General features: G+C 56.5%; 49 protein-coding genes, 2 tRNA genes and 1 other RNA gene (1 of these 52 running past the window's edge). 28 read left to right on the forward strand and 24 right to left on the reverse strand.

Annotated elements, in window-relative coordinates:
- Positions 1-171: 171 nt before the first annotated feature.
- The 4 genes from pilM (at position 172) to NW812_RS00280 (ending at position 5,166) form a co-directional block, all read left to right on the forward strand.
- The gene (gene pilM, locus NW812_RS00265) at positions 172-1,332 is read left to right on the forward strand and encodes a type IV pilus biogenesis protein PilM (protein ID WP_414393027.1); all 1,161 of its coding nucleotides are present in this window, start codon (positions 172-174) and stop codon (positions 1,330-1,332) included.
- 26 nt (positions 1,333-1,358) lie between these two features.
- Positions 1,359-2,066 (forward strand): PilN domain-containing protein, encoded by a 708-nt coding sequence (locus tag NW812_RS00270; protein WP_414393029.1) that lies wholly within the window; start codon positions 1,359-1,361, stop codon positions 2,064-2,066.
- On the forward strand, positions 2,066-2,818 hold the full coding sequence (locus NW812_RS00275) for a type 4a pilus biogenesis protein PilO (protein WP_414393031.1): 753 nt from the start codon (positions 2,066-2,068) through the stop codon (positions 2,816-2,818). Before NW812_RS00270 ends, NW812_RS00275 begins: the two co-directional genes overlap by 1 nt.
- A 233-nt stretch (positions 2,819-3,051) precedes the next feature.
- The gene (locus tag NW812_RS00280; RefSeq protein ID WP_414393033.1) at positions 3,052-5,166 is read left to right on the forward strand and encodes an AMIN domain-containing protein; all 2,115 of its coding nucleotides are present in this window, start codon (positions 3,052-3,054) and stop codon (positions 5,164-5,166) included.
- A gap of 193 nt (positions 5,167-5,359) precedes the next feature.
- On the opposite strand, the gene NW812_RS00285 is transcribed toward NW812_RS00280, so the two are convergent.
- Positions 5,360-5,926 (reverse strand): DUF2854 domain-containing protein, encoded by a 567-nt coding sequence (locus tag NW812_RS00285; protein ID WP_414393034.1) that lies wholly within the window; start codon positions 5,924-5,926, stop codon positions 5,360-5,362.
- A gap of 122 nt (positions 5,927-6,048) precedes the next feature.
- Here NW812_RS00285 and NW812_RS00290 point away from each other — a divergent pair, with 122 nt between their 5' ends.
- Entirely contained in the window at positions 6,049-7,584 is a 1,536-nt protein-coding gene (locus tag NW812_RS00290) for an aminotransferase class I/II-fold pyridoxal phosphate-dependent enzyme (RefSeq protein ID WP_414393036.1), read from the forward strand.
- A gap of 4 nt (positions 7,585-7,588) precedes the next feature.
- On the opposite strand, the gene NW812_RS00295 is transcribed toward NW812_RS00290, so the two are convergent.
- Entirely contained in the window at positions 7,589-9,052 is a 1,464-nt protein-coding gene (locus tag NW812_RS00295) for a hemolysin family protein (RefSeq protein WP_414393038.1), read from the reverse strand.
- Between the two features lie 132 nt (positions 9,053-9,184).
- Between NW812_RS00295 and NW812_RS00300 the strand changes: the two genes are divergently transcribed.
- Positions 9,185-10,099 carry a branched-chain amino acid transaminase gene (locus tag NW812_RS00300; RefSeq protein ID WP_414393039.1) on the forward strand — a complete coding sequence of 305 codons (915 nt, stop codon included), beginning with the start codon at positions 9,185-9,187 and terminating at the stop codon, positions 10,097-10,099.
- A gap of 67 nt (positions 10,100-10,166) precedes the next feature.
- The gene (locus NW812_RS00305) at positions 10,167-10,685 is read left to right on the forward strand and encodes a phosphoribosyltransferase (protein WP_414393041.1); all 519 of its coding nucleotides are present in this window, start codon (positions 10,167-10,169) and stop codon (positions 10,683-10,685) included.
- A gap of 81 nt (positions 10,686-10,766) precedes the next feature.
- Here the strand turns inward: NW812_RS00305 and NW812_RS00310 are convergent, their stop codons facing one another.
- Entirely contained in the window at positions 10,767-13,703 is a 2,937-nt protein-coding gene (locus tag NW812_RS00310) for a methyltransferase domain-containing protein (RefSeq protein WP_414393042.1), read from the reverse strand.
- A 203-nt stretch (positions 13,704-13,906) separates the two neighbouring features.
- On the opposite strand from NW812_RS00310, the gene NW812_RS00315 reads away from it, so the two are divergent.
- Entirely contained in the window at positions 13,907-14,440 is a 534-nt protein-coding gene (locus tag NW812_RS00315) for a type IV pilin protein (protein WP_414393044.1), read from the forward strand.
- Positions 14,441-14,549: 109 nt separating this feature from the next.
- Here NW812_RS00315 and NW812_RS00320 read toward each other — a convergent pair whose 3' ends face one another.
- The 3 genes from NW812_RS00320 to NW812_RS00330 form a co-directional block, all read right to left on the reverse strand.
- Complete coding sequence (locus NW812_RS00320) at positions 14,550-15,500, reverse strand: glycosyltransferase family 2 protein (protein WP_414393046.1); 951 nt, start codon at positions 15,498-15,500, stop codon at positions 14,550-14,552.
- 17 nt (positions 15,501-15,517) lie between these two features.
- Positions 15,518-16,684: a 2OG-Fe(II) oxygenase gene (locus NW812_RS00325; RefSeq protein ID WP_414393048.1), complete on the reverse strand. Its 1,167-nt coding sequence runs from the start codon at positions 16,682-16,684 to the stop codon at positions 15,518-15,520.
- Positions 16,685-16,870: 186 nt separating this feature from the next.
- The gene (locus tag NW812_RS00330) at positions 16,871-17,596 is read right to left on the reverse strand and encodes a Uma2 family endonuclease (protein WP_414393050.1); all 726 of its coding nucleotides are present in this window, start codon (positions 17,594-17,596) and stop codon (positions 16,871-16,873) included.
- A 221-nt stretch (positions 17,597-17,817) separates the two neighbouring features.
- Between NW812_RS00330 and NW812_RS00335 the strand changes: the two genes are divergently transcribed.
- The 3 genes from NW812_RS00335 (at position 17,818) to NW812_RS00345 (ending at position 25,257) form a co-directional block, all read left to right on the forward strand.
- A complete protein-coding gene (locus tag NW812_RS00335; protein ID WP_414393052.1) occupies positions 17,818-19,917 on the forward strand; it encodes a glycosyltransferase in 2,100 nt (699 codons plus the stop codon).
- Positions 19,880-22,615: a class I SAM-dependent methyltransferase gene (locus NW812_RS00340; protein WP_414393053.1), complete on the forward strand. Its 2,736-nt coding sequence runs from the start codon at positions 19,880-19,882 to the stop codon at positions 22,613-22,615. The genes NW812_RS00335 and NW812_RS00340 overlap by 38 nt, the downstream gene beginning before the upstream one ends.
- A 470-nt stretch (positions 22,616-23,085) precedes the next feature.
- Complete coding sequence (locus NW812_RS00345; RefSeq protein ID WP_414393055.1) at positions 23,086-25,257, forward strand: FkbM family methyltransferase; 2,172 nt, start codon at positions 23,086-23,088, stop codon at positions 25,255-25,257.
- A 29-nt stretch (positions 25,258-25,286) separates the two neighbouring features.
- Here NW812_RS00345 and lpxD read toward each other — a convergent pair whose 3' ends face one another.
- The 3 genes from lpxD to ssrA form a co-directional block, all read right to left on the reverse strand.
- Positions 25,287-26,378 carry a UDP-3-O-(3-hydroxymyristoyl)glucosamine N-acyltransferase gene (gene lpxD / locus NW812_RS00350; RefSeq protein WP_414393057.1) on the reverse strand — a complete coding sequence of 364 codons (1,092 nt, stop codon included), beginning with the start codon at positions 26,376-26,378 and terminating at the stop codon, positions 25,287-25,289.
- 15 nt (positions 26,379-26,393) lie between these two features.
- The gene (locus NW812_RS00355; protein ID WP_414393058.1) at positions 26,394-26,912 is read right to left on the reverse strand and encodes a DUF4330 domain-containing protein; all 519 of its coding nucleotides are present in this window, start codon (positions 26,910-26,912) and stop codon (positions 26,394-26,396) included.
- A gap of 126 nt (positions 26,913-27,038) precedes the next feature.
- Positions 27,039-27,434, reverse strand: a transfer-messenger RNA (tmRNA) gene (gene ssrA, locus NW812_RS00360).
- Between the two features lie 100 nt (positions 27,435-27,534).
- Here ssrA and NW812_RS00365 point away from each other — a divergent pair.
- From NW812_RS00365 to NW812_RS00400, 8 genes are all read left to right on the forward strand, one after another.
- Positions 27,535-27,606 (forward strand) — tRNA-Lys (locus NW812_RS00365).
- 68 nt (positions 27,607-27,674) lie between these two features.
- Positions 27,675-28,694, forward strand: a complete 1,020-nt coding sequence (locus NW812_RS00370; protein ID WP_414393059.1) for an endonuclease domain-containing protein — start codon at positions 27,675-27,677, stop codon at positions 28,692-28,694.
- Positions 28,695-28,896: 202 nt separating this feature from the next.
- Entirely contained in the window at positions 28,897-29,412 is a 516-nt protein-coding gene (locus NW812_RS00375; protein WP_414393061.1) for a hypothetical protein, read from the forward strand.
- Positions 29,413-31,049: 1,637 nt separating this feature from the next.
- The gene (locus tag NW812_RS00380; protein ID WP_414393062.1) at positions 31,050-32,666 is read left to right on the forward strand and encodes a helicase HerA domain-containing protein; all 1,617 of its coding nucleotides are present in this window, start codon (positions 31,050-31,052) and stop codon (positions 32,664-32,666) included.
- A 178-nt stretch (positions 32,667-32,844) separates the two neighbouring features.
- A complete protein-coding gene (locus NW812_RS00385) occupies positions 32,845-33,735 on the forward strand; it encodes a hypothetical protein (protein WP_414393064.1) in 891 nt (296 codons plus the stop codon).
- A 92-nt stretch (positions 33,736-33,827) separates the two neighbouring features.
- Positions 33,828-34,094 carry a hypothetical protein gene (locus NW812_RS00390; protein WP_414393065.1) on the forward strand — a complete coding sequence of 89 codons (267 nt, stop codon included), beginning with the start codon at positions 33,828-33,830 and terminating at the stop codon, positions 34,092-34,094.
- Between the two features lie 20 nt (positions 34,095-34,114).
- Positions 34,115-34,822, forward strand: coding sequence for an energy-coupling factor ABC transporter ATP-binding protein (locus tag NW812_RS00395; protein WP_414393067.1), 708 nt, complete (start codon positions 34,115-34,117; stop codon positions 34,820-34,822).
- A 177-nt stretch (positions 34,823-34,999) separates the two neighbouring features.
- Complete coding sequence (locus tag NW812_RS00400) at positions 35,000-35,212, forward strand: CP12 domain-containing protein (protein ID WP_414393069.1); 213 nt, start codon at positions 35,000-35,002, stop codon at positions 35,210-35,212.
- Positions 35,213-35,270: 58 nt separating this feature from the next.
- Here the strand turns inward: NW812_RS00400 and NW812_RS00405 are convergent, their stop codons facing one another.
- Positions 35,271-36,074: an FTR1 family protein gene (locus tag NW812_RS00405; RefSeq protein ID WP_414393070.1), complete on the reverse strand. Its 804-nt coding sequence runs from the start codon at positions 36,072-36,074 to the stop codon at positions 35,271-35,273.
- A 27-nt stretch (positions 36,075-36,101) separates the two neighbouring features.
- Positions 36,102-36,512, reverse strand: a complete 411-nt coding sequence (gene msrB, locus NW812_RS00410; RefSeq protein WP_414393072.1) for a peptide-methionine (R)-S-oxide reductase MsrB — start codon at positions 36,510-36,512, stop codon at positions 36,102-36,104.
- A gap of 171 nt (positions 36,513-36,683) precedes the next feature.
- Between msrB and ndhN the strand changes: the two genes are divergently transcribed.
- The 3 genes from ndhN to NW812_RS00425 are packed head-to-tail and all read left to right on the forward strand — an operon-like array spanning position 36,684 to position 40,015.
- Positions 36,684-37,139 carry an NAD(P)H-quinone oxidoreductase subunit N gene (gene ndhN / locus NW812_RS00415; RefSeq protein ID WP_414393074.1) on the forward strand — a complete coding sequence of 152 codons (456 nt, stop codon included), beginning with the start codon at positions 36,684-36,686 and terminating at the stop codon, positions 37,137-37,139.
- A gap of 53 nt (positions 37,140-37,192) precedes the next feature.
- Positions 37,193-38,197 (forward strand): LdpA C-terminal domain-containing domain, encoded by a 1,005-nt coding sequence (locus NW812_RS00420; RefSeq protein WP_414393076.1) that lies wholly within the window; start codon positions 37,193-37,195, stop codon positions 38,195-38,197.
- Positions 38,198-38,212: 15 nt separating this feature from the next.
- Entirely contained in the window at positions 38,213-40,015 is a 1,803-nt protein-coding gene (locus NW812_RS00425; protein ID WP_414393078.1) for a R3H domain-containing nucleic acid-binding protein, read from the forward strand.
- Here NW812_RS00425 and NW812_RS00430 read toward each other — a convergent pair.
- Complete coding sequence (locus NW812_RS00430) at positions 40,012-40,914, reverse strand: 4-hydroxybenzoate solanesyltransferase (RefSeq protein WP_414393080.1); 903 nt, start codon at positions 40,912-40,914, stop codon at positions 40,012-40,014. The genes NW812_RS00425 and NW812_RS00430 overlap by 4 nt on opposite strands.
- A 174-nt stretch (positions 40,915-41,088) precedes the next feature.
- Here NW812_RS00430 and NW812_RS00435 point away from each other — a divergent pair, with 174 nt between their 5' ends.
- On the forward strand, positions 41,089-41,850 hold the full coding sequence (locus NW812_RS00435; protein ID WP_414393777.1) for a response regulator: 762 nt from the start codon (positions 41,089-41,091) through the stop codon (positions 41,848-41,850).
- Here the strand turns inward: NW812_RS00435 and NW812_RS00440 are convergent.
- From NW812_RS00440 to NW812_RS00450, 3 genes are all read right to left on the reverse strand, one after another.
- The gene (locus NW812_RS00440) at positions 41,847-43,184 is read right to left on the reverse strand and encodes a CCA tRNA nucleotidyltransferase (RefSeq protein WP_414393082.1); all 1,338 of its coding nucleotides are present in this window, start codon (positions 43,182-43,184) and stop codon (positions 41,847-41,849) included. The genes NW812_RS00435 and NW812_RS00440 overlap by 4 nt on opposite strands.
- Before the next feature lie 140 nt (positions 43,185-43,324).
- On the reverse strand, positions 43,325-44,350 hold the full coding sequence (hemH, locus tag NW812_RS00445; protein WP_414393084.1) for a ferrochelatase: 1,026 nt from the start codon (positions 44,348-44,350) through the stop codon (positions 43,325-43,327).
- Between the two features lie 124 nt (positions 44,351-44,474).
- On the reverse strand, positions 44,475-44,957 hold the full coding sequence (locus tag NW812_RS00450; RefSeq protein ID WP_414393085.1) for a hypothetical protein: 483 nt from the start codon (positions 44,955-44,957) through the stop codon (positions 44,475-44,477).
- Positions 44,958-45,230: 273 nt separating this feature from the next.
- Here NW812_RS00450 and NW812_RS00455 point away from each other — a divergent pair, with 273 nt between their 5' ends.
- The 3 genes from NW812_RS00455 to NW812_RS00465 all read left to right on the forward strand — a co-directional run bounded on the left by NW812_RS00455 (position 45,231) and on the right by NW812_RS00465 (position 48,568).
- The gene (locus NW812_RS00455; protein WP_414393086.1) at positions 45,231-45,746 is read left to right on the forward strand and encodes a Tic20 family protein; all 516 of its coding nucleotides are present in this window, start codon (positions 45,231-45,233) and stop codon (positions 45,744-45,746) included.
- Positions 45,747-45,873: 127 nt separating this feature from the next.
- Positions 45,874-47,688, forward strand: coding sequence for a hypothetical protein (locus NW812_RS00460; RefSeq protein ID WP_414393088.1), 1,815 nt, complete (start codon positions 45,874-45,876; stop codon positions 47,686-47,688).
- Between the two features lie 253 nt (positions 47,689-47,941).
- A complete protein-coding gene (locus NW812_RS00465) occupies positions 47,942-48,568 on the forward strand; it encodes a GerMN domain-containing protein (protein WP_414393089.1) in 627 nt (208 codons plus the stop codon).
- A gap of 121 nt (positions 48,569-48,689) precedes the next feature.
- Here NW812_RS00465 and NW812_RS00470 read toward each other — a convergent pair whose 3' ends face one another.
- Positions 48,690-49,571: an arginase family protein gene (locus NW812_RS00470; protein ID WP_414393091.1), complete on the reverse strand. Its 882-nt coding sequence runs from the start codon at positions 49,569-49,571 to the stop codon at positions 48,690-48,692.
- Between the two features lie 33 nt (positions 49,572-49,604).
- Positions 49,605-51,338, reverse strand: coding sequence for a phospholipase D-like domain-containing protein (locus tag NW812_RS00475; RefSeq protein WP_414393093.1), 1,734 nt, complete (start codon positions 51,336-51,338; stop codon positions 49,605-49,607).
- Positions 51,339-51,501: 163 nt separating this feature from the next.
- On the opposite strand from NW812_RS00475, the gene NW812_RS00480 reads away from it, so the two are divergent.
- Together NW812_RS00480 and NW812_RS00485 are read left to right on the forward strand one after the other, a co-directional pair.
- Positions 51,502-51,675, forward strand: a complete 174-nt coding sequence (locus tag NW812_RS00480; RefSeq protein WP_414393095.1) for a hypothetical protein — start codon at positions 51,502-51,504, stop codon at positions 51,673-51,675.
- Between the two features lie 96 nt (positions 51,676-51,771).
- A complete protein-coding gene (locus NW812_RS00485; RefSeq protein ID WP_414393097.1) occupies positions 51,772-53,277 on the forward strand; it encodes a YcjF family protein in 1,506 nt (501 codons plus the stop codon).
- 44 nt (positions 53,278-53,321) lie between these two features.
- On the opposite strand, the gene NW812_RS00490 is transcribed toward NW812_RS00485, so the two are convergent.
- The 7 genes from NW812_RS00490 to NW812_RS00520 form a co-directional block, all read right to left on the reverse strand.
- Positions 53,322-53,396, reverse strand: a tRNA-Arg gene (locus tag NW812_RS00490).
- A gap of 33 nt (positions 53,397-53,429) precedes the next feature.
- On the reverse strand, positions 53,430-53,915 hold the full coding sequence (locus NW812_RS00495; RefSeq protein WP_414393099.1) for a molybdopterin synthase catalytic subunit: 486 nt from the start codon (positions 53,913-53,915) through the stop codon (positions 53,430-53,432).
- Complete coding sequence (locus tag NW812_RS00500; protein WP_346426097.1) at positions 53,916-54,215, reverse strand: MoaD/ThiS family protein; 300 nt, start codon at positions 54,213-54,215, stop codon at positions 53,916-53,918.
- Positions 54,154-55,248 (reverse strand): cyclic pyranopterin monophosphate synthase MoaC, encoded by a 1,095-nt coding sequence (gene moaC / locus NW812_RS00505; protein WP_414393101.1) that lies wholly within the window; start codon positions 55,246-55,248, stop codon positions 54,154-54,156. Before moaC ends, NW812_RS00500 begins: the two co-directional genes overlap by 62 nt.
- Before the next feature lie 4 nt (positions 55,249-55,252).
- On the reverse strand, positions 55,253-56,191 hold the full coding sequence (moaA, locus tag NW812_RS00510; RefSeq protein WP_011429091.1) for a GTP 3',8-cyclase MoaA: 939 nt from the start codon (positions 56,189-56,191) through the stop codon (positions 55,253-55,255).
- A 1-nt stretch (position 56,192) separates the two neighbouring features.
- Entirely contained in the window at positions 56,193-57,356 is a 1,164-nt protein-coding gene (locus NW812_RS00515) for a molybdopterin molybdotransferase MoeA (protein ID WP_414393103.1), read from the reverse strand.
- Positions 57,334-57,671: the 3' portion of a nitrate reductase associated protein gene (locus tag NW812_RS00520; protein ID WP_011429093.1), read on the reverse strand. 136 nt of this gene lie beyond the right edge of the window; the window shows 338 of its 474 coding nt (coding positions 137-474); its start codon lies off the right edge, out of view; its stop codon occupies positions 57,334-57,336. The genes NW812_RS00515 and NW812_RS00520 overlap by 23 nt, the downstream gene beginning before the upstream one ends.

Consider the following 57,671-nt stretch of genomic DNA (forward strand, 5'->3'; position numbering starts at 1 on the left):
GGGGCAATTACAGACTACGATTCTAGCCGCCAGTTCTGCCTTTCCCACCTCAGGTGTAGTCACGGGCAGGCCTTGCTTGCTTAGAAGGGGTTGATAAGGAGAACCTGCTAGCACAAATCTTCGCTGGCAGTCAACGGCAAATGGTGGTAACCCCCCAACAGATTGGGTAGTATGCGTCTAGCAGTGGCGCAGAGGGTGGGGTTTCCCAGCGTGTTCGGCTTCTTCGGCGGTTTCAAAGCCCAAACCATGCTTGGGGTGGAGATTAACCCCGAGCGCATCGCCGTTGCCCAACTCAAAAAGCAGGGTAGTGGCCGCTATCGGCTGGCTCACTACCACACCGTGGAAATGCCCGAGGGGGCGATGGCCGAGGGGCGCATCCTCGATCCCAACACCGTTGGCCTGAGCTTGGCTAACTTGCTCAGCGAGTACAAGGTGCCCACCAACTTGCCGGTGGCAACCGCGGTGCCGGCGCGGGAGGCCATTGTTCGCCTCCTTCGCCTACCGGCTGATCTGCCTGCCGATGAACTGCGGCGGGTGGTTTTGGAGCAGGAGGCGGAACTCTACATCCCCTACCCGCGGGATCAGGCGGATGTGGACTACCAACCCCTGGGCCTTGACCTTTCCCAGGATGGCATTGAGCGCATCGAGGTGCTGCTGGTGGCAATCCCCAAGGAGGTGGTGGACAACTACCTGGCGGTGCTGCAAGCAGCCAACTTGAAAGCGCGCTGTGTGGAGCTGGCCAGCTTCTCCCTCATTCGCACCATCCGCGACCAGCTCCTCCAGTACAGCCCTCAAGAGGCAGTGTTGCTCAGCTCCATCGGCTACGACAGCAGCGAGATCAGCATCTTGGTCAACGGCATCCCCCAATTTACCCGCACGGTTAACATCGGCACTGTCCACATGCGGCAGGTGCTGACCCAGTCTCTCAGTTTGCCCTTCAGTCGCACTGGCGAGCTGTTGCGAACTCTGAGGTTACCCCTGCTCAACCCCAACGAGGTTTTGCTTGGCGGTGGGCAGGCGGTTTCCAGCAACCCAGGCGTGGCCGCAGTGGCGCGTGTTGTTACCGACTTGGCCGATGAGCTGAAGCGCTCCATTGACTTCTTCACGAGCACGGAAAGCAACTTCCCCGTGGTGAAGGTCTTTCTGGCCGGCTCCGGGGCCACTATCGGCCAGGTGGATGCTTTCCTATCTCAGTCGTTGGGCATGGCTGTAGAGCTGGCGGATCCTTTTGGCAACATCCTTGTGCCGGATTCCATCGAGGTGCCTCTAGAGGAGCGCCCGGCGATGGGAGTAGCTTTGGGTCTGGCCATGCGGGAAGCCGGCAAGGGATGACCTGCAATACCTAAGCGAGGCGACAGATGTACACCCCAGAGATCAACTTTCTTAAAGAAAGACCGGAAGTTCCCGCCTCCGTCCAGACAGGGGCAGAGGCAATAGCTGCCCCACCCACTGCCGCAGGAGCGGGGAGCTGGGCCCTGGCCCTTGGCCTGGGGTTTGCTGCGGCTGCCGTGGCCATGGGGGGTTTTTTGTACTTCCAGGCCCACTTCTTGCGCCAAAGAGATGCCCTAAGGGCAGAGCGAACCCGCCTCGAAGGGGAACTCAGCACAGCCAATGCCGAGTTAACCCGACTCCAGGGCCTCAGCCAAGAATTACAAACCATTCGCACCCAGACGGAGGGCTTCCGCTCTTTCCTGGGATCCATCCAGCCCTGGTCAGCCATTTTGGAGGAAGTGCGGCGCCGGATCCCTGGCCAAGGGGTGTGGATAACCAACATCAGCGCTTCTGGGGACACCGTAAACATACAAGGAGAGGCGCTGGATTTTCCCTTGGTGAACGACTTTTTGCTCACCTTGCTGGATTCCAACTTCGTAACCAGCGCCGTTCTCAACAGCGCCTCTCGAGCGGAGGGCACACCTGAAACTGAAGCCAGCGTTGCTTACAGCATAACAGTTACTGTTCGGACTATCGGGGATCCCGACCCAGAGTTTACCCGTGAGCTGGAACAGCGGGGAGCAATAGGCCTAGTTGAAAAGATCCGTACCTTGCGTCAAGCGGAGGCGAACTGATGACTGGCTCGCTGGAAAGTTTTCACGATGAACAACTGATGGCACCTCCAGCAGGGCCGCCGGTACTGCTGGGTGTCGAGCTAACTCCCATTCGCATTGGACTTCTGATTGGAATCTTGGGTGTGGGCATGGCGGGCTTTCTGGCCTTCACCCAACTCCGTCCTCTGATCGAAGAAGTGCAAGCCTTGGAAAGGGAGGTGGCCCAAAAAACCAGCCAGTTGCAGGAGGTGCAGGGCCAGATTGCCAGCCTGCAGGATCTGCCCAACCAGATCGAGAGGGCTCGCGGGCAGCAGCAACAGCTCAGCGCTTTGTTTGCTACTCCTGAAAATGCCGACACTCACCTGATCGATCTCAACCGCCTGGTGCAGGGGCAACCTAACAGTCAGTTGCTCAGTTTCAGACCTTCTCCTTTAACGCCGGCTTCTTCGGACAACCCCGAAGTGCCCGCAATCATTGCTCCAGCCATCCAGGTGCAGACCACGCGCGTCACAGTGCAGGGTCCCTACGCCGACATTATCAACCTCATGAGAGACATCGAGCGTTTTCGGGCTCTGTTCCGCGTGGGCAACCTCTCCCTCAATCCCGTTCAAGGGAGGGGGGAGCTGAACGTCGCCTTCGACTTGACCGCCTATTACTACAACAAAGACATTCCCTTGGGTACTGCCCCTGCGCCCGAAGGACAACCCTCCCCTGCACCAGAACAGCCCGCCCCTACTCAATCTGAACCAGAGCAGCCAGCACCCGGTCAATAGGTCAGCCTGAACCCTGCTTAGGCTCTGGTGGCTGACAGCGGGCTCTGTCGCAAGGGGCAACCCAGAGGTGAGGGACATCTATCTAGTGTGACTGTAGGGAAGATTGGAGAAAAAAGCCTCTACAGGTAGTGGCAAAAGCTAAAATTTCGGCTTTGATTAGGGAAGCACGGCCTAGACCTGTGCTGAAGGTCAAGCAGGAACACGCTTGGACAAGGGCGTGAGGTGTGAGGATAATGAGCCGTCGAGTTGCTTGGGGATGGGCATTGAGCTTGATCCTTTCTCTGCCCCTGTTGGCCGTAGAAAGCCGGCCTGATGAGGCTGCTGCCCAACAATTGACCTCCACCCATCCGCAAAGCCTCAGCCGTATCACCGATATTCGGCTAGTGCCCCACGGCAACCGCATGAGACTGGAGATCCAAACCACGGGGGGCGCCCGTCCTCAGGTGTTCTTTACCCAACAGGGCCGGTCTTGGATTGGGGATATCGCCAATGCCCAACTGGATAGAGGTCAAGGCCGCTATCGTCAGGATTCTCCCCTGCCGGGAGTGCGCTTCATCGAAGCCAAGCAAATAGGTAGTGACAGCGTGCGGGTAGAAATTGCCGGCGTTGCGGCAGCTCCCCAAGGCTTGCTGGCCCAGCGTAGCCCAACGCAGTTGGTCTTCGAGTTTGAGGGCTTGCCCTCTGCCCTGCCAGCTCCTGTAGCTGCAGCGCCCAGCCAAGAAGTAGTGCCCAATCAACCAGCCTCGCCAACTCGAGCTCAGCCTGGTGCCCCACCGGCAACCCCTGCCTCTTCTCCGGCTGCTCAAAACTCTCCTTCTCCCCGCGTGGCAGCTGCTACTCCTCAGCCTCTTGCCCAAAACTCCCCCTCTTCCCCGCCAGCTCAGACAGCTCCTACTCCTCAGCCAGCTTCTCCTAGGCCGGTCATTTCTCAGGTGCCCTCCGTGGGCCAGCTTAACCAACCGCGATTGCCGCCAGGAAGCTTGCCCACTGGATCCCCCTTCCAGGGGAGAGCTGTGGCCCCTCCTGCTGGAGATATTGCCATCGGCACCATCTTGCCTGATCCTCCTCCGATTGACCTTGGATCCACAGCCAAGATTAGCTTGACCCTAAAGGATGCTCCCGTAGGCGATGTGTTGAGCCTGCTGGCGCGGCGAGCAGGACTGAATGTAGTGCTCAACGATGTCCCGCCCGATTTAACCATCTCTCTGGACGTGCAAGACTCGCCCTTGCAGGAGACATTCAACTATATCTTGCGGCTGAAACAGTTGCAGGCTCAGCGCCGGGGTCAGACTGTATTCATTGGAAAAACGTTGCCAGGAGTGGCAGGGGTTCTGGTGCGGAACTACCGCTTGAATCAGGCAGTCGCTACCAAGGAGTTGGTGGATCAACTTAAAGGAGTTCTAGACGCCGTTGCTCCAGGTGCTCAATTTTTTGAGGACCAACGCACCAACTCTATTACTGTGGTTGGCACGCCACAGCAGCAGGATATCATAGCTGCTCAGATTGCCCAGTTGGATGTGCGTCGGCGACAGGTTTTGATTTCTTTGAGAGCCGTTGATATTCGGCTAGATAACAACGAAAGCCTGTCAATCAGCCTAGGGGGGGCTTCCGGAAACTTTGCTGTTGGAACTCTGGGGGAGGCCAACTTTGGCGGTCAACCACTCAACCAACCTGAAGGATCCTCGGTAAGCTCTATTGGGCCTGTAGGCCCATCGGGATCGATTACCGGGATATTTAACACCCTTAACCGGCTGCAGCGGTCTCTAGCCCTGAGGGTAGAGTCTGCATTACGAAACGGAACTGGAAAAATTCTAACTGACCCCAAAATTGTGGTGGCAGAAGGCGGATCCGGCAGAATTAGCATTGCAACCAGCGTGCCTGTTAACGTTGAAACCATCACCATACCCCAGGGAGAAAACCAGCCTCCAGTTGTTACTCAGCGTTTACAGCGGGAGGATGCCGGGGTTATCCTTAACGTCTCAGAAGTTAGGATAGATGATAATGGGTTTGTCACCCTGACCATTCAGCCGGAAATTTCTATTCCTGTACCCATTCAAGTATTGGAAGGTGGAGACTTCGCAGGCATTCAACTTTTTAACATCGACAGAAGGCGGCTGGAAGCATCTCAACTCAGGTTAAGAGATGGGCAAACCTTTATTATTGCTGGCCTCATTCAAGACAGGGACACCGTTGAGGTTCAAAAAGTGCCTTTCCTAGGCGACTTGCCTCTTTTGGGTGCTTTGTTCCGCTCTCAGAGTGTGAATAACGAGCGCAATGAGGTGGTCTTCATGCTAACGCCCTACATTATGGATGATAATGTTGCTTTTGGTCTTCCTCCCAATCCGTAAAATTCCCAATCCGCAAAATAGGGTTATGCCGAACTGCCAAGTTTCGTGACATCCTCCCAACACTGATACTACAGGCACAGCGCAGGACCAATAGCTCCCCACACCCCTCATGAGTTAACTCTCGACAGTCCTGAGTTACTGGCTGCATTAGCTTCGGGATCCGTTGAGTTGCATTCAGCAGCTAATGGCTTCTTCAAGTGGCCTGGGATCCACCTCGGGCAACAAGCGCCAATTCCACCTGATTTTCTTGGGGCTGCCCCAGTTGCACCTCCACATCTCGGCCAAAGAAGCCTTGCATTTTTTTCTGGTAGCTTTCCTGCCATTGTTGGAAGGGAACCTTGGGAGAATCGAACAGAAGCACCAAGGTATACCGGCCATCTCGCAGCTCTTCTCTGTACCCTCTCACCTTGGGCAGATCTGCTTCTAGGGGGCCGCGCAGACCCAGAAGCTCCAGGGCATCTTCTAGGTGGGCATTAGCCCCGTAGCTATATTTGGTGATATCGGCGCGGACTTGCTTTTGAACTTCCGTGGCCTGCTGGGCGCGGGCTTGGATCACCTCGAGAGAAGGGGCGGCCAGGGCAGGTACCGGCTTGAGTTCCACTACCTTCATGGTTATCCCTCCCAACAGCAAGGGGATCCCGGCAAACAGGCCGATGAGATTGAGGGTGGGATCGTTGTAGTGGGCAAAGCCCCAAGCCGTGGCGGCAGCCCCGGCCAGCAACACGAGAGTGCTCAGGGGGAAGGGCAGTTTTTCAAACATACAGGAGAGGAAGAAAGGCCACCTGAAAACCCAGGCTAGCAGGAAAAGCGCCAGCGGTGGACTTAGCCTCCATTGGGATGGATAATCACAAAATGCCCACCTGGTGTGTTGAGGAGTGGTCTGTGGTTCTGTCCAATCTGTCCAAAACCTCTCGTTGCTTGCGCTCGCTGGATCGCAAAGCCCAGGAGCGAGCACCTCTATTTGAGGCCATCCGCCACTATTGCAGCTTGGATAAGGCTCCTTTTCACACGCCAGGCCACAAACAGGGACGTGGGATCGCTGCCGATCTGCGAGCCTTTCTGGGAGAGAACGTCTTCCGGGCGGATCTGACGGAGCTGCCGGAGGTGGACAACCTCCACGATCCCGATGGCGTGATCCGAGAGGCCCAGGAGCTGGCTGCAGCGGCCTACGGCGCCGATCGCAGTTGGTTTTTGGTCAACGGTTCCACCTGTGGCGTAGAAACCCTGGTGATGGCGGTGTGCGACCCAGGGGACAAGATCCTACTACCGCGCAACTGTCACAAGTCGGCCATCGCCGGCGTGATCCTCTCTGGGGCCGTGCCCGTCTACATTGAGCCAGATTTTGACTTGGAGCTGAGCATTGCCCACGGCATCACCCCTGCCAGCCTGGAGCAAGCGCTGGCCCAGCACCCCGACGCCAAGGGCGTGTTGGTGGTCAGCCCCACCTACTACGGGGTTTGCTGCGACTTAGAAGCGCTGGCAGCCATTGCCCATGCCCACAACCTGCCTCTGCTAGTGGACGAAGCCCACGGGCCCCACTTTGGCTTTCACCCAGAACTGCCCCTCTCCGCCTTGGAAGCCGGGGCTGACCTGGTGGTGCAGTCCACCCATAAAGTCATCTCCGGCATGACCCAGGCGTCGATGCTGCACCTCAAGGGATCCCGAGTCGATCCCAACCGAGTCCGCAACATCCTGCAACTGCTGCAGTCCACCAGCCCTAACTACGTGCTCATGATGTCGCTGGACGTGGCGCGGCGGCAGATGGCCCTGGAAGGGGAAGTTCTCCTGGGCCAAGCCCTGGCTTTGGCGGATCAGGCCCGCGCCCGCCTCAACCGTATTTCCGGGATCTTCTGTTTTGGCCCGGAACGCATTGGCTCCACTCCCGGCTTTTTCGATTTGGATCGCACCCGCTTGACCGTGACGGTGTCGGGGCTGGGCCTCTTTGGCTTCGACGCCCACGACTGGGTCAACGAGCACTTCCACGTGCAGCCGGAGATGTCCACCCTGCACAACGTGGTCTTTATTGTTAGCCTCGGCAACACCCAGCGGGATATCGACCGGCTGGTGGAGAGCTTTGCGGCTTTGTCGAAGTATGCCCAGGGATCCCCGCCTTCCCTGGCAATGGCCGAGAAACTGCGGCGCCTGGCCGAATTGAAACGCCCCCCCCTCCCGCCCCAACGGCTCTCGCCGCGGCAGGCCTTTTTTGCCCCCATCGAGCGGATCCCTTTTCAAGAAGCTGTGGGCCGCATCTGTGCCGAAATCATTTCCCCCTACCCGCCTGGAATCCCCATTTTGGTGCCTGGCGAAGAGGTAACCCAAGAGGCAGTGGACTATCTGCTGCTGGTGCACGAGGCGGGCGGCTTCATCAACGGCCCCGAAGACGTGCGGCTGCAGACCCTCAAAGTCGTCAAAACCTAGCTCCTCAACTGCCAGGCTTCGCCGTCTGGGCAGGGGGGAGTGCTGGCAGGGGGCTGGGAGAGTTGCGGCGATGGCGGACAACCTTCACCCGATCCACCCGCGGCCCCTCCATGCGCACCACCTGGAACTCGAGGCCTTGGTAGGTAAACCTTTCCCCTACGCGCGGGATCTTCTGCATCTGGTAAATCAAAAAGCCTCCCAGCGTTTGGTAATCCTCATGCAAGGGGAGGTTAAGGTGGCAGCGCTCGTTGACCTCTTCGATGTCCAACTGGGCCTGGATAAGGAGAGTGTTTTCGTCCAGCTCCTCGATGTCCGGCTCCTTCCTTTTGGGATCCGGCCCATCGGAGAGCTTGCCGACGATCTCCTCCACCAAGTCCTGAATGGTAATCAGGCCCGCTGTGCCGCCAAACTCATCCACTAGCACCACCATCGGCCAGTGGTGCCGTTGCATCTCCGGCAAGAGCTCTGCGATCAGCTTGTTTTCCGGCTCAAAGTGAACCTCCCGAATGAAGGGAGCAATGGGGCTGTGCAAATCCAAGGATCCCTTGGCCAGCTCGCCAATGAGCTCCTTGACGTGAATCAGCCCCCGGATGTCGTCCAAAGACTCGCCGTAGACCGGGTAGCGGGAATGCCCTGATTCGGCCACCTCCGCCAGCACCTCCTGGACTGTGGCGGTTTCGGGCACGGCGTCGATGCTGGTGCGCGGGATCATCGCCTCGCTGGCCACTTTCTCGCCAAACTCAAAGATGTTGCTCAACAGCTCCCGCTCCTCCGCCTCGATGTTGCCCGACTCCACCGACGAGGCAATCAGCAGTTGTAGCTCCTCCACCGTCATCGTGCTGTAAAAAGAAGTAGCCTCCGGAACGCGGACGCCCAAAAGGCGCAGCACGCAGCGGGAGGAAAACCGCAGGAGCTCCACAAAAGGATGTAAAAAGCGGCTTACCAGTCGGTTGAGCCAGGCCAGCTTTAGGGCAATTGGCTCCGAGTAGAGAATGGCCAGAGTCTTGGGGATCAGCTCCCCCAACACGATCTGCAAATAGGTGAGAAGCGAAAATACCGCTACCCCCGACCCACCTTGCACAAGAGCGGGATCCATACCCTGCAACCAGGGCAGTTGCCTCAGAGCCAAGAACAGCGTCGGCGCCACTTGGGTAGCCCCGATCCAGCCCAACAGGACGCTGGCTAGGGTGATGCCCAATTGGGCGGTGGAGAGGGCATACTCCAACTGCTCCTGGGCTTTTTGGACCATTGCCGCCTGGCGGTTCCCCTCACCGGCCAACTGCACCATGCGGGAGCGCCGCGCCGACACCAAGGAAAACTCCACCGCCACAAAGAAAGCGTTGATGAGGAGAAGGGCAATAATCCAGAGGAGACTGAGAGACGCCTCTCCCCACGCAAGCTTAGAGCTAGGTGCCGAGCCTAAAGGAGGGTCGTCCATTAGGGGAGCAGCAAGACGGATAGACAGCATTCTAGCTTAGAGCGCCTCCGGCCCTTGATTCTCTGGCGCCCGTCAGGTGGGCTAGAGAACGGCGGACTCCCGCTGCTGCGTCAATCGGCGATAATATTCCTACCCCTTTTCCTGCTGCAGTAGGTGCCGACCATGCCCGATTTTCTGCCCTACGCCTACTTTCAGGGCCAGATCGTTCCCTTTGCCGAGGCGAAGATCTCCATTGCCACCCATGCTCTGCACTACGGGACGGCAGCGTTTGGCGGCCTGCGCGGGATCCCCGATCCGCAAAATCCGGATCAAGTGCTGGTGTTTCGCCTGGATCGCCACTGCCGACGGCTAAGCCAGAGTGCTCGCCTACTCTGCTTCGATTTGCCTGCGGAGAAGATCGAGCAGGTCATTGTGGAGCTGATCCGGAAAAACCGCCCTTCCACCTCTTTCTACATCCGCCCCTTGGTGTATACCTCCGACCTGGGCATCTCACCGCGGCTGCACAACATCGAGAAAGACTTCTTCGTGTACGGGTTGGAATTGGGAGACTACCTCTCGCCGGAAGGGGTAAGTTGCCGCATCAGCTCATGGGCCCGCCAGGAGGATCGCAGCCTACCGCTGCGGGGCAAGATCACTGGCGCCTACATTACCTCCTCCCTGGCCAAGACCGAGGCAGTACAGTCTGGCTTCGACGAAGCTATCTTAATCAGCTCCCAGGGCAAAGTGAGCGAAGCCTCGGGCATGAACATCTTCATCGTGCGCAACGGCGTGCTGATTACCCCCAGCTTCGACCAGGACATCCTAGAAGGGATCACCCGCGACAGCGTCCTCACCTTGGCCCGCGACCTAGGGATCCCCACCCAAGAACGCCCTGTCGATAAGTCAGAGCTGTTCATCGCTGACGAGGCCTTCCTCACTGGCACCGCCGCCAAGATCACACCCATCCGCCAGATCGAGCAGTACGTCCTGCCGTCGTCCCGCCCCATTACCGAGCAACTGCGGCAGAAGCTCACAGCCATCATGGAAAACCGGGATCCCGCCTATTCCCACTGGGTAAAGGTGATCCCTCTGAACTAAAGTCTTAGATTGCCATCTCCAGGCTGGCTAGATGCGATATAGATAGTTAGAGCTGGAGAGGGATCCCTTGCACGAGATTTCCATCACCTGGGCCGACTACCACCGCAAAATCGAAGAGCTGGCCGTCAAGATTTACGAAAGCGGCTGGGAGTTTAACCAAATTGTCTGCATCGCCAAGGGCGGGCTGCGCATTGGCGACACTCTGGCCCGCCTATTCGATCTCCCTCTAGCAATTCTTGCTGCTTCCTCCTACTCCGGCCCTGGCAATCGCCAGCGAGGGCAGCTAATTTTCTCGCGGGATTTGGCCATGACCACCGCCAACCTGGGCAGCCACGTGTTGTTGGTGGACGACTTAGTCGATTCCGGCATGACCCTGAAGCGCTCTGTCCACTGGCTCAAGCACCACTACGGCTTTTACATCGAGGAAATCCGCACCGGTGTACTCTGGTACAAAGCAGCCTCCATCTATCAACCGGATTACTATGTGGACTATTTGCCCGATAACCCTTGGATTCACCAGCCCTTCGAACCCTACGAGCAGATGACACCCAAGCAGCTAATGGAGTCCCTGCGCTCTTTGGGTTAAACTGCAAATCTAACTCCTGAGTAAGCTTTTAGATCGACAAGCAGCTCAATACACCGTATTCCGGTTGCTGAAGTTGCACCCCTACTTAGTTGCAACTACATTTAGGCTAACTGGTTCCCCGAGAAAGACCATATCGCTGCAATCATTGAACAGCCCAAATCTGTCCACCTTTCGAATAACCCTGAAACCTACCTGAGCAAGTAAAGCAAATAAGTATTCCCACGAGAAGCCAACTTTATGGTAGTTTTGCTCATCTACTTGGTCACCAAACATCATACGCATAATGCGAAACCTCTGCTCTAAAGAAACTTCATCCTTCAGATAAAGAAGGCAGAGAGTAGGCATATCTGGGACACTGATCATCAACTGGCCCCCAAAGCGCAAAACCCGGTGCCACTCTTTGAGAGCAGTAGGTAGTTCACGTGTGTAGTTAAAGCGCTGCAGAATATAGGGAGCGTAGATGGCTTCTATAGAGTTATCTTCAAATTGACTAAGATCAATGGCGCTTCCAACATAATCCACATGGTCTCCTACCTGACTATCTAGAATCTTCCAGTCTGGATGAGGCTGCTTACCTCCAATATGAAGACGAATAGACTCAGCGGGCTTGGGCTCAGCTTGGCAATCTTCTAGAGGAGGAATAGATTGAATAAGTTGATGCTCATAAGCTAGCTCGAAGAAAACTCTCTCCATGGCTTTAGCCAACCGCTTTGGATCCCATACTATTGACCTGTGATATGAATCTCGAATAGTTTGCTTAGCTTTAGCCAAGCGTTCTGGATTATTGCCTAGCTGGATCCCACGCTCAATAAACTCCTCCACCGACCAGGTGATGCAATCCTCGAGGCCAACATTTTTCAGCAGGCTGTAACTCATTCGGCCATAGTAATGCCTGCCCACTAGGGTAAGGACTGGCACGCCCATATAGAGAGCTTCCATGGTGTGGGTTGCACCTGTGTAGGGGAAGGTATCCAGAACGAGATCCACTAAGGCTAGTTGGCCACGATGCTCTTCCACACTGCTGGCTTGAGCAAGAAATCGGACGCGATCGAGAACGCCCAGCTCTTTGGCTCTTTCCTGGTAGCGTCTAATAACCGTAGCAATTTCTCCTGATCCTTTGACAATCAAAACTCCGTTGGGAACGGCCTTTAAGATTTGCAGGTGAGCGTCGATACATTTGGGAGTACGTTTGTAAGCACTAGCTGCGGTTAGGAAAACAACATTTTTCGACTCTATTCTCAGACTAGCCTTAAAGTCTACCTCGTTGGCAGCAAAGACGTCCAGATGATCAACAGCACAGTAGCTGGGCAAGCGAATAATTCTTTCATGGTAGTCAGCTTGGGCCTCCTCAGGAAGGATATAGGGATCGGCAAAGAAGTAGTCAAATTCCGGCAAACCGACAGCATCTCCGCCAAGCCAGCCAATTTGGATAGGAGCTGCCCGCAAGGCCGCTACGATATTGGCGTCGTAGCTGGTAATGGAATCCATAAAAACCATGATGTCAATGCGATCCTCACGAGCTTGGGCAGCTACTTGAGGCGGCTTGGTTTCTCCTGGAAAAAAGCGAAAATAGAGATTTTCGTGAGAGCGAAATTTTTGGTACATGTTGTCATGACTGGCCATATCTTCATTTTTCCACCCCTGGTAGTAGTAGTAGACAACGTCCAGAAGATTGCGAGATAGGTTCCTGAGAGTAGCCTCACTGAGAAAGCCAACCGAATGTCGCTGAAAGCAGTTACCCAGAAAGCCTACCCTCAGCTTTCGCTTAGTTCTGCCAGATCCGCAGTAGTCTCGCTGATTCTTCTGCCAATATTCCGACCAAAGAAAGTCTCGCTGAGAAGCCATTAAGCTTAGGCAGTCGTTAAAGATTCTACCACCAATTTGTTGGTAATGACGAATCAGAGAGCGATCGTCATTTAGATAACTCCAACAAAAGCAAACTCGAAACAGAATGACTTTAGCAATCGTTAGACTCTCGAGTAGATTTTCATCGTTAATTCTTAGTGATCCTAAGTCGGCTTCCCTCGATAAAATTAAGTCTATAATTTTCTGGATAACAAAGTTTACCCGTTCCAGCTGTGCAGCATGGATCAATTTCTCCATGGATTCTGACAGAAGAGATAGGCGAAGAGTAAAGTTCTCTTGCACCTGTGAGCTCTCGGCCGCCGTGATGAGAGCTTCTCCCAGAATCGAATAGCCATCGCTGGTGGAGTGCTGGAAGAGGGCACGAGCTGCTTTTTGAAAGAAGTCGCCGATCAGATCCTCTATTGTCCACAAACCTTGATAGCGTTCGGCTTGCTTGGGATCTGCTGCCTGAGCTAGCTGAGCTAGGAGAGCAGCAAAGCCGGATTTCTGGTCCTCCAAAAGACGAGCTTGTAAAGCTGCGGCCACCTCAAAAAACAAATCCAGGTAGCCGTCATCCCATAGCCGAGTGAGAAGTTGAGTCAGGAGGGGCTCCTGGGTAATGTCTAGGGTCTGCTCCTCTCCCAAACTGGCCAATTGCTCCGCCAAAGCCTGCCCGTAAAAGCCCACGGCCAGCTCGTCTTGAGCTTGCAGAGCCCGCATCAGCAAAACCTGGGTGTTATCCCGCCGGAATGGATCCAGCTCAAAAGCCAGCTCGCGCAGCTTCAGGCAAACCTGGAAACGTTGTTGCTGCGAATCTTCAGTGGAGCTTTTTTCCAGGCTTTCTGCCAAGGATAGCAACACCTCTACCACCTTCTCCGCCGGCAGGATTCCTGCTTCTACCAAAGGTGTGTAGAGCTGGTAGGCAAGGTTCAGCCGGTTGGCAACCAAGGCCTGCTCCAGCGCCGATAGGGTGATTGCCTCTGGCTCAGAGGGAGAAGCCGACTCATCAGCCAATGAAGATGAGGGGAGGTCACAGAAGCCCCGCAAAAACTCCCGCCAACCCTTTGCGTCTTGCTCTCGGTAGAAAGCCACCAGCCACTCTGCAAAGGCATTGGGAGCCTGCTGAAGCAGTTGCCTAGCTTCCAGGATCTGGGCTTGCAGTGTAGGGTTCATGGGTGGGAAGGAGATCACTAGTCCTAGTTTGCCCCTCTGCAGCCAGCTCAGCTAGACCACCGGTTTTTGGGCTGCCCCTAGCAGAGATCCGCAATTGCACTCCGTGGGAGGGGACTGTTATGAACTGCCCGCCAGCGGGGTAAGTTAATAGCGGCAGGTAACCTGCACGGTTAACTCTCTAGGTTGTCAAAGGATCGAGTACCATGAGTGCGAAGTCTCGTCAGTCTCTGTTCCGGGCCAAGCTGGCTCAGCAAATTCTCTCCAAAGCCGAGGGCTTCACCCTGATCGAACTGCTGGTGGTAATTGTGATCGTCGGCATTTTGTCGGCGGTGGCGATCCCGCAGTTCTTAAACCAAGTGCGCCGCTCCCGCACGGCTGAAGCCCAGGCAGCTCTTACTGCGGTAGGTCGTGCTTCTGAAGTCTATCGGCTGGACTTCTCCCAGTATCCTAGTGACTACACTACGATTAAGTACGGCTGCCCCACAACCTACTGCGGTGCCAAGGGGGATAAATACATGAATGACCCGTGGAGCGCTCCCAACTACACGCTACCAGTGGCCACCAATATTTCTTCTGTTTCGCCTCAGGGAATACGCTGGGACACAACATCCAAGGGTGCTCCATACATCACCGCTTCTGGCAGCAAAATTCAATGCACCATTGGGCTGGGGGCGCAGGAGACAGCTGTGGCTACTGTGTCTACCTTTGTTGGTAAGAGCTGCAACGTCTTTGACTAGTTTTTATCTCTACTTTATGTACCCCGTGGCTCCCTGTGGGGAGCTTTTTTATTTCAGTTGCTCCAGTCTCCCTCAAGAGTAGGCAAGGGCTCTAGGCTAAACCAGTGAACTAGAGCGAGGACAGTAACTGTGATGGGTAGGAGATGCGAGTAAGAATACCCTTTTCGATGAGGTTCTGGTTGATTGCAGGATTGTCATAAAGTACGAACTCTTGATAGAGGGCTGCCATGGAAGCCATATCTCCTGAGCAGTAGGCATCCCGTGAGGCCAAGTGAAAAGGGAAGCAGATAGGTGTAGATTTTGAGCCCCACCAGTAATCAGGAAAGTTTCCTAGTTGGGCGTATTTCTTGTAGTAGTTCTGAAATCCGCAGTTCAAGTAGTGCAAAACGCAGGGTAAAGATGTTACCAAGGTATAATTTTCAGGAACATCAAAGCCGTGTACGCCATTGGGCAAAAGATCAGGATGGAGCCGAGCTGCCGATTTTCCATTTTGGTAAGCTAGAAAGTATTGGCTCTTACCAGAGATACTTCGAAACTGAGTGTAGAATTCAGGATTCAAGGTAGCAGGATTCTTCTTAAATAACGTGACCTCGTGAAAGTAATCGCCGATGTCAAATACTTCGGGAGCTGCCTCGTAGTTTAGAAACCTAACTTGGGATATGTTACTGCTTAATTGATCAAAATAATCTGAAGCTGACATCTGGCCAGGATAAAAAAGCTCATCTCCATCAATATGAAGAATCCAGTCCATTTCCTGCTCTAGAGCAAGCTGTATAGCAGTTTCTACGTTAAGGATCTGGCGAGCCATAACTTCATAGCCGATGTGGGGCTCACATGTGGGATAGAGAACATTCCATAACGCTTGTTGAACTTGTAGAGCTTCGTCGTTGGGAATAGCTGTTACATTGGAAAACTTAAGCGCTATCTGTACAGCGGGATCCTCTGGATCGTCAAAGAAGACGTAAATATGGTCGATCCCAATAGCAAGGTGATAGCGAATAAATGACTCTAGGCATAGGCCTGGATCTCGAACAGTGGTTACAATACAAACTCTGGCCATAGTGGAGCTGCAAGCCTTTAGGTGTATTGCTCGGATCCTAGCCATGTGTTGATAGTGAAGCGGCTATCGGCAAAGGCTTGGCTAGGGCTGAACACTGGCAGGATCTCATGCAGACAGCTGCTGGAGAAAAAGACGATGCTGTTGTTGGTCGGGATCACCTCGTCATAGGTTCCGTACAGGATTGGTGGGTGTGGCTTCTGCCTCTGCGTGTCATAGATACGCAGCTCACCTCCTCGGTAGGGCTTTGGTTCTCTGTGAAAGTAATATACACAACTCACTTGTCGAAAAGCGGTTTGCGGGTAGGAGTTATCAGCATGCATGGTAAAGTAGCAACCATCATGGCTAGCAACCATCTCCATTTCAAAGATTTGAGTATCACAATCTTCAATACCAAGCTTAACAAAGATATCGGGAGCCACTGCCGCAATTTTTTCTCTCAGCAGGGATCCATACTCTTGAAAATAAGCATAATCCAGACGTAAGGATCGCCGAAACTTCAGTGACTCAGCTTCGGTGTTGTTTTGGCTATAGCTTCTGGAGGGGATAAACTTATCTTGGTGAGCGATGGCATGCTCTAGAATTGCTTGGTTGACTTCAGCAGGTAGGAAGTTATCTAGCTTAACGTACCTGCAGGGATAAAACCGCGCTGGCTCCGGTGGATCCGGCTGAGCAAAGGTGAGGAACAGTGGACTGGTAGATAGCAATAATCCAGGGGCAGTTGCTTGGATGTAAGCCAGGTCTCGTTCGCTTAAGCCTTTGCGCTGGGGATCCCAGCTTAGGAGATAGATACCTTGACCCAGATTGTGAAAAATCTTTTGCAGGTGAAAGCTGGGATCCACCCCCATCAAATCTAGGCTGGCTTGGGCTATGGCTCCGTAGTGGCAATGGTTGACCAAGTACAGGGCTGAGTCGGCCAAGTAATCCCGCAGTAGCAAAGACTGAAGCAGACAGGTACGGTAGTCCGTGAGTTCAGTCCAGAAACAAACGCCAATCTGGGTCTCTGGGAAACATTGACCGAGATCTGCCAAAAGGGCAGGGATGGGGCCTTCTAGGAGTAGAACCCGTTCTTCTAATCCCAACTGAGAAATTTGGGTTTGGATATCTTCTGTGCTGGTCAGCTTTTGGAATGAGTTCTGCAGAGGATCCCACAGGATTACTGCTAGTTTTTCAGTATAGCGAAGCATTACCTGCAAAATAGCTGCGGACTCTTCCCAGCCAATCTGACAGAAGATTTGTTGAGCAGGAAGACGAGCTAAGGCCCAATCCAATAGCTGGGTGAGGCTTCGGGCTTGCTCCAGTTCTGAGACAAGATCCTGCGCGAGGTCTTGGCAGAACATGGTGAGGGAATCCTTAGTCCTTAGACCCTTCCTCTAGTCTAGTGTACCCGGATCCACGCCCAGTTCCCGCAGCTGCTGGGCCAGGAGATCCGCTCGCCGTTCAGCCAGCTCAGCCCCTTGGTGTTCTTGCTCAGCCTCAGTGGGCACCAACTCTCCTGCTTCTGTAGCCCATCGAATCCACTTGGTCTGAATGTCTCGGAAGCTGCCCTGCCATTTCACCAAGTACAGCCCCAAAACCTCGCTCTTCAAGCGCCCCTCCGTATCCGGCTCAATTGGCACATAGTGGCTGCCTATCAGCCGAAAGCCAGCCCAATCCTCTGGCTCGAAGGGATCAAACCAAAAGTACTCCGGCACTCGGATAATCTGTTCGTAAAGCTGCTTTTTGCTGGTTTTGTCATCGTGGGCAGTGCTGGGGGAAAGAAGCTCAATCACCACGTCTGGGCCCTTCCCTTGCTCCCAAATCACCCAGCTTTTGCGCTCGCCCTTGGGTACTCCCAGCACCACGAAATAATCGGGCCCTCTGAAACTGCGGCTGCGGGCTTGCTCCAAGCTGTAGTAAAGAAACATGTTGCCGCCAACAAAACCATCAGAACGCGGCTGCAGCCAGGTTTGGGTAACGGAGATGAGCAAATCCGTCTGGCACTTGTGCCGCCAGCTTTCCATGGGCTCGCCGTCGTCGTAGGGAAGCTCGTCTTGGGTGGGGGGCAACTCGGGTAGATAAACTGGATGATTGGGCAGGTCAACTGCAGGGTTGCTCATGACTAACCTATGCTTGGCTTGTTGCCTTCTAGAGTAAAGGGATCCCTCACCAGTTGACCTAGCTTCTAGAACCAAGCTGAGGCGATTGGGGGCTAAGCTCTGCCTAGAGTCCAGCAAAGGAAAGCTGGACGAGGGTTTTGCCAGAGCCCCAGGGCGTGAAGTTGGCTTTATAGCCTAGAGCTGATAAGCTTCCATAGAAGCTGGCAGGGCTGAATGCCCAAGTGGGAGGTTGGGAGATTGAGGATATCAAAGCTGCAGCCCCACGTATTCTTCTCAGCTGGCCAGCTCCACCAGACTACATCCGCCCCCCCTTGCTCTCCCAGCGACAAGTTACTCTTTGCCCTAGAGCAAAAGGCTTTGGGCTGGGCTTCGTCGATCCCCTCGAAAGCCTAGTGGAGTGTCCAGGGGAAGATTATGACCTGTTTGACTTTGTGCAGCAATCTAAGCAGATTCCAGACAAGGGGTTTGACCTAGTTGTTGTTTGGACTTCGAGCTTCGACTCCAGCAATCCTCTTAATACCAAAAAGTTTGGCTGTCCAACTGTTTTACTGGCTGGAGACACCCACCACTGGAAATTCCCCATCAACCATCTGTTGACCTACTGGATCACCGAAGGCTTCGACTATGTAGCTACTGCCTACAACCGCCAGCATTTGCACTGGTTTGCTGCAGCGGGTGTGGAAAACCTGGCCTGGTTGCCTCTCATCTCCTTGCACACTGTCAGCCACGAGTGGGTGGAAACTCGAGAAAATCAAGTTGTCTTCATTGGACAGAAAGGATCCCGCCATCCTAGGCGCTCCCAGCTGGTTCAAGCCATAAAGAATGCAGATTTGCCCATCCTCATCAAAACAGCCAATCGCCAAGAGGCAGCCAAATGGTTTGCCCATTCTCTGATTTCCTTTAACTGCAGCCAAAATGGGGATCTGAACTTAAGGAACCTGGAAGTGATTTCTGCAGGGGGCTTTCTGCTTACTGACCAGCTCTCCTTCGCCTCAGGATTGGACGAACTTTTGGCGCCCGGCACCTACTGCGACACCTACAACTCCGAAGCTGAACTCCTGGAAAAAGTTCGCTACTACCTAGACCATCCCCAAGAAGCCATTCAAATTGCCCGCCGCGCTTACCACACCTTTGATGAAAAGTGGCATCCCCGCCACCGCATTCAGAACCTGCTGGACTGGGTGTTTGGGGGAGAGCTGCCGGAGCCCTTTCGTTACTCGCCCCGCTCTGATGTGCGCTACTTTGTCAGCACGGCCAGCTCTGCCTGGATAGACACACGACTAGGAATCTACGAGCCCATTCAAGAGCTGCATCGCGTGCAGGAGCGACTGAGGGTATTTGTTGGCCGAGGTTGTCCTGGGGTGATAGCCGCGGACTTGCTGGACCTGCCGCGGCTGGAGCTGTATGTGGAAGAGGGGTTTGGGGATCCCTGTGGTCTGCTGCAGCAGAAGGGAGTGCCCGAGCGAATTCACGAGGTGAGGGGGGAGCCAGCCAGTTGGCCTAGTTTTGATGCGGTGGTGTGCACAGCTGAGGACTTGCAGCGGCTGGGGCGGCCTTTGAGAACCAGCTTTGCTTTCATCCTGGGAGAAGACACCCAGCTCCTCTTTGCCAATGCGGGAAACATAACAGAAACTTTTCTCATTGACTTAGTCCAAGGCCGCAGCTCCGTTCCGTCAGCTTGGCTGTGGGGGTACGAAGGCGTCGAGTACGAAGGAACGGTGGCCAGACTTAGTCGAGTCTATCAGTCTGCTGTTTCTGTTCTTTCTGATGTCAGGGTTGTCGTGGATGTGAGAGCGGGGGTGGGCGTGGCCAGCGCTTGTTTCAGAACTCTTCACCCTGAGGCGGCTATTCACTGTTTCGAGGTGGATCCCCTAGCTCTACACCTGCTGCGGCAGAATATTCTCAGCTTGGGCAACTGCTTTGTGCATCCGGTGGGGCTAGCGGGGCAGAATAGCTGCAGAACTTGTCAGCTCTGGCCGGAGGATCCTCAGGCCGAGTGGGGAGTGGAGCAGCTGCTCCCTTTCCGGGAAGCCAGGGCAGCCCTCAAGGAGTTGGGTTTGGAGTCCATCGATGTGCTCAGGGTAGCTACGGGTGGGGATGAGGTGGAGGTGTTGACCAGCTTGCAAGAGCAGCTTGAAGATATCAAGGTCATCTATGTGGAGTTTTGCTCAGAACAAGACCGCAAACAGATTGATCAGATGTTGGACCCTACCCATCTCCTCTGGCAGGGAGAAGTTGTAGCAGGCCAAAGAGGAGTCCTTTGCTATCTAAGCAGGGCTTGCTTTGTCGACAACAATTCAAGCCTTGGAGAGGAGACTTAAGGTTATGAACTCAACCATTATCGTTACGGCTGCTGACAGCAAGTTTTTTGAATTGGTTCAGGGGACTATTCTCTCTATTCGAGAAAAGCCACAGGGCGACTCTGTAGATATTGGATTTTTTGATGTAGGGTGTACGCCAGAGCAGTTGCAATGGATAGGTCAGTACGTTGACTATATCGTAGAGCCAGATTGGAATTACAACGTTCCTGATGTCGATAAACAACCTAGGTACCTCAAAGCGCTGGTCTCTAGACCTTTTTTGCCTGAATATTTCCCAGGTTATGAAGTTTACATTTGGATTGATGCAGATGCTTGGGTGCAAGACTGGTCTGCGATTGATCTTCTTGTCTTAGGAGCAAAAAGAAAGAGCTTCTCAATAGTTCCAGAGTTAGTAGCTAAACATAAGAATAGACCCTGGATGCAAACTTGGATATCTTGGCACTACCACCTTTACTTCTACCACACGGAATTTGATCGTTTAGATATAGAGCCTCTGCTAAATGCTGGTGTGTTTTCTGGTGCCAGACAGTCTATTCATTGGTCAATATGGGGCAAAAGATTAGGTCAAGCTATTTCTAGGTGCCTTGATTTGTGGACAGACCAGTTTGCTCTAAACGTGGCTATTTATAGAGATATAGGTCTGGATAGAGTTGAACTTTTGCCATTAAATTGCAACTGGCTAGCCCATTATGAGATGCCCCAATGGGATTTGCAAAGGAAGATTTGGGTGCATCCTTTTCCACCTCACAATCCAGTAGGAATTATACATCTTACAGCCGACGTTAAGGTGAGACCAACTCATATTGCGCTTACAACTGAAGGTTTTAAGATTGAAGCTAGCTTGCGGTATTCAGGCATCATCTCCACTCCGGTCAAGAGATACGACTACGTATCGCCTAACCAGATTAGAATACATCTTGACCATAGCTTTCCTTCAATGATTGCGGCCGAGCCAAGCTCTCACCCCTGGCCTTATCTACGGAAAGAAGTTCCTCACCTTTGGCATACGGATCTACGTCAACCTACCATCGGCTTTGTTAGTCGGGACGAGGCTCATATTCTGTACAATACTGCCCTTAAGCTACAAGGAAAAAACGCCCTAGAGATCGGCTGTTGGCTAGGTTGGTCAACTGCGCACCTGGCGGCAGGAGGAGTTATTCTCGATGTGGTAGATCCTGCTCTGGCCGATCCCCAGATTTATGGAAGTGTGGATCAATCTCTTCGCTCGGCTGGAGTTCGCTCTAATGTCAATCTCTACCCTGGCTATAGCCCAGCAAAGGTAGAGGAGATCGCCAAGACAGAGAATCGCCGCTGGTCTCTGATTTTTATCGATGGAGACCACACCTCACCAGCCCCCTTGCAGGATGCTCAAGTGGCAGAGCGCTATGCTGCTGAGGATGTCTTGATTCTGTTTCATGATCTAGCCTCGCCGGATGTGGCTGAAGGTTTGAATTACTTGAGAGACAGGGGCTGGAACACGATGATTTACCAGACCATGCAAATTATGGGAGTGGCCTGGCGAGGCAATGTCAAGCCCGTTGAGCATATTCCAGACCCTGCTGTGAATTGGACATTGCCAGAGCACCTCAAGGACTATCCGGTCTGTAACCTTGAGTTGTCTAGGGTGCTAGAGAAAGTTAAATCTTTTACCTTGCTGGGCTTTGAGCGTCTTTGGAGCCTTTATTCACTGGCTAAGCAGGTTTGTGAAGAAGACATTCCTGGGAACTTTGTAGAATGTGGTGTTTGCAGGGGTGGAAGCTCAGCTTTGCTGGCCTGGGTGATTAAGAACTACAGCCGTCGACCTCGCAAGCTATATGCTTTCGATACCTTCTCAGGTATGCCTGATCCAACAGAGGTGGATCGAGATTATCGAGGAGTTGCTTCCAACGATACGGGTTTTGGATCCGGTGCTTTAGCGGCACCCATTTCGGAGAACTTAGAGGTGATCGCCAAGGAACTGGGAGTTTGGGATCTCATTGTCCCCGTGCCAGGGCTCTTTTCCGACACCTTGCCTGCCTATCGAGAGCAAGTGGGTGAGATTGCTCTGCTGCATGCAGATGCTGACTGGTATCAATCAACGATGGATATTTTTCATCATTTCTATGATCAGGTTCATTCCCAAGGATTCATCCAAATCGATGATTACGGACACTGGCAAGGATGTTGCAAAGCTGTTCATGACTTCGAGCAGGAAATCAGAGCCTTTTTTCAGCTCCATAGTGTCGATTACACAGGAGTTTGGCTGAGTCCTTCTGAGAACTGGCTAGTGGTTAGAGATGGCCTAACAGAAATCTCTAAATCAGAAAGGATCCGCCTGAGCAAGATCAACGTGGGCCTTTTCCCCTACTGGGAAATGGAGACAGAGCAGCTTATCCAAGAACTGGAGGGCTTGCTGGAGCCAATTCTGCGCAGTCCTCAGCCAGAAGACTATGCTCTGATCTTCCTAGGGGATCCGGATCCGCAACTGGCCAATCAAACTCTGGAGCTAGCTGCAGGCAACATAGCTCTCAGGCTCATGGAAGAGGGGTTAGAGCTCAGTAGAGAGCCGTTCTGTTCAGTGGTAGCTGGCTTGAACCCCTATCAATGGGAGAGACTTATTCCCCAACTCAACTATCGCTATCCCTTGAAGCGGGAGCGCTTTCCCAAGGGATTACGGCCTGCTATTCAAAAGCTACCTGTGTTGCTGTTGGCCTCCTAGGGATCCATCTGTTGTCTTGAGTTACTTGGCTGTCTACAGGGCGTCTGGATCTACCCCTAGCTCTTGTAGCTTCCGGGCCAGGCGCCCTGCCCGTTGTTCGGCCTGCTCAGCCCTTTGCCGCTCCAGTTCGGCCTCGGTGGGCACCAATTCCCCAGAAGCAGTGGCCCAGCAAACCCACGCGGCCTCAATGTCTGGAAACCTTCCTCCATCTCATTGTTGCCAGCAAAGCAGCTGGGGCGCTGCTGCGACCAGGCTTGGGTAACGCAGATGAGTGAGTCCATTTGGCACTTGCGCTGCCAGCTTTCCGCGAATGCACCGTCTAACTTGGTAGGTGTGTAGGTATAATCAGCACTTGGCTCCTGACTTTGTCATTATGGATGCACGTAGGGCAGGATAGTGCAAAACTAGCCCTCTTTGTAGCCTGGGCAGAAGCTACACTTTGTCAGCAGCACTGATTAGAAGGACGAGCCATGGAAAATTCCAACAAAGAGACTCTGCAACCGCGAGTTCTCCTGAGCTGGCCAATTCCGCCAGACTACGTCCCACCGCCGCAGTTTTCAGATCGGCAAGTAACTGTCTGTCCCAAAGAAAAAGTGGGGGGCTATGGACTAGGCTATGTCAACCGTCGTGAAGGCTTGGTGGAGTGTCCGGAAGGAGATTATGACCTCTATGACTTTGTCCAGCAGTCTGATCAGATTGTGGATAAAGAGTTTGACTTGGTGATTGTACGAGCTTCCAGCTGCGAATACAGCTACCCCCTCAACACGAAAAAATTTGGCTGTCCAACCGTCTTACTAGCCGGAACCACGCATCATTGCCACTTCCCCATCCAACATCTTTTGGCCTACTGGGCCGTTGAAGCCTTTGATTATGTTGTTACTGCTCACAACCGCCAGCACCTGCACTGGTTTGCCGCGGCGGGCGCGGAAAACCTGGCCTGGCTACCTCTCATCTCCATGCATACGGTTGTCCACAAGTGGGTAGAAGCAAGAGAAAGCCAAGTTGTCTTTATTGGCCATCAGGGATCCGGGCATCCCAGACGTTCCCGTCTGGTCGAAGCCATAAAGAGGGCACACTTGCCCATTCTTGCCAAAACTGCCAACCGTCAAGAGGCAGCCCGCCTATTTGCCGAATCGCTGATTTCGTTTAACTGCAGCATGAATGGGGATCTGAACCTTAGGAACCTGGAAGTGATTTCTGCGGGTGGCTTTTTGCTGACAGACAAGCTCTCCTTTGCATCCGGCTTTGATGAGTATCTGAGCCCCGGCTTATACTGCGACGTCTATAGTTCTGAGCTGGAGCTAGTTGAGAAAATCAAGTTTTACCTAGAAAATCCAGGGCTGGCTCTAGAGATAGCTAAAAGAGCTTATGAAAAGTTTCTTGTGGACTGGCATCCCAAGCATCGGATAGCCGATCTGATGAATTGGGTTTTCAAGGGAGAGCTACCCAACTTTTACGCAGCTAAGTCCGATCCCAGATTTTTCATTAGCACTGCCTACAGAGATCTTGTCAATACACGCCTTGCTATCTACGAACCTGTTCAGGAGTTACACCGTGTAGAGGAGCAACTTAAGGTACTGGTTAGCAAAGACTGCCCAGTAGCAGTTGTGGCAGATCTCCTGGATCTGCCGAGACTAGAAGTCTATGCTGAGGCCGGGTTCCCAGTGTCTGAGCTTCCCAAGGACGAGAGGGTCGTTTCCAGAGTACATGTCTGGGAGGAAGAGTCCAGCCACTTAGGTACTGCGACTTGGGATGTTCTGATTGCCAGATCCAACAGCCATCTTACTTCTCGACTCCTGCCCTACTCAAAATTTGTTTTTGTCCTTGATGAACAAAATCAATTGGTGTTCTCGAACGCAACAAAGTTAGCGAACATTGAAAGACTTTTCTTGAGCGCGACTAGAGCGGATGGATCTTCTTGGGCACTACATCTCAATTTTTATAGGGAGGAAGAAGACGCAGCGCTATTTGCGACTCTTACGACTGACGAAATCTTTAGTAAGCAGTCATATCCTTTTTTAAACTTCGTCGATGGCGTATCAATAATTGTTGATGTAGGAGCAAACATAGGCATCGCAAGCGCCTACTTTCGAATGCTTTATCCAAATGCTACTATTCTTTGCTTCGAGCCTGACCCTGTAGCTCTTCACTTGCTGAAGCTAAACAGCCTAGAGATAGGCGGCTGCACTGTATACCCTTTTGGGCTGTACAGTGATGATATCACCAAGACTTTCTACAGTAGTCTTGTAACGGCCTGTTGGAGTTCGATACACAAGAACCAACATGGTGACTTTCCAAGAGTTGTACAGCTTGTAAAGGCAAGCTCATTCCTAGGCTCATTTCTAAAGAGTGTTGGCGCTTGCAACATCGATATTCTCAAGATAGATACTGAAGGTAGTGAGACCCAAATATTAAAGGATTTGTTCGAAATTCTAGTCGACATTAAGATAATATACCTAGAGTTTCACTCTGAAGAAGATAGACGATTAATAGACCAGATCCTGTGCCCTACCCATGTTTTGTACAAGGGAAACATAGTTCACACACATAGAGGTACTCTTTGCTACTTGAGTAGAAGGTATATCCTTCATGACGTTTCAATAGAACCTCTTCGGTCAAAAGTTCTCCCAGTCAGTAGCTAAGGCCACTGGGGAAGTTGACAAAGGAGGTTCTAGCTAGAGCATGTAGTTTCAGGATCCACGCCCACTTCGAGCATTTTTGCGTTGGGGGCTCTATCCGTGCTGTTCTGCTCCAGCTTGGCCACACGAGCTTCCAGCTTGCGCAAGGTACGTTGCAGCTCAGGCAGATGCCGCTGGACGGCCATGCTCTTGCGCCATTCGGCAATAGGCTGATGGGGGTAGCCGGCCACGGTTTGACCAGCGGGGACGTCGCTGGTTACTCCTGTCTGGGCAGCCACGCGCACGCCATCGCCAATGTGCAGGTGCCCGGCCAGGCCGCATTGCCCAGCCAAGATGACGTGGTGGCCCAATTGGGTGCTGCCGGCAATGCCCACCTGAGCCACGATCAAGCAGTGGGATCCCGTCTTCACGCCGTGGCCAATCTGCACTAGGTTGTCAATCTTGGTGCCCCGGCCAATGCGGGTCTCGCCAACAGCGGCCCGGTCGATAGTGGTGTTGCTGCCCACCTCTACGCCGTCTTCCAGCACCACCCGGCCTGCCTGCAGCATGCGCCGCCAGGAGCCGTCGGGAAGAGGAATGTGGCCAAAGCCGTCGTCGCCGATGACCGCACCGCTGTGGATTAGGCAATCATCCCCAATCTCCGTGCGCTCGTGAATGACGCAGTTGGCGAAAAGCTGACAGCGGGATCCAATCCGCACGTGGGGGTAGATGGTTACATTGGGGTGGATTTGGGTGTAGTCGCCAATTTTCACCCCTTCCATCACCACTACATGCGGCCCAATGGCCACGCCCTCCCCCAACTCAACGCTGGGATCAATCACAGCGGTGGGATGGATCCCAACAGGCAAGCGATAGGGCTGGTAAAACAGCTCGATGGCCTGGGCAAAGAGCAGACGGGGATCCTTCCCTCGCAGGCAAGCAATGGGGCGGGGCAGAACCAGCGATTCCTCCACAATGACGGCGCTGGCTTGGGTCTGCTCCAGCAAGGGTAGGTAGCGGGCTTCACTGAGAAAACTCAGCTCTCCTGGGCGCGCCTCTGCTAGGCTAGCCACGCCGTGAATTTCTAGGGTGGGATCTCCCTCGTAGGGGCATCCCAATTTTTGGGCGATCTCCTGTAGCTGCATTGGGCTTGAGATCCTCTACGATTGCAGCAGCCGCACATCCATCACGGTTCCACGCAAGTTGTAGCTAAAGGTCTCGAGCTCCAGGGGAACGCCGACTTTGACGCGGTTGTTGCCTAGGACAATGCCATTTTCTGTCTGCTGGCCCCGTCCCCGCAAGGTAAACACCAGATCAAAGCGGTAGGGCTCTGGGTCAGGCAAGTTCTCAACCCGTCCATCGGGAAAAACCACCGGCACAGTGCGGCTGACGTTTTCCACCCGCACCACCTCCACCTGGCCGTAGGGTTGGTTGCGGATAATCAAGTCAGCCTTCTGACCTGCTTGAAAAGGTTCCAGGGATCGGCTGCTGACCCCCCGCACAATCATATCCACTTCCACCGGCAGCGTGGGGCCACCCCCCACCTGGACGACGCTGCCCACCTGCCGCCCGGGGAAAAACAGGACAGCCACAATTGCCGCCACTACAATGGCCAGCGCCCCCAGATCCAGAAGGCTGACCTTCCCCAGCAGACGCCCCCGTTCATCGATGAGCCGCATCGCCACCTCTTTTCCAACACCCTGCTTTATTGTAGGGTGCCCTACTACTAGGAAACACAGTCATCGGCCAAGTGCAGCCACCCGCGCGCTCACCGCTAGGTAACCAGTGGCAGCCAACTGACAAAGAAGTGGAGCTGACGGGAGTCGAACCCGTGTCCGAGATGGGTACTGGGGGTTCACTCCTTCACAGGCTTAGCCTTTCTGACCCTCGAGGCAGGGATCGCCGTTTAGATCCCGGCGATGGGAGTTCTCCGCCTAAGCTTAGGCTCTCCCTCGACGGAGCCGGAGAAGAGAGCTGCACCCGTTGGGGTTGTGACCCGCCCACTTAACGGGGTCGTGGGAGGATCCTCGAGCTCAGACTTCTCTTACTGAGCCTTAGGCAGCCAGAGCAGCTGCTTTACGAGCAAAAGGTACGACGTTGTTCGCACCTACTTTGTTGAGCCTAGTGGTAACGGGATAAGCTCAAGCCCGACCTGCATCATGAACCCTTGTTCGCCACCCCGTCGAAACCGTTACAGCCCCGGGGTTAGCTTACATCCAGACTAGCAAAACTCTCGGGGATCCGGCTAGAGTCTTTGCGAATGTGACAAAAGTCCTGCTATCATAACGAAAGTGTAAACTCGGGTCGGTAGCTCAGCGGTAGAGCACTCGGCTTTTAACCGATTGGCCCAGGGTTCGAATCCCTGCCGACCCAGCTTGCGATACCCTCTCCCCCCGGCCTGGCCTAGGCTAGGATTCCAGGAGGCAGGTGGGAGAGGCGAGGTGGCCGTTCTTTCGTGGCAAGACCTAGGCAAAGAGGGGGAGGTCAAGCTATTACTGGCGCCGTGCGTGGAGGAAGCGCTAGCGAGCCTGGCGGAGGAGGCTGAAACTCGAGAGACGGTCTTTGTCTCCAAGCTTTGGCACCGAATTCCTGCGCAGGATGCCATCCTCGATGAGTGTCTGCAAGTGCTGGCGAGGGTAGCCCTATCCCTCTGGCCTTATTGGTATGGGGAAAAGTTTGAGCCGGGCACAACGGCAGAGGTTCAAGCTCACAATCGTCTCCGCGCCCAAGAGCTACCAGCAAAACAGGATCCCACCATTGCCAACGCCTGGCTCAGGGCGGCCATGCACTTGTGCCAACAGCAACGCCTGCCTCTGCTGCCAGGGATCCAGCGGGCGATCCAGGTGCAGCAACTGGCCAAGGCCATTGCCCCTCGCGAGCTGACCTTGGCTTTGGCAACCGACGAGACAGAGCCGGCGCCCAGCTACTTACTCGGCTTGGCCAAGGCAGCTATCTGGTTGGCTGACCACAGTCAGGCACGGCTGGTGCTGGTGGTGCCGAGCGCTTTGACCGATCACCCCGAATTGGCCTCCGTGAGCTACGGTGCCATTCGACTGCAGCTTCCTGAGAGGCTAAAGGAGTTCGACAGCTCGGTACAGGTGGTGGTGGGTTGCAAGGGATCCCCTCACCCCTTCAGTCCCGCCGAGAGAAAGCTGGCCGACCGGGTGGCAGCAGATGCACAGTTAAAGAATTTGCTGGAATTCAACCAAACTGTACAGAGTGTTAACGGACGCGCTTTCCGAGCGGATCTGCTTTGGCGGGAGGGTAAGGTGGTGGTGGAAGTGGATGGGCCAGAGCACCGCGAGCCAAACCACTACTACCAGGATCGCCTGCGGGACTACGAGTTGCTCATCTCCGGCTACTTGGTGTTGCGGATTCCCAATGAGCTGGTGATGTCCGACTGCGAGCGGGCGGTGGAGATGATCCGCAAGGTGGTTCAATTGCAACAGAGCCGGCTTTGAGGCAGGGCTGGAGGTTGGGGAAATGAGCGATTTGTTGCCCAAAAGCGAAATCTTGCTCTGGAAGCTCCTGCTAACAGGGGAAGAACCGACCAAGTCGCAAGTGAAGCCAAAGCATAGGGCCAAAGAGCTCAAGCTGTTGGAGGAAAAGGGCCTCATTGAATGCAAGACTGTAGTCGAAAAGGGAAGGAGGATAACCCGGCTTGTGCTGACTGACAAGGCCTGGGACTGGGCTTCTACCACACCTCCAACAGCCATCGCCCGCTCCAAGTCGCCAGAGGCAGCAGTTGTTTTGCAAAAGGCGTTGGCAACCCTAGTGGATTACGCACAGCGGGAGAACGTTCCCTTGGCGCGGATTCTAGGCCTACGGCCGAGTAGCGCGAACAGACCCTCTCTCGGTGGAGCAGCCCCTGTTCCTACTGGGCAAACGCAGCCCTGGGAAGTTAGCGAAGGGGAGGTTGATCCTAACTTCCTCGAGAAGGTCTTTCGCACCTGCGAGGAGATGGGAGGGCGCTACTACCTAGTCTACTTATCCGACTTGCGCAAAAGATTTCCCGATGTTCCCTCCTGGCTATTGGATCAGGCGCTCCTGACTTTGAACCGCCAAGCCAAGATAGTGCTGATGAACCTGGACGATCCTCTGTCCATTACTCCTGAAATCGAAGCCGCCGCTATTGACCTGTACGGCTACAAAAAGCACGTTCTTCGTGTTAGGAACTAGCCATGACTTCCAAGGAAAGTACCTCTTTCTCAATCAACCAACAAAAAGCTCTAGAAGCCCTCAAGGAGGTTGATTTTGATTGGACAGTTCATCTTAGAAAAATCTGGCAACCTCCGGATTTTGACGTTCCTGAGCTTAACCGGGATGTCAGGGAGAAGCTATTCAGCCGGCTGGAGAAGTTAATCCAATCTCCCCAGATGGAGACACCCTTTGGAATCCCTGTGCTTGGCAATGGTGGCTCTGGCAAAACCCACCTTCTCAGGGTCTTAAGACAGCGCTGCTTTGAAAAAGGGGTGGGATTTGTCCTAGTGGACATGACCGATGTGAAAGACTTTTGGGAAACCGTAATCCAGGGCTACCTCACCTCTCTGCTTCAGGAAGAGCCTGATGGCACTAGCCAGCTCCAAAAAATTCTCGATCTGGTCTTTCTGAGAGCTCTCTCTACTCCCAAGCAGGCGAAGGAGATCGCCAGTTTTTCCCACGAATCTTTGCTCGACGTCATTAGACAAACTCTGCAATGGCTATTCACTCAAGATCGCAAGCACACCATCAAGTACCAAGATTGTGTACGAGCTGCCATTCTAGCTAATTCGAATGATTTTTCACTGGCGTCAATAGGTACTAGCTGGATACAGGGCCTAGGTGTGGAATCAGAGGTTGCCCGACAATTCGGTTTTACCAACGCCAGCTTAAATCCTAGTCAAGTTGTTGCAGGGCTTTCTTGGCTGATGAGCCTAAGGGGACCCACTGTAGTTGCTTTGGATCAGTTGGATCCCATTGTTGTGCAATCTCATACAAGTCCTAGTCCTTCGTCATCCTTGCAGGAGCTCTCGCCAGAGACAGAAAGAGAAGCTTCCCAAAACATCATTCATAACATCGCAGGTGGCCTCATTGGGCTACGGGACTGCCTCTCCCGATCCCTTATCATCATCTCGTGCCTAGACCAGTCTTGGGAAATTCTAACGAAAACAGCTGTTAAAACCTTTACAGGACGCTTTGAGCCGCCTTTAACTTTGACGCATCTTCTTTCGGCCAGTGTCGCTGAGGCAGTTGTTGTTCCTCGCCTGCAGGCTGCCTACCACAAGGTGGGCTTTACCCCTCCCTATCCTTCCTACCCGTTTAAGCCGGAGTTCTTCCAGTCCTTACCGGAGAGGAACAATCCTCGGCAGCTCCTCCAGAAATGTCATGAGCACAGGGAGCAATGCCTACGGGAAGGGAGAGTTACCGAGTTAGGTGTCCCAAGTTCTGCTCCTATCACTCCAAGTCTCCCTCCACTGAAGGAACTAGATCGAATCTTTGAGGAGGCCAAGCAAAAGGTTGATATTTCCCCGTATTTACAGGAAAACGAGAACGAGATATGGAAAGAGCCCCTAGCTTCTCTGTGCAACTTTCTCGTCTGGCAGGAAAAGTTGCCGGCTAGTATTGGCAGACAAGTGGAAACTGACTTCCCTGGATCCAGAAGTTTCTCGCCTCTGCATTCTCGCTTGCGGCTAATCTTCTACGAGGCAAACGAGCGGGAAAGGCACCTTTGTTTTACAGCTATTCAATCAACTAATCCTAGATCTTTCCAAACTCGCTTAGTAGCTGCTAGGACGGCAGCCGGGATCGACGCGGCCCTGCGATTTCGCAAGTTGGTAGTGGTGCGCACTACCTCCCTACCAGGAGGCGAACGTACTCAGAAACTGTGGCAAAAGTTCCTTGAGGAGGGTGGGATCCACTGGCGGCCCAGTGAAAGGGAAATCAGGGTTCTGCTGGCCCTAGAGCAGCTCAAATCCAGACCCGATTTTAGAGATTGGCTGGCGGAACGGCGACCTCTTACCCACCTGGCAAATGCTGAGTTGGATTCGGGGCTGGCCAAAATCCTTGCCTGGCTGAGGGAAGGGATCCCGGCTGACTGGGCTACGAGAGCTGAGCCTGAGGAAAAGGGAGTTTCCTCCCCTCCTAGGGCAGGCAACGGCAAAGCTCCTGAAGCCAAGCAAGACTTGCAGCCGCCGAGACCTTCGCCAGGTTTGTTTGTCGGACGACGCTGGATAGCCAACCGGGAGGGTGAGCCAGTTTTTCTGCCCATCGAGGAGCTGGTGCGGCACACTGTGATTTTGGCTGGCAGCGGCTCGGGGAAAACGGTGCTCTTGAGGCGAATGGTGGAAGAGGCAGCCTTGCAAGGGATCCCTTCCATCGTCATCGATGCAGCCAACGACTTGGCCCGGCTGGGGGATCCCTGGCCTGCCGCTCCCGAAGGCTGGACAGAGGAGGATCAAGCCAAGGCAGAGCGCTACTTTGCCCAAACCGAGGTGGTGGTTTGGACCCCTGGGCTGGCGGCGGGCAACCCCCTCACCCTCGCCCCCCTGCCGGACTTTGCTGCGCTGGCCGGTGATCCCGAAGAGCTGGAGCAAGCCGTCGACATGGCCTGGGGCGCCCTTCAGGAGATCGTGGCTCCCGGCAAGACTGTCAGCGACGAGCTGAAGCGGGGGGTTCTTAAGGCAGCTTTGAAATACTTTGCCACCCACCAGCCGGGATCTCTAGCTGACTTTGCCGAGTTCCTTGCGGACCTGCCTCCGGAAGCAGGAGCCGGTATCAGCAAGGCGCCGCAACTGGCGCTGCAGATGGCCAATCTCCTCAAGGCTGCCATGGTTAACAACAAGTTGCTCCATCAACAGGGGATGGCGTTGGATCCGGCCATCTTGTTGGGGCTGGGCTCAGACTACGGCAAAACCCGGGTGTCGGTTGTCAACTTGGTGGGCCTTCCCACCCTGGGGGAACAGCAGCAATTTCTCAATCAACTGGCCATGGCGCTGTTTACCTGGATCAAGAAAAACCCCGCCCCGCCGGAAGCGCCAGTGCGCGGGCTGCTGGTCATCGACGAGGCCAAAGACTTTGTGCCCTCCCAGGGGACTACCCCCTGCAAGCAGAGCCTGCTGCGCCTGGCCGCCCAAGCGCGCAAATACGGCTTGGGTCTCATTTTTGCTACCCAAGCACCCAAGAGCATCGACCACAACGTCATCGCCAACTGCTCCACCCAGTTTTTCGGCCGAGTCACGTCTCCGGCAGCCATTGAGGTAGTGCGCGAGCAAATTGCCCAGCGGGGAGGAAGCGGAGAAGATGTGGCTGTCTTAAAGGTGGGACAGTTTTATCTCTCCTCGCAGCAGCTTCACCCGCCCTGCAAAATCCAAACTCCCTGGTGCCTGTCTTTTCACGCCCCCACCCCTCTAAGCGAAGCTGAGGTGATCCAGCGCTCCCAGGCAGTTAAGCTCTAGGCCCTCATCTTAGCAGTTTTGCCGCTGTTGGCTGTCGCGGCAATCTTCCCATTGCTCGTCTATTCTCACTTGCTGCTGCCAATTCCTGAGGCTGCCTGGCAGTTGGGAGGCCTCTGGAGCTATGCTCCCTTAAGGCAACGTCGGGCAAGCTCGAGCAGGGAGCCTCTGGAGCAGGGCAATGGGGCAGGGGCTAGGAAAAGCTCAGCAGCGGTGGTGGGTGTTGGGTCTAGTGGTGATTTGGGCTTGGCTGAGCTGGGGGAGGATGGCCTGGCCTGCTGCCTCCTGCCAGGATCCTCTCTTCCTCCGGCAAATCTTGGCCGCAATGGGCCGGCCTGAGGTGGTGGTGGAGGAAGTAGCTCTGTTTGATAGAGATCAGTGCCTTGTCCAGTTGGTGTTGGATCGCCGCGGGCTAAGGGGATCCCTGCCACCGGAGATCGGCCAGTTTCGCCGGCTGCGGGCTCTGTCCCTAAGCTACAACCAACTTTCCGGCCCTATCCCCGCCGAGCTAGGGCAGTTGAGGGAGTTGGAACAGCTTTTTCTCGACTACAACCAGTTCTCTGGCCCCATTCCACCGGAGCTAGGACAACTGGGCAAGCTGCGGGGACTGTTTTTGGATCACAACCAGCTCTCTGGATCCATTCCTCCAGAGCTAGGTCGGCTCAGCCGCCTAGAAAACCTCTGCCTGCAAGATAACCAGCTCAGTGGCAGCATTCCTAGCCAACTCGGCCAGCTCAGCTCTCTTAAAGGGCTGTTTTTGGATCGCAACCAGCTTTCTGGGCCCATTCCGCCCCAACTGGGGCAACTGCGCAACCTGGAAAACCTCTACTTGTCAGACAACCGCCTCAGCGGATCCCTGCCTCCGGAGCTGGCCCAACTCAAGCAATTGCGGGATCTGCGCTTGGCCCGTAACCGGCTCACGGGCGAGCTGCCCGGCTTTTTGGCAGAACTGCCGCGGCTGGAACGGCTCCACATCGAGGGCAACCCTGGCCTCTGCCTGCCGGCGGCCCTGTCGAGCTGGTTTGCCGGTCTCAATCCAGGGGATCCCACCTCCGCCCGCCCCTGCCCCTAGCGCTGGGATCTGGGTTTGCCGGCCTCCAGGTCTTCCGCCGACCTGCGATACTGGGATCAGGTGTCCACAGCCCACTACGCGAACGGTCAGCCATGTATACTCTCGAACTGCTCCTGAAAGGGAATCCTGTCCCTATCGTCATCCACCAAAAAGAGGAGGAAGCGGCCAACCGCGCCTATCAAAGTGTGGTTGAGGCTCTTCGCAACGGATCCCCTCAGAGCCTAGAGCTGACCTGCGACCGCACGGGCAAGAAGGTGTTCTTGCTAACTGGCGAGCTGTGTGGCGTGCAAATGACCTCCAAGTCCGGCACCGCGCCCATGGGAGTCCGCCCTGGCTTCTTGGCCCAGTTGCAGGGCTAAGGCCAGCTTCTTAGGGGTCTATGAGTTCCCTCACTGGGAGAGAACCCCCGTTGGCTATCCGGGTAGAGGGCTTGACCTTTGCCTGGCCAGGAAGTCCGCCGGTCCTGCAGGAGTGCAGCTTTGCTGTTCCCAAGGGCCAGCTCTGGATGCTGCTGGGGCCCAATGGCAGCGGCAAATCGACCTTGCTGCAGCTCCTATCAGGAGTGCTCACCTATCCCCAGCCCCTGGCGGGGTTCTGGGAGGTGCGGGGGCGGCTAGGCTACGTGTTTCAGAACCCGGATCAGCAACTGTTTATGCCAACGGTGGGGGCCGATGTAGCTTTTGGTTTGGGGGCAGAGCCCCTTACCTTGGAAGAAATCCAGGAGCGGGTGGAGAGGGCCCTGGAGCAGGTGGGCTTGCGCCACTTGATCCGCCGGCCTATCCACGGCCTTAGCGGTGGGCAGAAGCAACGAGTAGCAGTTGCCGGGGCGTTGGCCCAGCGCTGTGAAGTGCTGCTGTTGGACGAGCCGACGGCCCTCTTGGATCCCGATAGCCAGAGGGATCTGCTGCGCTGCGTCCGCCAGCTGGTGGATCAAGAGGGGATCACCGCTCTTTGGGTCACCCATCGGCTGGCAGAGCTGGAATGGGCAGACGGGGCGATCTTTCTGGCGCAAGGGCAGGTACGCCAACAGGGATCCCCGGAACAGGTGCGGCAGCAGATTAGCCAACTGTTTGGCGGCTTGAGGTGATCCCAAAGAGATTGCAAAAGGATGGCAACACCCTCCGGCGGGGGCTACATAGAATAGTAGGTAGTAGATTCACTGCGATTGGTTGGCCAACGGTATCATCTTCAACCTATCCGTGGACGATCTGCGTCAACCAACCCAGGGGTGAAGAGCCCTGCCGGTCGAAAGGAGCTTGAGAATATGGGACTGTCTGAAGTCATTGCCAAAGAGCTGGAGAACGCGCGCAAAGTCTGCTCTGAGTACGGCGAAGGGGATCCCCACTGCCGTGCAGCCTGGGATGCGGTAGAGGAGGTGCTGGCAGCCCGCAGCCACCAGCCAAAGGCCCCCACCAGCCTCGAGCAGCACTGTGCTGAAAACCCCGACGCCGTCGAGTGCCGCGTTTACGACACCTGATTTCTGGGTTAAAACGCAGCAGCCTGCCAGATCCCTAGGGGCGGGCTCTGTTTTTCTCTCACGGAGAGAGCTTTTGAGCAGAATCAGCCCGCAGCCATTGCCTCATCCACAAGACAAAGGCTATTCCCAGCAGCACCGTTTGCGGGATCAGCGTCTGCCAAGTGGGATAGACCCCCAACCAGCGCAGCTTCGGGATCCCGGATAAGGGGGTCGTCGGAAGCCAGCCTGCAACTTGCAAAGCGTGGAGGCTGCTGCCCAGGAACTTAAAGCCCAAGTAAAAGATCAGCAGGCTTAAACCCCGGAAAAAAGCCCCCAAGGGCAGTTTTAGACCCAAGGGCAAAAGCAAAACTGCCACTCCTGCAAGCAGAAGAGCTCCCAAGCCAATTCCGAGCCAGAGATCCCGGGCCGGCAGGGAAGGCGCCAATCCCACATAGAACACCACCGTTTCCGCCCCTTCGCGAAACACGGCTGTAAAGGCCAGAAAAGCTAGGGAAAAAACCTGACCGCTGGCAAGGGCTACTTGAGCTTGCTCGTGGACGAAAGCTTGCCAGGCAGCGGTGGCCGACCGCCGGTGCAGCCAGAGGCTGATCGAAAACAGGAGAGCTGCTGCCACCAGCCCCGTGATCCCCTCCAGCACCTCCTGGCGGGTGTGGGTAAGTAGCTGCTGGAAAAACAGCTTGACCAAGAAACCAAGCAGCACCGCTGCCAATAGACCCGCCGCTCCTCCTAGCCACACCCAGCGCTGCTGGGCCGACTGCCCGCTCTTCCCAAGAAGCGCCACCAGAGCTAACAGCACCAGAAGGGCTTCCAGACCCTCCCGCAGCAGGATCGAGGTAGCATCCAGGAAAGTGTAGTCCGACATGCTCAGCCGACAAGGCGGCTTAAAGGCCTAGGCGTTGGCTGGGATAAACTTCAAAGCTGCCGAGTTGATGCAGTAGCGCAAGCCTGTTGGCGGGGGGCCATCCGGAAACACATGCCCCAGGTGACCGCCACAGTTGGAGCAGTGCACCTCGGTGCGGGGCACAAGCAGCTTCCAGTCGGTCTTGGTGCCAATCACCTCTGGAGCAATTGGCTGCCAAAAGCTGGGCCAGCCGGTGCCGCTGTCGTATTTGGCTTCTGAAGAGAACAGCGCCTGCCCACAGCCCGCGCAGACATAGATCCCTGGGGCTTTGTTGTTGTAGTAGGCATTGCGGAAGGGGGGTTCAGTCCCTTCTTGACGCAGCACGTAGTACTGTTCTTCAGTAAGCAGCTGGCGCCACTCGGCGTCGCTTTTGGTTACGGGGTAGCTTGGTTGAGCCATTGGTGGTTGCTCTCCTGTCGTTCTCAATTCTAACGCTTCTTCCTGCTCTGCCTCCGCTCTTCGGCACGTCGGGGAGAACCGGGGAGTTTCTAGGAGTTCTATCGGAAACTTCTATCCTCGGCTAGGGGCATACTCCCGCTACAATGGGCGCAGGCAAAGACGGAGCTTCTTATGTTGCTAGTCGGCTCAGGTGCCAAGTTTGTGCAACAGCTCGAGCAGGCTGGGGCTTTGGCCATGTTTGTCACGCCGGAAGGGGGATCCGAAGGACACTACCTGCGGCGGCTGCGCGGGGCCGGCTATGAGGTGGTTACCCTCTCTAGCAAGGGGATTGGGGATCTGGCCAGCTATCTGACGCGCAGCCATGGGGTGCGGCCTGCCACCCTGGGCAAGTCGCAGCGGCGCACCTACTTCTACCCTTCGCTAATTGAGCAGTACCGGGCCACTTTGCCCCCCAAGGCCAAGGGATTGGTCTTTTGGTTTTACGAAGGGCATGTCCTCAGCCGGCAAGAACTTTCCTACTTGGTGAAGCTAAGCCAAGAAGACAAGGGCGTGAAATTTGTGGTGGAGCTGGCTCGAGAGCGGTCAATTCGCTGGCAACCTTTAGAGAGCGCCCTGCAGAGCGCCTGAGGATCTTTGCTACCATCTCAAGTAGGCGGCCTTGCTGGTGGCTAGTTGTACCTGTGACCTTGCCGAAAGCCTCGCTGCACCAGGGCACTTGGTTCAAGCTCATCTGTGGCGCAAGTTTCCACCACTTGCCCTCCATTCGGGAGTTAGCCTTTCTCTACACCCTAGCTGGGGCCGATTGCATCGACGTTGCCGCTGAGCCGGCTATTGTCCGAGCTGCCCAACAAGGGATCCAGCGAGCCCAAGCAGAAGACCCGCAAGCGGGGTCCCCTTGGCTGATGGTTAGCCTTAACGACGGCGAGGATGTCCATTTCCGCAAGGCAGCCCTGACAGAGCCCACCTGCCCTGCCGAGTGTCCACAGCCTTGTGTGGCGGTCTGTCCGCCCCATGCCTTGGTGCCTCTAGGCCCCTCTGCCCGGGTTTACATCCAGGCGGAGCTGTGCTACGGCTGTGGCCGCTGCGAGCCCGTCTGTCCCTACCGGCGCATTGTTACCTCTGGCTATCAGGTGGCAGTAGCGGAGGTCTTGCCGTCTCTAGTGGAGCTGGGCGTTCAGGCAGTAGAAATCCACACCTGTATCGGCCGGCAGAAGCAGTTTGAGCAAGTGTGGAGAGCCCTGAAGCCATGGCTGGGACGGCTGCAGGCCGTCTCGATTAGCTTTAACGATGGTCCGGGCCTTGAGGCCTATTTGCGGGATCTGTTGACCCTGATGGATCCCGTGCCGGAGGTGTTGATCTGGCAGGTGGACGGCCGGCCCATGAGCGGAGATATTGGGGCTGGCACCAGCAAGGCCACCCTAAAGCTGGCCCGCAAGGTGCTGGACATGGGCCTACCTGGCTATGTGCAATTGGCAGGTGGAACCAATGCGCAAACAGTGTCGCTGTTGGATCCCTGCTGGCCAGTGGCGGGGATCGCCTTTGGCAGTTATGCCCGCCAGTTGGTGGCTGCCCATCTAGAGGAAGGATCTGGCCTGACCACAGCGATCCTGTTAGCCAAGCAGTTGGTGCAGCAGGTAAAGCAGCGGCCAGTTGCCCTCCGACCGAGCTGTTTTTCCAGTGCTTGACAGCGTCGCTTGACCATGAGTTTCCCAGCCCAGCCCTTGAACAGGGAACCCACCTCCTTTCCCGGACAAGTCCTCTACAACGACGACTTAAACAAGCTCCTGGACGTTCTGCCCGCAGCCATCCGGGAGCGGCTGCAGCAGCATCCTCACTTAAATCAGCTGGTGGAGGTGGTGCTGGATCTGGGCCGCCGCCCGGAAGCCCGTTTCCCCGGCTTTGCGGAGTACCTCTCCGAGGAAGTAGTTAGCCGCGCCGACCTGGATTTGGTCATCAGCCAAGTGGGGGAGTTTAGCAGCGACAACCGGGCTGGCATTGCCTCAACCCTGCACCGGATTAGCGCCATCCGCAACCGCCAGGGCACGATCATTGGCCTTACCTGTCGGGTGGGCCGTTGCGTGGTCGGTGTCATCACCATGATTCGGGATCTAGTGGAGCAGGGCCGCTCAATGCTGTTGCTAGGCCGGCCAGGAGTAGGCAAAACCACTGCCCTGCGGGAAATTGCCCGCGTTTTGGCAGACGAGCTGCACAAACGGGTCATTATCATCGACACCTCTAACGAGATTGCCGGGGATGGCGACGTGCCCCACCCAGGGATTGGTCGGGCCAGACGCATGCAGGTGGCCAGCCCAGAGCTGCAGCACAAGGTGATGATCGAGGCGGTGGAAAACCACATGCCGGAAGTGGTGATCATCGACGAGATTGGCACAGAGTTGGAAGCTTTAGCCTCCCGCACCATTGCCGAGCGAGGGGTGCAACTGGTGGCCACTGCCCATGGCAACCGCATCGAAAACCTGATTAAAAACCCCACCCTCTCGGATCTAATAGGCGGGATCCAATCCGTCACGCTGGGGGACGAGGAGGCACGGCGGCGGGGCTGTCAGAAGAGTGTCCTGGAGCGCAAGGCTCCCCCGACTTTTGAGATTGCGGTGGAGATGCTAGAGCGGCATCGCTGGGTCATCCACGAAGATGTGGCAGCCACAGTGGATTGCCTCCTACGTAACCGCGAGGCGTCAATCCAAATACGCAGCCTGGACGAACGCGGCCAAGTGGTGATTGTGCGCAGTACCACTGGCATGAACGGACGCTCAAGCCTCTTGCGACCCCAGTGGCCCCCTGCCGACACTGCCCTGTTTGCTGGGGGGGGCACTTGGGGATCCTCCGGCCGCCTGGAGCCTCTACCTTTGGAACCGGTTGCAACCCGTCTGCAGCAGCCTAGCTCGCCCTTAGCGAAGGAGGAAGACTCCTCGGCGGAGCCGCTAGCTAACTCCCAGTCAGAGTCCAAATCTGAGGAGGAAGCGGAGCTCCCGCAAGACCCAGAGGGGCTCCTGAGGATCTACCCCTATGGGGTTAGCCGTTTCCACCTAGAGCAGGTCATCCGGACCCTGCAGCTGCCGGCGCAGGTTACCAAAGACCTGGATGAGGCCGATATTGTCTTGGCTTTGCGATCCCAGGTGCGCAGCCGCTCCAAGATTCAGCAACTGGCCCACTCCCGCCAGATCCCCATTCATACCGTCAAGGCCAATACCCTGATTGCTCTGGCCGGCGCCCTGCGCCGCATCCTCAACATTGAAAGTGAGGAGGGGGCCCAGTCAGACCTGGAGCTGTTTATTCAGGCTAGCACAGCAGAAGAAGCAGAAGCTCTGGAAGAAGCTCGCCTGGCGGTGGAGCAAATCGTCATCCCCAAGTCGCAGCCGGTGGAGCTCCTACCCCGCTCTGCCCACATCCGCAAGCTGCAGCATCAGCTGGTTGAGTCCTATCACTTGCGCGCTCAGAGCTTTGGCGAAGAGCCCAACCGCCGCCTGCGCATCTATCCCAACTAGGCCAGCCGGCAGCCGGCAATCATCCCCGCCAGCAGGATAAAGCCTTGCACCACGTTCTCGCCAAAGATAGCTGGGTAGAGGCCGGGGGAGGAATGGACCCGGTGAAGCTGCCAGGTTTGCCGAGCCCAGAGGCCGGCGGCAACTGCCAGGCTGAGGAAATAGATCGCGTGCAACTGCAGGCTAAGCCCCACCCCCAAGAGGGCAATGGTGGTGCCTAGGAAAAAGAGCCCCACCGCCCTTGGGGTTTGCCGGCCAAAGAAACGGGCGCTGGAGTGGATCCCAGCTCGCTCGTCGTCCTCGCGATCCGAGAGAGCATAAACCGTATCAAACCCTAGAGTCCAGAGTACCGTGGCCAGCCACAGCCAGCCCAGCCCCTCCTCCCACAGGGGTAGTTGGGGATCCTGACCTCTCACCGCTGTCCAACTGATGAGCACGGCAAATCCCCAGGCCAACGCCAGGATCAGTTGGGGCACTGGAAAAACCCGCTTGGCCCCTGGGTAGAGCAAAATCACCGGCACCGCTGCCACACAGAGGGCAAAGCTAACGGGGTTGAGCAACAGCGCTAGCCCTCCCGCACAGGCCAAGCAGAGCAACGCCATTGCGATGCCGACACCAACACTCAATTCGCGGCTGGCTAGGGGGCGGGTGCGGGTGCGCTCCACCAACGGATCCAAGTCCCGATCCCAGAGGTCGTTGATGACACAGCCTGCCCCGCTAGCGGCCAAACTGCCTAGAATGAGAATCCCGACCAATGGCCAAGGCGGCGCTCCGCGTCCGGCTAGGAAAGCTCCCCACAGAGCAGGGATCATCAAAATCAAGCGTCCTGCCGGCTTGTGCCAGCGCAGCAACCGTAAAATTGCTCCGCCAGTAGTCCAGAGTGCAGAAAGAGAAGCAAGCATGCCCGGCCGCGCCAGTGGCTTCGGCTCCACCCCAATCTTAAATCATCCTGAACCAACCGATGTTGGAACCTTCGGGGTTCAACCTGACGTCTTGGAACCTCGAATCGCGATTTGACACCTTTTCTCCTCTCTGTTGGCCAACCCTGAAGTTTGATATCCTAGCGGGCGGCTGCCATTGAGGGTGATGAAGCGAGGCGGAGTTTGCTTTCCATGACCAGTCAACTTCCCCAAGCTAAGGAAGCTTCCCCCCTTCAGGAGACTCTGCTGGTGGTGGAGGATGAGGATGCGATCCGGGAAACCGTTGCCCTTGCTCTGGAAGAACAGGGGTACCGAGTTTTGCAAGCCGCCGACGGTCGGGAGGCGCTAGAGCTGGTGCATACAGCCGAGCGGCTGGACTTGATGATCCTCGATCTGATGCTGCCCAGTTTGAATGGCTTGGATCTGTGCCGGCTGTTGCGTAGGGAGGGTAACGCCCTTCCTATTTTGATGCTGACGGCCAAAAGCAGCGAGACTGACCGGGTGGTGGGCCTGGAGCTGGGGGCCGACGACTACCTAACTAAACCCTTTGGCATGCGGGAGCTGATTGCCCGCTGCCGCTCTGTGTTGCGCCGTCGGCAGCAGGCTTACACCAGCGAGGCCACAGTGCTCCGCTACGGGGATATTTGCCTGTTTACCCAGGAGTGCCGCGTGTTGGTGCGGGGGGTGGAGGTCAGTTTCTCGCCTAAAGAGTTCCGCCTGTTGGAGCTGTTCATGTCCCATCCCCGCCGCGTCTGGACGCGGGAACAGCTTCTGGAGCGGGTCTGGGGATCCGACTACATGGGCGACAGCAAAACCGTGGATGTTCACATCCGCTGGCTGCGAGAAAAGCTGGAGGTGGATCCCAGTAACCCCGAGTATTTGGTAACGGTGCGCGGCTTTGGCTATCGCTTTGGCTAGGTTTGGGAGCTTCTCTCGCGCCAGCGGCGGGCAAAGGAGAGGGCCTCGGCGCGGGTTTGGACCTGGCCCCAAGCTTGGGCCTCCTGGAGCTCTTGCAACAGCTGGCCTACCCAGGGGCCAGGTTGGCCACCTAAGGTGTGCAGTAGGTCGCGGCCATCCAGCAGGGGCACCAGATGGGCCAGGGGATCCTGGGGATCTTCGTAGCGGCTAAGCCAAAGCTGGATCGTTTCTGCCGAGCTGCCGGTGGCTGCAGCCAGCAGGGCTAGGCCGCCAAAGAGGGATCCCGCCTGCTGGTAGAGCCGCCACTGCTGGGGAGGGGTGGGAGAGCTGGCCAAAAGCTTCTGGAAGTGGGGCAGAAGCTGGTGCAGCCTTTGGACGGCCCGCATCTCGGCCCGGCTAAAGCGCAGCCGTTCCAGTTCGGTTTCCACCGTCTCGGCAGGGGTGCCTGCCGGATCCCACAGCAGGGCTGCCAACACCGTCGCCAACAGGCTGCTGCGCCGATCCGCCAAAGGCTGGGCCAGCTCCGCCAGAGTGCGGGGGTACTGGGGTTGCCAGATCTCGGCCCATTGCCAGACGGCTTGGGCCTGGGCAAAGCCGGGGCTCTGGGGGGCTAGGCGGGGCAGCCAAGCCACCAGCAGACCTGCCGCCACGGCTGCCTGCAGGTGGGCCAGGCCCGGGATCCCCGTCTCCAACAGGGTCACCACCTCGGCCCGCACCCGTTCTGCTGCCACATTGGCCAAGAGGGGAGCCCGCTGGCGAATCGCCTCTGCCGTGGCCGGATCCAGCGCAAACCCCAGTTGGGCTGCTTGGCGATAGGCCCGCAACAGCCGCACCGGATCGGCGCTGAGGTTGTCGGGGTGAACCATGCGCAGACACCCCTGCTGAATGTCCGCCCGCCCCCCTGTGGGATCCAACAGTTGCCCCTCCCGCAGCTCCAGGGCCAGGGCATTGCAGGTGAAGTCCCGTTGCCACAGATCCGCCGCCGGGGTGGGGCCCGCCTGCAGGGCTACGTCCACCGTCGCCGCTGTGGGAGGGGAAGCCCCTCCTTGGCCCAGCACGATGCGGGCAATCTGTCGCTCCGCATCTAGCACCACAAAGCCGGCTTTCAGCCGCCGCGCCACCCCTGCTGCCCACCCCACCGGATCCGCCGGACACATTAAATCCAAATCCACTGGCCCCTTGGAGTCTCCAGACTGGCCTCGCAGCCAAGCTAGGTAGGCATCCCGCAGGGAGCCCCCCACCCAGTAGCTCCCCTGGGGCAGCCACTCTTTGGGAAAGGGCAGCCGTTGGTGGAAATAGGCCAGCAGCCACTCGGTCAGCAGGGCTTCGCTCATCGATTTTGCACAGGGGGAAACTTTGATTTAAAGGCTAGGATCCCCAGAGCACAAGTACTTGGCCAGGCCGTGCCTGCACCTAACCGCTGGGCAAAAACAGGTGCTAACTGTGGCCTGCCCCCCGCCTAGAGTCCTTTTGCCTAACGCTCCAGCAGCGAGCTGCCCACCGCAGCCGGCACAAAAGCAGGTGCTGAGGGAACCAGATGGGGCTGCACCAGAGCTGCCAGGCCAGCAATAAATAGCGGGTCGGCGTTCAAGGCGGGCACACGGCGAAAATCGCGGATCCCAGCCCGGTGGGCCAGCTCTCGATACTCGATGTCAATCTCTTGCAGGGTCTCGATGTGCTCTGAGACAAAGCTAATCGGCACCACCAGCAGTTGCTTTACTCCCCGCGCGCCTAGCTCTGGGATTACTCTCTCGGTGTAGGGCTGCAGCCAGCGCAGCGAGCCCACCCGGCTCTGGTAGGAGAGCGTGTAGCCATTTGGGCGTCCCACCTGGCGCCAGATGAGCTCGACGCAGGCCTCCATCTCTTGCTGGTAGGGATCCCCGGCCTGGGTGACGTAGCTTTCGGGAATGCCGTGAGCGCTAAAGAGCACATGCACTTCTAGGGGATCCTCGAAGGCGTCCAACTGCTCCCGGATGGCCCTAGCCATGGCCTGGACATACTGGGGCTGATCGTACCAGGAACAGATCTGGCGGCGCTCGATGCGGGCCAGCTCTGGGTCTTCGGCCCAGAGGCGATCCAGGAGCTTGAAGCTGGAGCCAGTTGTGCTGATGGAGTACTGCGGGTACAGCGGCAGCACCACCAGGCGGGTGATCCCGTCCGACTTGATCTGCTGCACCACAGACTCAATGAGCGGGTGCCAGTAGCGCATGGCGACATACACTGGCACGTCGTAGCCCGCCGCCACCAGTTGGGCCTGCAGCTTTCGGGCCTGTTCAGCGGTGATGCGCCGCAAAGGAGATCCCCCCCCGATGGCAGCGTAGTTGCGCCGGGATTTGGGCGCTCGCAGGATGGAGATGGCCCAGGCAAATGCCCCCTGCAAAAAGGGAAAGGGCAGCCGGATGAGCTCCGGATCGGCAAAGAGGTTGTAGAGAAAGGGCTGCACATCAGCCTGCGTTTCTGGCCCCCCCAAGTTCAGCAGGAGCACGCCGCATTTGGACATAACAAGCTCAATGACCTTCCTTATCCACTGTAGAAGGTCTTAGCCCCTAGCGAGAAAGGAATTCTCAGCTTTCCGTGGGTCGGATCGTCTCCCCACCCTCTACTCCGCTGCTCTTGGGCTGGCGTTAGAACTCTTGGCCGCGGTAAACCCGCTGTAGGGCCGGCGTGACCGAATAGCTATCGACATCGGCCAGGCTCAACTTCAAGCGCAGCGTATTGAGCAGCCTCCAGTAGGGGGGCACAAAAGGGGTTAAGGACTCCGTCCCGCTGACGCGAACGGGAAAGGGTTGATGGGGGAGGGGGTGGGCAACCCTCTCCAGAGGGCAGCCACGGTAGCGGAGCAAGCTAGACCCGACTAGGGAAGCTGAGGATTCCCCTTGGCTGGGATCCACCGTCAGGCCGCGAAACTGGATCTTCCCTGGACGAGAGGCTTGTCGATAGCGCAGGTAGCGACCCCAGAGTTGTGCCAGCCACTCCGGCAAAGCCTCAGGCCGAACGTGGAAGCGCTCCGGCAACAGACGGTCGTTGAGAAAGCCGATGAGCCCAGACCAGGCCTTCCAGAGCAAGGCGGCGACGAGGCGAGTAGGGGGAGAGGATGAAGTTTTCATATCTCTACACAGCCGAGAGTTGGCGTCGATTATACCAGTCCAGAAAGGACTCCGTCCCGCTGCGCGAACGGCTGGAATGCTCGCCCTGAACGTCTTGCCGCAAAAAAAGGGAAGCTGGCTTTCGAGCCAACCCGTGGAGATCCCTCCGTCCCGCTGCGCGAACGACTACAATGGGCCCAAGGCTTGTCTGCCCTTTTCCTCTGGCAAGGGAGCGGCATTGCCCAAACAAGCAGACTCTAGCGACCACTGCAGTGAGCTGAGGGACTCGAGGACATGACCTGGCGCAGCAACATCACTCCCAGCGAAAGGCCTCCGGCCCGCTGGCGCGAACGGCTGTGGGGATCCCTTCCTTACCTTCTGCCTTTGGTATCGGCTTTGCCCTTGGGCTTTGTCCCCTCGGGGCTGTTTCAATCCCTGCCAGGACTGATCCCTATCTTTCTACCGCTACTGCATTTGTTGCCTCTGGTCACGGGCTGGCTGGGGATGGGGCTGTTCTTTACCCTCCTCTTTTTCGTCATCCGCAACGGCCGCATCGCCCACTTTGTTCGCTTCAATACCATGCAGGCGCTGCTGCTCAACATTGCCCTGTTCTTGGTGCAAGTGCTGCTGCAGGTGTTGGGTAGGCTCCTTGGCAGCCTAGCGCTAGGGGCAGTGGGCAGCATTTTGGCCAACACTGCCCTTCTGGGAGTGATGGCTGTTACTCTCTACGCTTGGTCCCAGAACCTGCGTGGCCGCTACGCCGAGGTGCCGGTGCTCTCTGAGGCTGCCTATGCTTGGATTCGCTATTAGTTCCCGGCAAAGAGGGAGGTAGGCCCAAGGCTGTCTGGCTAACGCCTGCTACAGAAGCTGGAAGTTGACCTGCGGCCTGGAGCTATCGAAAACATCTGCCCGGTGCGCGAAAGGCGGGCTCTTGGAAATGGTGAAAGCGTTACGCCAACCGGGGTTGTTGGTCGGGCTTGCGCTGCTGGCCGGAGTGTTGGCCCTGCTCTGGCCAATGCTGCAGCAAGGCTATCCCATGACTCACTCCACCCACTTCAACCTCAGTTGGGCCTTTCAGTATCAGCGCCAGTTTTTCGGCGGGCAGTTTTACCCCCGCTGGCTGGAGTACTCCAACTTCGGCTACGGCAATCCCACCTTTGCCCTCTACCCGCCTTTGTGTATGGTAGCCACCCTGCCCTTTCGCGCCCTGGGGCTGGACCTGCCCGGCTCTTTGGTGGCCAGCATGGGTCTGGCGATGGCGGTCTTTGGGCTGGGGCTATACGTTCTGCTGCGGCAGGTGCTTCCTTGGGCTTTGGCGCTGGTCTTGGCCCTGCTGAGCATGGCCGGCCCCTATTGGTTGGTGGATATCTACCAACGGGGTGCAATTGGAGAAGTTTGGGCCATTGCCGTTTCCCCCTGGGTTTTCTGGGCCTCGCTACAGGTGATTTGCCGGCCTCAGTCCCTCTGGCCGATCGGGGCTTTGGCTCTGAGCTATGGCCTACTGGCCCTGTCCCATTTGCCCACTTTGCTGATTTTTACTCTGGTTTGGCTGCCCCTACCGTGGGTGGTGGGGGGAAGGGATCCCTTCTGGCCCAGAGTGGGACGCTGCTACCTGGGATTTGGTCTGGGACTGGGGTGGGCGGCTTTTTATTTGCTGCCGGCTTTCTGGGATCAGCGCCATGTCCAGGTGGATTTTGTCAACTTTGCCGAGGAATACATGCCCCAGCATCGCTTAATGCTGAGCGGGCTAACTCAGCTTCAGCCGCGCTGGACAGAGCACTGGTTTGAGAGCAACCTGGTCGGGTACTGGGTCTGGATGGCAGCGGTTGTGGTGGGCGTTGGGATCTTAGCTTTTCTAGAATGGCTGGTCCGCCGGCCGGGGAGGAGTTTTGATGCGGCTGGATCCCTTGCCAGAGCTACCTTGCTCTACAGCTTTGGGGCTAGCCTGGTGGCGCTGCTGATGACGACGGATCTGCTGGCTTGGCTCTACGAGTGGTTTCTGCCCCTGCGGCGCATTCAGTTTTCCTGGCGCTGGATGGCAGTGACGGCGGTAACCGTGCCCTGGCTTTTGGGGTCTCTAGCGGGTTGGGGATGGGGGCAAAGGCGCCTGCGGCTTCCCTTGCTGGTGGGGATCGGACTAGCTATGGGGGTGCAAACTTGGCAGGGCTTTCAACTCTTGTCCAAGGCCAGCTTTGATCCACAGCTTGTTCAAACTTTTCAAGAGCTGGCTACAGCTAAGCAGTTTCCTAAGGAGCCCCAAGAGAGGCCCGGCATTGCTTTCTTGCACCTGCACTGGCGCTTTCCCGATGGGCTGGCGCTGGTGGATGCGCAGGAATACCGGCCCCGCCAGGCCACGCTGCCCATGCCGCCCCCGCAGGTGGATCCGCTGCTCCAGTGGCAAGGCGAGCTGGAGGATCCGGCCGCGCAGCTACAGGTGGAAGAGTGGCGCTATGGCTATCGCCGCTTTCGCGCCATCAATCCCACTACTCAAGAGCAGCCCGTAGTCTTGCGCACGTTTTACTATCCCGCTTGGCGAGTTCAAATTGATGGACAGTTTAGGGCTGCCGAACACGACGGGTCGGGGCTGTTGCAGGTACGGATTCCCCCGGGAGAGCATCGCGTGAAGGTGCGCTACCTGGGCACGGCAGCCGAGTGGCTGGGCTGGATCCTGACCGGTGTAGCTGGTGTGCTGCTGGTAGAGCTGCGACGGCTTGTGCGTTGGTTGAGGTTGACCAGAGAAAAGGCGGCGTAGGCCCTGGCGTGCCACTCTTCTGGAGCGGACTTTTCTTTCTTCCTGCTTCCACAACCGGCTACTACCCCCCAGAGGGATCTCCCCCGGCTCGAGCTGACGGTAGTTGCCCCTTGCTCTTGAGAGAGCAAGCTGGGAAAGGATCCCCCTCTAGGGCTGGGTAGAACGTCAATTGAGCTTCTCTTAGGCTTGTCTCCCGGCAGAGAGAGCTTTTCTCCGCTACCCTAGAGCTAGTAAAGCAAAGAGATTGGCAGCAATGAGCCACTACGAAGGGCGGCCTGCCCAACTCGGCTTCCTCAGGGAGGGAGAGCAACGCCCCCGCCGACGACGTGGCCAGGCCTTGCAGGTGGGAGTGCTTGGCTTCTTGGTGGGATTGGGGCTTGTGGGAGGAGCCTGGTGGTACAGCAGGGGGCCGCGGCAAACTTTTTCCCTGTATTGGCTGACCACGGTTGACAACTCTATCCACTACGTGCAGCAGGAGCGCTCTCTTCGCGCCTTCGACGCCCAAGAGGCCATTCGTAGGGCTCTGGAGGAGTTGATCGCTGGACCCAAGGATCCCCGCCTCACCACCGCTATTCCTCCCCAGACGCGGGTACTGGATGTACGGGTGGAAGGCGACGATATCTTTTTGAACTTCTCCCCCGAATTTACGCAAGGGGGGGGATCCACCGCAATGATGGGTCGGATTGCCCAGGTACTCTACACGGTTACTAGCCAAAACCCTAATGCACGGGTTTGGATCTCCGTGGAGGGACAGGCCCTCGAAGTGCTAGGGGGAGAAGGGCTGATTCTTGACCAACCCTTGACGCGGGCCTCGTTCTTGCCCAGTTTCCCGCTTCCGGCAGAATCCAAGGCAGAGCCGTCAGCCGCATCGGCCTCTTAAGCAGCCATGCTCTCTGGAGTGAAGCTGTCTCCAGCGTCCGCCCTTGGCCAACCAACGGTGAAGCTGGGCCAAAAGGTGCTACTGGTAGACCCCACCTCCGGAAGAACACCTGCGAAAGACTTCATAGGCCAGACTCATTTTCCAGCCGCTCGAGACTAGCGGGGTTGGGATCCAGCTTCAGGGAGTAGAGGCCGTAACAGGCCAGCAGCCAATTGAGAAGACGAGCTGCAATGCGGGCAGTTGGTCGCGTTGCCGAGCTTACCGCCACCCCTCCCAGGGAAACGCCGACCACAGGACGAGCAGCGAAGATGGCCTCACAAGTTTGTAACAACCGAAACCAGCTCAGCCCCCCTGGCTCTGGGTGGTGCACTGCTGGTGCTAGCGAGGGATCCAGCACGCTACAGTCCACCACCAAAAACACTGGCTGCTCCGGCAAAGCCTCGACGACCTGCTGCGGATCCCAGGCCTCTTGAGCCCAGAAAATGGGGCTGTGGCGGTCTCTTAGCCAAGCGTAGGCGCGGGCACTGCTGCTGCGCAGCCCCACGTGCACTACCGGCAGGCCGTGCTGGTAGAGCAGCTCTACCCAAGCGCCGTTGCCGTAGCTCATATCTTGATCTGGCTGGGTCATCTCTACGGGGGGCATGAAGTTGGCATGAGCGCTGCAATGCACCACACTGAGACTCAAGTAGTGCTTCCAAAGGGCACGAATGGCCCCCCAACTGGCTGCTAGAACCGAAGGCAACAAGACCGGCCACTGTTGTCGTCGCCAGGCCTGGGTCACTGCTGCCTCACACAGGCCATAGGGTGGCTCATCCATCAGCCCCGGCAACTGCGCCACCGCCAGCTGATCCACATCGATCCCCAAGCGCGGCTCAAAAGCACACAGTTCTGCGCCTGCATTGAGGATGGTCAACGGAGCTTGGGTATCCGGGCCAAAGGCAGTGGGAATGAGGAGAACCCTGGCGCTGGACTGGGAGCAGGGATGGAGGGACCACTGGGCCATAGGCGGCGTTTCTGCTTGCCAAAGGGGGGATCCCTACCAAGTTACTCGACCCCGCAGTTGCTCCATCTTGGCTGGGCCGATGCCCTTAACGCGCTGCAGATCCTCCAAAGAAGAAAAGGGGCGGGCCTCGATAATCCGTTGCGCCAGGTCTGGTCCGATGCCAGGCAACTGCTCCAGTTCGGCTGCCGTGGCTGTGTTCAAGTTAACGCGAGGGGGACTGGGGGTAGCTAGCGAAGGGGAGGACCTCGAGGTGGCCTCTAGCAGCTCCGGCTCTACTGTGGGGGAAGTAGGGGCAAGCGGAAGGGGGTTGGGACAGCGGCGGGCTGCTTCCTCTACTTCCTCCCGCAAGCGACGGCTGGGGCCAAAGCGGGCCTCGGCCAGGAGCCGCTCGAACTCTCGCACAAAGTGATCCACCACCTGCCTATTGCGGATAATCAAGAGGTTTTCGTCGTTGAGGTGGTTGGCCGAGACTGACCAGTTGTGGGAGCCGGTGATCACCGTGGCCTGGGGGGTGCCGGGATCGAGAATAGCGAACTTGTGGTGTAGCTTGTCGCCGGGGGCGAGGTTGGGTATGCCTATGGCTTGGGGGGGCTGCTGCCAGGGCAGGCGGGCCGGATCCAGGCGGCAGTTTTCGTCTGGAAGCGCCAACCCCCACATCTCTAGGGTGCGGCTGTAGTCGCGGAAGGCAAAGCCAGGATCGAACAGGCCGCGGATCTCCACCTTGCGCTCCTGGTGCAGTTGCCGGAGCTGGTTGGCAATGCCGGAGTCGGTAAAGACAAACAGAGCCAGATCCACCCGCTTCTGCGCTTGGGCCAGGGTGGCCGCAATAATGCCATTAGAAGTAGCTTCATAGGGCAGGGAACGGCTGGCGGGGGAAAAATGCACCTCCACGACGGCGTCGTCAATCAACACCGTCTGCAGGGGTCGCTTGCGCTTTTGCACGCCAAAGCGGCTATCGGGCAGCCCTCCCGGCCCGTCCCCCCACATGAGGTTGAACTCCTCCGTATAGATGCGGGCCAGCTCGGGGCTATCCAGTAGCAGCAGGTGGTTGGCATTGCCCACGCTGCCAGGAGCATCGAAATCCCCATGGATATCGGAGAGGGTGAAATTGGCTGAGCCAGTCAGCACCCGCTGCCCGTCGATAACCACGAACTTGTGATGCATCAGGCCGCTGCCCTTGGAGCCGTCGGCGGTGTCGTCCAGCCAGGGCACCTGCCCTCTATCCAGCAAGGCGTACACATCCCGGCTGGCGACCTCCTCGGGGGAAAACCGCCCGTCCCGGTTTACATCCACCAGACGGCGATACTCTTCGAACTTTTGACGGCTGCGCTCGTCCAGCGCCTGCACTTCGGCAGGGGTCAGCCGGTGCCAGGCCCGCACGTAGGTGTTTTCGGTAATCACGCGCACTGGGATCCCGGCCTGCCGCCGCTCTGCAAGGGCCTGGGCGATGAGGGGCAAGTTTAGCTCCTGTACCGCCACATCCACCGACCGCCGAGCAGAACGAATCTGGGAGATAATCAACTCCTCCAGGTTGTAGCCGTAGCGGTGGATCTGGCGATAGGGATCCCGATAGGTGCTCTCGCGGCTTTGGTTAAACGCCACCCGGATGCGGGGGTGCTGCGGCAGAGGGGCCAGGGTGGGCAGCTCTGGCTCTTGGGGAGAGGGCCGAGGGCCTACCCAGTAGCCAACTGCTACCAGGATCAACAGCAAGGCGGCCCAGGGCAGCCAACGGCGCAGTTGCCGCCACCAAGACGGGCTCCGGTTCATCCCCTTTTCCCCTTGCAGCAACCCCCTTCAGAATACCGAACTTTGCCGAAAAACTGGGCATAAAGCCCCGTCCTACATTCGAGCCGTCAACGGCCTCATCTACGTCATCGCCAGAGCTTTGGGGCAATAAGATAAGTCTAGCGGTTGATTGAGGAGGCCCGGCGTGGAACGGCCCAAGTGGGTAGCTATTATTACGGGAGTTCTGGCCATTGCTTTGGGGGTGGGCTATTTGTTGCTGACGCAGCTATTGGATTACCGCGGGGGTAAGTTCTTGCCAGCGCCGTCGGAGCCACCAGGGGTCTTGAGCGTCTTGGCAGGGATCCCTGGCCTGAATTAGCTGAGAGCACTGTATGCTCAGCTACAGCACGCCCCCTGCTCAAGAAGCGGCTGGGGGGAGATAGGGAAACATTTGGGCAGACGGGGAGTTGGCATAGTGTTGTCGCGCTCCACTTGGCTGTGGTTATTAACAGGGCTGGGCCTGGTGGCCTTGAGCCAGTACCTGCAGTGGGTTGGCGGCATCCACAGCTCTATCGCCTCCTACTCGGAACCGCTGGCCGACCTGACCGTGGCCGGCATTCTGGGAGGAACGGTGACTACGGGGCTGGTGGTGCGCCACTGGTGGCAGCAGGTTTGCCGAGGACAAAGGGAGCCCACCCCAGGGGCCAAGCCGCAGCGGCGGGTTAAGTTGACGCGGGCTCAGGTGCAGGCAGATCTGCAGGATGTCGATTCCCTTATCCAGAAGTTGCAAAACGACATCAGCCGCCGTGCCCTGCAAGCCAAGAAACAGGAGATCGATCGGCGGCTGGCTGAGGAGGCATTGCACCTAGTGGTGTTTGGCACGGCTTCTGCTGGCAAAACCTCTCTCATCAACGCTCTACTGGGGCGACCGGTTGGGGAAACTGCCCCCACTCTGGGCACCACCCAGCAGGGCTCCATTCACACCTATCAACTGGAAGGTTGGAACAGCCCCATTTACCTCACCGATACCCCTGGGCTATTGACCATCGGCGGTGCCGGCGAAGCAGAGGCCCGCGCCCTCGCCCAGAAAGCGGATCTGTTGATTGTGGTGGTGGCCGGGGATCTGCTGGCTTCAGAATACGCGGAGCTGCTGGAGTTGGCTCGGTTGGGAAAAGCCACTATCCTGGCCCTCAACAAGACGGATCAAATGCTGCCGGAAGATGTGGAGACCGTCCTAACCCACCTGCGCCGCCGCACTGCCGGTGTCATCCCTCCTGAGCAGGTGGTGGCCATTGCCGCTGACCCCGAGCCCTTGAAAGTCCGCTACTGCTTCCCGGACGGATCCCGTCAGGAGACCTGGGAGCCCCAGCCCCCTGATACCGCCGCCCTCATCCAGCAGATGGCCCGCCTACTGCAGCAAAAGGGATCCCATCTGCGCCTAGCCAACGCCCTGCTGCAAACCCGAACCTTGAGCGAGGCTGTCCAGCAAGCCCTGCGGGAAGAGCGCTGCCAACGGGGCCGCCAGATCGTGGAGCGGATGCAGTGGGCAACGGCTGCAGCTCTGGCGGTAACCCCCCTCCCTGCCTTGGATGTCCTGGCGGGGGTGGCCATTCAGGCCCACATGATTGGAGAGCTGCACCAAGTCTTCGATCGCCGCATTACCCTGCAGCAGGCTCAGGCAATTGCTCACCGCTTGGCCCAAATGATTGTGCAACTGGGCGGACTGGAGCTAGCTACCCATGCCTTCAGCTCTGCCCTCAAAGCCAGCCCCTGGATGCTCATGGGGATCCCTCTGCAGGCAGCTAGCGGGGCCTATCTGACGCGGGTGGCGGGGCTCAGCTACCTGGAGTGGCTGCAGTCAGGGGATCCCTGGCAGGAGGAGCTCCTGCAAGAGCGGCTGAGGCAGCAGCTCCAGAACGGCCATCCCCTCGCTTTTTTCAAACAGTTAGCTCGCCAGGCCCCCTCCAGCTCCAGCAGCTAGCCGAAGACTTTTCCAAGAACCCGCTAGGAAACCAGCAGGGCTGACGGGACTGGGCGGATTTGAACCGCCGACCTAGCGCTTAGGAGGCGCTTGCTCTATCCAGGCTGAGCTACAGCCCCAGGTCAGGTACCTCACTGATACTAGCAGAGAGGCTAGGGGGTATCGCCGCAAGGCTGCCGAGCAATAGCGTTCTTATGGAATTGCTGGAACAAAGGCTTTGCTTTCTGACATAAAACCCAACGCGGCGGCTCACCCCAGCAGTACTCTTTTTTCCAAATGGGCAAGCGCTCCTTGATTGCATCAATGATGTAACGTGCTCCAGCAAAAGCGGCGCCGCGATGTTCAGCTGTAGCACCAACCCAAACCGCAATATCACCAATTGCAAGATGACCCTGGCGGTGACAGGCAACAGCACCGCAGAGGCCAAACTTGGCGTGGGCTTCTCGGAGGATCTTCTCGCCCTCCTTCTGGGCAAGGATCTCGTAGACTTCGTACTCCAAGCTGAGAACAGGTTTGCCCTGGCTGTGGTTGCGTACCCAGCCCTCGAAGGTTACTAAGGCACCCGCTGTGTTATTGACGAGCAAACGACTGAGTTCAGCTGGCTGGATGGTGCTATCCACAATTAGAAAACGCAGCATTTAGCCCCCACAAACTGGTGGAATGAAAACTACCAAGGCACCTTCATCTATCGGCCTAGTCAAGTCACAGAACTCATGATTGACAGCAACCTTAACGTCCTCCGCTGCTAGCGAAAATCCATACTTTGCTTGCAGCTGCTGATAGAGCTCTAGGTAGTTTGCTGCACTGGTTTGCAGCACTTCGCTGCTCCGCTGAGCCTGTTCCCGCAGCACTGCTACATATTGAATTGTTACGGTCTTACTTAGGACAGATTGAGTTACCATGGCTGCAACTACCCCGAACTGATTGGAAAGTGGCATACTCCTCGGCGGTATTGACGTTCATGAGCTCGACCTCATGGTTGGGGGTAACTAGGGTGCAGGGCTGCCTGCTGAGGATTTCCACAGGGCAGTACACCCCTTCCGCGTAAGCCCTTTCTAGTACCGCTGCAGCTTGAGGAGTATAGATGGCGCAAAGAGCTTCCGGGAAGCCGCGCTCGGGGTTAACATAGCAAGTTGCGATTGTTTCGGCTTGGTAGTGATCCAGCAGCTTTTGGATTGTTTCTGACCGAAGGTTCAGTAGATCACAGGCAACAACCAACCAGTTAGCTTCAGGATGAGTATTCAAGGCAGTCAATAGGCCACTGATCGGGCCAACGCTTTCTACTAGATCTGGTAGTGTGGGCAAGAGCTCTAGAGCTGTGCCCGACCACTGACCGGCACGCGCTGACAAGTAAACCTGCTGGCAGTAGGGCTGCAGCAGTTCATAGAGATAGGCGGCGTGGGGTTTGCCAAAAGGGTTCAGCAGCGCTTTATCGCGACCCATGCGCTTGCTACGTCCCCCTGTGAGCACCAAGCCATAGAGGGGACGTTCCAGGAGGGCGTTTTTGCCGCCGGACTTAGTTACTAGGCGGGTCTCCTGGATGCAGATATGGGGCGACACCGACTTGCACATGTCATAGATTGTCAGCGCTGCTGTTGCCGCACCACAGAGAGCTTCCATTTCAACCCCTGTCTTAGCGCTGGTCTTGACAGTGCAGTGGATGGTTACAAGCAAGTGATCATCAATTGTGATATCAAAGGTGCAGTCTTCAACAGGGATCTGATGACAAAAGGGGATCAGTTGGTCAGTTCTTTTAACAGCCATTGTACCGGCAATGGTTGCTGTCTGAAATACCGGTCCTTTTTTCAGGTGGATATCTTGGCCAACAACATAGGATCTGAGAGCAGGTGGCAGTTGAACTCTTGCCCGTGCTGTGGCCGTTCGCAAAGACACCGATTTGTGGCTAATATCTACCATATGCGGATGGCCTTGAGCATTAAGATGGGCCCATGTACGATCAGCTTTGTCCATAGAGCTAGCCCCCTAAGCCGTACATTGGGTGTGAGACCTGCTCAACCCGGCGCAGTGGTTTCATCCCCAAAAGCTGCTGGTAAATTTGCTGACGTTGGCCTGGTGTTTTGTCTCGAACCGAGAGACCCTCCTCACTAAATAGGCAGGCAAAGAGGCGACCATCAGCTGTCAAGCGCCACCGGGAACAGCTGCTGCAGAAGGGCTGAGACTCAGAGGCAATAAATCCAACTTTAACATTCTCGTCGATTGTAAAGTAAAACGCTGTCGAATCAGGTGCCGCTGGAAGGGGGGTTAGAGTATAGCGTTCTTGCAGACGGGCAATGCACTCTTGTGCTGAAACGTAGTGTTCTTCATAGAGAGAGTTGGCATAGCCGACCCGCATCAGCTCCAGAAAGCGAACTGTCACGCCTGTCTTGCGGGCAAACTCAACGAAATCAAATAGCTCGCAATCGTTGATCCCCCGCATTACAACCGTATTGACTTTGAGGCTAAATCCCCGGGCAATACCCTCCTGGATATTACGGAGAATATCCGCCAGGCAGTCGCGACGGGCAATTGCAGCTTGGGTGGAGGGCTGTAGGCTATCGAGGCTAACATTAAGGTTGAGAACGTTGGCAGCCTTGAGAACGTCCCAGTAGCGGTGGAGCAGCAGGCCATTGGTTGTTAGGCTGAGGGACGGGATCTTCAGCTTGGCAAGTTCCTGAATGACTTCATCAAAGTCTTGCCGAACCAGAGGCTCACCACCTGTAATGCGAACTTCTTCAATGCCATAGTCCAGCAACTCGCCAATAATTTCTTTGTATTGCTGCGGAGTTAAGTAGCTACTTTTGTCCAGAAATTCTGGATGCAAAGGCATGCAGTAGCGGCAGCGAAGGTTGCATTGATCGGTTAGAGAAACCCTTAGCTTGCGAATGCGACGATTCCATTGATCCACTAGCTGCATCTTAGTACCACGGATAGAATTGGATGCTTTGCTCGGGGCTGAGGATAGCTTGAGCCGGGGGTAACTCTACAAAGCCATCGCTGTCTGTTAGAGCGATGAAGTCTCCGGAGTTGTTAGGCATAATCGGTGTAAAGACTCGGTTGGCGCTCATCTTAACGGGCACAAAAAGAGTGAGATTGGGTTTGAAGGTAATGACTTCACTTAGGTGCCCAGAGTCAGTGTTACGGTTGAGGAGATAACGATGCAAACATACAAGAGCTGAGATGGGGTTGCCTGGGAGGCCCCAAACTATAGTATTGGCCTGATGGTCGATGCCAAACCACATTGGCTTGCCTGGCTTTTGCGCCACGCCGTGGATGTAGGCAGTAACACCACAGCTTTGCCAGATGGCCGGCAAGTAGTCACACTTTCCCCTTGAAACACCCCCAGAGTAAATCAAGAGGTCGTAGTTTGGGGTATTGGCTTGGTAGTGGGTGGCAATGGCAGCAGGATCGTCCGGAAGGTGATCGGTCTCAACCTCGGTATACCCGTAGGCAAGAAGAGCCGCTCGGAGGGCCTCAGCGTTGGAGCGCCGCAGTTGGTAGGGTGCAGGGGTCTGCTCAATGGGAATCAATTCGCTGCCAGTTGCCACAACTTTGATGCGAGGAGTCCTCTCAACTTGGATGCGGCTGTAGCCAAAGGAGGCCAAGATCCCGACGTGGATGCTCTTGAGGGTAATGCCGGGGCGGAGAACCAGCGCTCCTGCAGAACAATCGCTACCTTGGGGATGAACAAAATCACCCCTGTTGCGTTCGACTTCCTGGGTGATGGTGGCAATTCCTCCCTCGATACGAATTTGCTCGTAGGGAATGACGAGATCACTACCCAGCGGCAGGGCACAGCCAGTCATCACTTCCAAGCACTGCTGCGGATCGGGCAGGGTGGCAGGGCTTGTCCCCGCAGGGGCTATGCCTGCAACAGCAAAGCTTCGCTGCCCAGCAGCATAAGCGGCATAGTTGATGGCGATACCGTCCATCAGGACCCGGTTAATTGGCGGGTAGTCCCGATCGGCGTAGATCGGCTCTGCCAAAACCCGGCCCACACAGCTTGCAATCGGGATCGACTCGGTTTTGGCTGGCAGCCAGTGGTCTTTAATAATGGCTTCAGCTTCCTGGACAGTGACCATAGGTGTGGGGTGCGGAAAATTCCTGAAAGGCGGGTAGGAAATTGCGGTTTTCGTGGCCAGGGCGACTGAGCTTAATGAGGGCAAAGCGCTGCAACGGGGTCAGCTTTTGCCATAGCTCAAGAGTCAGCACGACCCCCTTGGCTGCCGCCTGCTCAAGAACGCAGTCAGGGATGGTGGTAGCGTCTTCCCAGGCAGGGTTTGGATCAACAGTTACCTCAGCGGCCTGCTCTTGGCAGACACTTTCGATAAGGTGAATTAGGTAGGCGCGGTAGGCAGCTCGGTTGTCAGCGGTATCCGTTGGCAGGTCAACCAAAC

The sequence above is a fragment of the Synechococcus sp. O70.2 genome, assembly GCF_047462135.1.
Lineage (GTDB): Bacteria > Cyanobacteriota > Cyanobacteriia > Thermostichales > Thermostichaceae > Thermostichus.

Bases quoted from the DNA above. Each gene is read 5' to 3' on its own strand.
- NW812_RS00295 (WP_414393038.1), bottom strand. From the start codon at position 9,052: ATGCTGTCTATCCGTCTTGCTGCTCCCCTAATGGACGACCCTCCTTTA.
- moaC (WP_414393101.1), bottom strand. From the start codon at position 55,248: ATGGACAAAGCTGATCGTACATGGGCCCATCTTAATGCTCAAGGCCAT.
- NW812_RS00320 (WP_414393046.1), bottom strand. From the start codon at position 15,500: ATGGCCAGAGTTTGTATTGTAACCACTGTTCGAGATCCAGGCCTATGC.
- NW812_RS00325 (WP_414393048.1), bottom strand. From the start codon at position 16,684: ATGCTTCGCTATACTGAAAAACTAGCAGTAATCCTGTGGGATCCTCTG.
- NW812_RS00460 (WP_414393088.1), top strand. From the start codon at position 45,874: ATGGTGAAAGCGTTACGCCAACCGGGGTTGTTGGTCGGGCTTGCGCTG.
- NW812_RS00345 (WP_414393055.1), top strand. From the start codon at position 23,086: ATGGAAAATTCCAACAAAGAGACTCTGCAACCGCGAGTTCTCCTGAGC.
- NW812_RS00465 (WP_414393089.1), top strand. From the start codon at position 47,942: ATGAGCCACTACGAAGGGCGGCCTGCCCAACTCGGCTTCCTCAGGGAG.
- lpxD (WP_414393057.1), bottom strand. From the start codon at position 26,378: ATGCAGCTACAGGAGATCGCCCAAAAATTGGGATGCCCCTACGAGGGA.
- NW812_RS00430 (WP_414393080.1), bottom strand. From the start codon at position 40,914: ATGCTTGCTTCTCTTTCTGCACTCTGGACTACTGGCGGAGCAATTTTA.
- NW812_RS00515 (WP_414393103.1), bottom strand. From the start codon at position 57,356: ATGGTCACTGTCCAGGAAGCTGAAGCCATTATTAAAGACCACTGGCTG.
- NW812_RS00500 (WP_346426097.1), bottom strand. From the start codon at position 54,215: ATGCCACTTTCCAATCAGTTCGGGGTAGTTGCAGCCATGGTAACTCAA.
- NW812_RS00395 (WP_414393067.1), top strand. From the start codon at position 34,115: ATGAGTTCCCTCACTGGGAGAGAACCCCCGTTGGCTATCCGGGTAGAG.
- NW812_RS00355 (WP_414393058.1), bottom strand. From the start codon at position 26,912: ATGCGGCTCATCGATGAACGGGGGCGTCTGCTGGGGAAGGTCAGCCTT.
- msrB (WP_414393072.1), bottom strand. From the start codon at position 36,512: ATGGCTCAACCAAGCTACCCCGTAACCAAAAGCGACGCCGAGTGGCGC.
- NW812_RS00300 (WP_414393039.1), top strand. From the start codon at position 9,185: ATGCCCGATTTTCTGCCCTACGCCTACTTTCAGGGCCAGATCGTTCCC.
- NW812_RS00390 (WP_414393065.1), top strand. From the start codon at position 33,828: ATGTATACTCTCGAACTGCTCCTGAAAGGGAATCCTGTCCCTATCGTC.
- NW812_RS00310 (WP_414393042.1), bottom strand. From the start codon at position 13,703: ATGAACCCTACACTGCAAGCCCAGATCCTGGAAGCTAGGCAACTGCTT.
- NW812_RS00425 (WP_414393078.1), top strand. From the start codon at position 38,213: ATGAGTTTCCCAGCCCAGCCCTTGAACAGGGAACCCACCTCCTTTCCC.
- moaA (WP_011429091.1), bottom strand. From the start codon at position 56,191: ATGCAGCTAGTGGATCAATGGAATCGTCGCATTCGCAAGCTAAGGGTT.
- NW812_RS00285 (WP_414393034.1), bottom strand. From the start codon at position 5,926: ATGTTTGAAAAACTGCCCTTCCCCCTGAGCACTCTCGTGTTGCTGGCC.
- NW812_RS00315 (WP_414393044.1), top strand. From the start codon at position 13,907: ATGAGTGCGAAGTCTCGTCAGTCTCTGTTCCGGGCCAAGCTGGCTCAG.
- ndhN (WP_414393074.1), top strand. From the start codon at position 36,684: ATGTTGCTAGTCGGCTCAGGTGCCAAGTTTGTGCAACAGCTCGAGCAG.
- NW812_RS00455 (WP_414393086.1), top strand. From the start codon at position 45,231: ATGACCTGGCGCAGCAACATCACTCCCAGCGAAAGGCCTCCGGCCCGC.
- NW812_RS00495 (WP_414393099.1), bottom strand. From the start codon at position 53,915: ATGCTGCGTTTTCTAATTGTGGATAGCACCATCCAGCCAGCTGAACTC.
- NW812_RS00280 (WP_414393033.1), top strand. From the start codon at position 3,052: ATGAGCCGTCGAGTTGCTTGGGGATGGGCATTGAGCTTGATCCTTTCT.
- NW812_RS00275 (WP_414393031.1), top strand. From the start codon at position 2,066: ATGACTGGCTCGCTGGAAAGTTTTCACGATGAACAACTGATGGCACCT.
- pilM (WP_414393027.1), top strand. From the start codon at position 172: ATGCGTCTAGCAGTGGCGCAGAGGGTGGGGTTTCCCAGCGTGTTCGGC.
- NW812_RS00470 (WP_414393091.1), bottom strand. From the start codon at position 49,571: ATGGCCCAGTGGTCCCTCCATCCCTGCTCCCAGTCCAGCGCCAGGGTT.
- NW812_RS00330 (WP_414393050.1), bottom strand. From the start codon at position 17,596: ATGAGCAACCCTGCAGTTGACCTGCCCAATCATCCAGTTTATCTACCC.
- hemH (WP_414393084.1), bottom strand. From the start codon at position 44,350: ATGTCCAAATGCGGCGTGCTCCTGCTGAACTTGGGGGGGCCAGAAACG.
- NW812_RS00475 (WP_414393093.1), bottom strand. From the start codon at position 51,338: ATGAACCGGAGCCCGTCTTGGTGGCGGCAACTGCGCCGTTGGCTGCCC.
- NW812_RS00385 (WP_414393064.1), top strand. From the start codon at position 32,845: ATGGGGCAGGGGCTAGGAAAAGCTCAGCAGCGGTGGTGGGTGTTGGGT.
- NW812_RS00400 (WP_414393069.1), top strand. From the start codon at position 35,000: ATGGGACTGTCTGAAGTCATTGCCAAAGAGCTGGAGAACGCGCGCAAA.
- NW812_RS00440 (WP_414393082.1), bottom strand. From the start codon at position 43,184: ATGAGCGAAGCCCTGCTGACCGAGTGGCTGCTGGCCTATTTCCACCAA.
- NW812_RS00270 (WP_414393029.1), top strand. From the start codon at position 1,359: ATGTACACCCCAGAGATCAACTTTCTTAAAGAAAGACCGGAAGTTCCC.
- NW812_RS00450 (WP_414393085.1), bottom strand. From the start codon at position 44,957: ATGAAAACTTCATCCTCTCCCCCTACTCGCCTCGTCGCCGCCTTGCTC.
- NW812_RS00405 (WP_414393070.1), bottom strand. From the start codon at position 36,074: ATGTCGGACTACACTTTCCTGGATGCTACCTCGATCCTGCTGCGGGAG.